At 60.0% G+C, this 50,354-nt stretch carries 41 protein-coding genes and 1 pseudogene; 25 read left to right on the top strand and 17 right to left on the bottom strand.

Features of this window, described 5'->3' with window-relative positions; all coding sequences use genetic code 11:
- Positions 1-891: 891 nt before the first annotated feature.
- Both lptG and lptF read right to left on the bottom strand, forming a co-directional pair.
- On the bottom strand, positions 892-1,953 hold the full coding sequence (lptG, locus tag ACQKEN_RS21775; protein WP_427688655.1) for an LPS export ABC transporter permease LptG: 1,062 nt from the start codon (positions 1,951-1,953) through the stop codon (positions 892-894).
- On the bottom strand, positions 1,946-3,064 hold the full coding sequence (gene lptF / locus ACQKEN_RS21770; protein ID WP_122622522.1) for an LPS export ABC transporter permease LptF: 1,119 nt from the start codon (positions 3,062-3,064) through the stop codon (positions 1,946-1,948). Before lptF ends, lptG begins: the two co-directional genes overlap by 8 nt.
- Positions 3,065-3,369: 305 nt before the next feature.
- On the opposite strand from lptF, the gene ACQKEN_RS21765 reads away from it, so the two are divergent.
- The 6 genes from ACQKEN_RS21765 (at position 3,370) to ACQKEN_RS21740 (ending at position 11,478) form a co-directional block, all read left to right on the top strand.
- The gene (locus ACQKEN_RS21765; RefSeq protein ID WP_427688653.1) at positions 3,370-4,860 is read left to right on the top strand and encodes a leucyl aminopeptidase; all 1,491 of its coding nucleotides are present in this window, start codon (positions 3,370-3,372) and stop codon (positions 4,858-4,860) included.
- A 57-nt stretch (positions 4,861-4,917) separates the two neighbouring features.
- Positions 4,918-5,346 (top strand): DNA polymerase III subunit chi, encoded by a 429-nt coding sequence (locus ACQKEN_RS21760; RefSeq protein ID WP_427688651.1) that lies wholly within the window; start codon positions 4,918-4,920, stop codon positions 5,344-5,346.
- A 7-nt stretch (positions 5,347-5,353) separates the two neighbouring features.
- Positions 5,354-5,794 (top strand): DNA polymerase III subunit chi, encoded by a 441-nt coding sequence (locus ACQKEN_RS21755; protein ID WP_427688649.1) that lies wholly within the window; start codon positions 5,354-5,356, stop codon positions 5,792-5,794.
- 174 nt (positions 5,795-5,968) lie between these two features.
- A complete protein-coding gene (locus tag ACQKEN_RS21750; protein WP_427688647.1) occupies positions 5,969-8,815 on the top strand; it encodes a valine--tRNA ligase in 2,847 nt (948 codons plus the stop codon).
- A 204-nt stretch (positions 8,816-9,019) separates the two neighbouring features.
- A complete protein-coding gene (rlmF, locus tag ACQKEN_RS21745) occupies positions 9,020-10,048 on the top strand; it encodes a 23S rRNA (adenine(1618)-N(6))-methyltransferase RlmF (protein ID WP_427688645.1) in 1,029 nt (342 codons plus the stop codon).
- A gap of 95 nt (positions 10,049-10,143) precedes the next feature.
- Positions 10,144-11,478, top strand: a complete 1,335-nt coding sequence (locus ACQKEN_RS21740) for a DUF2599 domain-containing protein (protein WP_427688643.1) — start codon at positions 10,144-10,146, stop codon at positions 11,476-11,478.
- A 67-nt stretch (positions 11,479-11,545) separates the two neighbouring features.
- Here ACQKEN_RS21740 and ACQKEN_RS21735 read toward each other — a convergent pair whose 3' ends face one another.
- Positions 11,546-11,827 (bottom strand): HU family DNA-binding protein, encoded by a 282-nt coding sequence (locus ACQKEN_RS21735; protein WP_037014905.1) that lies wholly within the window; start codon positions 11,825-11,827, stop codon positions 11,546-11,548.
- 354 nt (positions 11,828-12,181) lie between these two features.
- On the opposite strand from ACQKEN_RS21735, the gene yejK reads away from it, so the two are divergent.
- The gene (gene yejK, locus ACQKEN_RS21730) at positions 12,182-13,183 is read left to right on the top strand and encodes a nucleoid-associated protein YejK (protein WP_427688641.1); all 1,002 of its coding nucleotides are present in this window, start codon (positions 12,182-12,184) and stop codon (positions 13,181-13,183) included.
- Positions 13,184-13,208: 25 nt separating this feature from the next.
- Positions 13,209-13,559 (top strand): glutaredoxin family protein, encoded by a 351-nt coding sequence (locus tag ACQKEN_RS21725; RefSeq protein WP_427688639.1) that lies wholly within the window; start codon positions 13,209-13,211, stop codon positions 13,557-13,559.
- Positions 13,560-13,583: 24 nt separating this feature from the next.
- Here ACQKEN_RS21725 and ACQKEN_RS21720 read toward each other — a convergent pair whose 3' ends face one another.
- The 9 genes from ACQKEN_RS21720 to ACQKEN_RS21680 form a co-directional block, all read right to left on the bottom strand.
- On the bottom strand, positions 13,584-14,798 hold the full coding sequence (locus ACQKEN_RS21720; RefSeq protein ID WP_427688637.1) for a DUF2599 domain-containing protein: 1,215 nt from the start codon (positions 14,796-14,798) through the stop codon (positions 13,584-13,586).
- A gap of 276 nt (positions 14,799-15,074) precedes the next feature.
- Entirely contained in the window at positions 15,075-16,007 is a 933-nt protein-coding gene (locus ACQKEN_RS21715; RefSeq protein WP_427688636.1) for a glutathione S-transferase family protein, read from the bottom strand.
- 64 nt (positions 16,008-16,071) lie between these two features.
- Entirely contained in the window at positions 16,072-16,398 is a 327-nt protein-coding gene (locus tag ACQKEN_RS21710; RefSeq protein WP_427688635.1) for a GIY-YIG nuclease family protein, read from the bottom strand.
- 46 nt (positions 16,399-16,444) lie between these two features.
- The gene (locus ACQKEN_RS21705) at positions 16,445-16,930 is read right to left on the bottom strand and encodes a nuclear transport factor 2 family protein (protein ID WP_427688633.1); all 486 of its coding nucleotides are present in this window, start codon (positions 16,928-16,930) and stop codon (positions 16,445-16,447) included.
- 88 nt (positions 16,931-17,018) lie between these two features.
- A complete protein-coding gene (locus ACQKEN_RS21700) occupies positions 17,019-18,326 on the bottom strand; it encodes a CynX/NimT family MFS transporter (protein ID WP_427688632.1) in 1,308 nt (435 codons plus the stop codon).
- Between the two features lie 180 nt (positions 18,327-18,506).
- Positions 18,507-19,271, bottom strand: coding sequence for an amino acid ABC transporter ATP-binding protein (locus ACQKEN_RS21695; protein ID WP_037014923.1), 765 nt, complete (start codon positions 19,269-19,271; stop codon positions 18,507-18,509).
- A gap of 10 nt (positions 19,272-19,281) precedes the next feature.
- Positions 19,282-20,379 (bottom strand): amino acid ABC transporter permease, encoded by a 1,098-nt coding sequence (locus ACQKEN_RS21690; protein WP_427688630.1) that lies wholly within the window; start codon positions 20,377-20,379, stop codon positions 19,282-19,284.
- A gap of 10 nt (positions 20,380-20,389) precedes the next feature.
- Positions 20,390-21,571, bottom strand: coding sequence for an amino acid ABC transporter permease (locus ACQKEN_RS21685; RefSeq protein WP_427688629.1), 1,182 nt, complete (start codon positions 21,569-21,571; stop codon positions 20,390-20,392).
- 65 nt (positions 21,572-21,636) lie between these two features.
- Positions 21,637-22,668, bottom strand: a complete 1,032-nt coding sequence (locus tag ACQKEN_RS21680; protein ID WP_108120679.1) for an amino acid ABC transporter substrate-binding protein — start codon at positions 22,666-22,668, stop codon at positions 21,637-21,639.
- Between the two features lie 488 nt (positions 22,669-23,156).
- Between ACQKEN_RS21680 and ACQKEN_RS21675 the strand changes: the two genes are divergently transcribed.
- Positions 23,157-23,813, top strand: coding sequence for an alpha/beta hydrolase (locus tag ACQKEN_RS21675; protein WP_427688626.1), 657 nt, complete (start codon positions 23,157-23,159; stop codon positions 23,811-23,813).
- A 108-nt stretch (positions 23,814-23,921) separates the two neighbouring features.
- Positions 23,922-25,394: an ATP-dependent RNA helicase RhlB gene (gene rhlB / locus ACQKEN_RS21670; protein ID WP_427688659.1), complete on the top strand. Its 1,473-nt coding sequence runs from the start codon at positions 23,922-23,924 to the stop codon at positions 25,392-25,394.
- Between the two features lie 163 nt (positions 25,395-25,557).
- Here rhlB and moaE read toward each other — a convergent pair whose 3' ends face one another.
- From moaE to ACQKEN_RS21645, 5 genes and pseudogenes are all read right to left on the bottom strand, one after another.
- Positions 25,558-26,007 (bottom strand): molybdopterin synthase catalytic subunit MoaE, encoded by a 450-nt coding sequence (moaE, locus tag ACQKEN_RS21665; RefSeq protein ID WP_427688625.1) that lies wholly within the window; start codon positions 26,005-26,007, stop codon positions 25,558-25,560.
- 1 nt (position 26,008) lies between these two features.
- Positions 26,009-26,260, bottom strand: coding sequence for a MoaD/ThiS family protein (locus ACQKEN_RS21660; RefSeq protein WP_108120676.1), 252 nt, complete (start codon positions 26,258-26,260; stop codon positions 26,009-26,011).
- Positions 26,257-26,742 carry a cyclic pyranopterin monophosphate synthase MoaC gene (moaC, locus tag ACQKEN_RS21655; RefSeq protein WP_427688623.1) on the bottom strand — a complete coding sequence of 162 codons (486 nt, stop codon included), beginning with the start codon at positions 26,740-26,742 and terminating at the stop codon, positions 26,257-26,259. Before moaC ends, ACQKEN_RS21660 begins: the two co-directional genes overlap by 4 nt.
- A 224-nt stretch (positions 26,743-26,966) precedes the next feature.
- Positions 26,967-28,361 carry a PhoH family protein gene (locus ACQKEN_RS21650; protein WP_122535850.1) on the bottom strand — a complete coding sequence of 465 codons (1,395 nt, stop codon included), beginning with the start codon at positions 28,359-28,361 and terminating at the stop codon, positions 26,967-26,969.
- A gap of 389 nt (positions 28,362-28,750) precedes the next feature.
- Positions 28,751-29,926: pseudogene (locus tag ACQKEN_RS21645) on the bottom strand (polysaccharide deacetylase family protein); the annotation flags it as partial.
- A gap of 183 nt (positions 29,927-30,109) precedes the next feature.
- On the opposite strand from ACQKEN_RS21645, the gene yaaA reads away from it, so the two are divergent.
- The 15 genes from yaaA to ACQKEN_RS21570 all read left to right on the top strand — a co-directional run bounded on the left by yaaA (position 30,110) and on the right by ACQKEN_RS21570 (position 50,044).
- Entirely contained in the window at positions 30,110-30,889 is a 780-nt protein-coding gene (gene yaaA, locus ACQKEN_RS21640; protein WP_427688621.1) for a peroxide stress protein YaaA, read from the top strand.
- 997 nt (positions 30,890-31,886) lie between these two features.
- Positions 31,887-33,203, top strand: coding sequence for a nucleotide sugar dehydrogenase (locus ACQKEN_RS21635; RefSeq protein ID WP_427688619.1), 1,317 nt, complete (start codon positions 31,887-31,889; stop codon positions 33,201-33,203).
- Positions 33,204-33,332: 129 nt separating this feature from the next.
- Positions 33,333-34,814 (top strand): mannuronan synthase, encoded by a 1,482-nt coding sequence (gene alg8, locus ACQKEN_RS21630; protein WP_133772052.1) that lies wholly within the window; start codon positions 33,333-33,335, stop codon positions 34,812-34,814.
- A gap of 53 nt (positions 34,815-34,867) precedes the next feature.
- Positions 34,868-36,040 carry a PilZ domain-containing protein gene (locus ACQKEN_RS21625; RefSeq protein ID WP_427688617.1) on the top strand — a complete coding sequence of 391 codons (1,173 nt, stop codon included), beginning with the start codon at positions 34,868-34,870 and terminating at the stop codon, positions 36,038-36,040.
- 2 nt (positions 36,041-36,042) lie between these two features.
- Positions 36,043-37,455 carry an alginate biosynthesis TPR repeat lipoprotein AlgK gene (gene algK, locus ACQKEN_RS21620; RefSeq protein WP_427688615.1) on the top strand — a complete coding sequence of 471 codons (1,413 nt, stop codon included), beginning with the start codon at positions 36,043-36,045 and terminating at the stop codon, positions 37,453-37,455.
- On the top strand, positions 37,452-38,957 hold the full coding sequence (locus tag ACQKEN_RS21615; RefSeq protein WP_427688613.1) for an alginate export family protein: 1,506 nt from the start codon (positions 37,452-37,454) through the stop codon (positions 38,955-38,957). Before algK ends, ACQKEN_RS21615 begins: the two co-directional genes overlap by 4 nt.
- Before the next feature lie 27 nt (positions 38,958-38,984).
- Positions 38,985-40,619 carry a mannuronan 5-epimerase AlgG gene (gene algG / locus ACQKEN_RS21610; RefSeq protein WP_427688611.1) on the top strand — a complete coding sequence of 545 codons (1,635 nt, stop codon included), beginning with the start codon at positions 38,985-38,987 and terminating at the stop codon, positions 40,617-40,619.
- A 13-nt stretch (positions 40,620-40,632) separates the two neighbouring features.
- A complete protein-coding gene (locus ACQKEN_RS21605; RefSeq protein WP_427688609.1) occupies positions 40,633-42,072 on the top strand; it encodes an alginate O-acetyltransferase in 1,440 nt (479 codons plus the stop codon).
- A gap of 7 nt (positions 42,073-42,079) precedes the next feature.
- Positions 42,080-43,216 carry a mannuronate-specific alginate lyase gene (locus tag ACQKEN_RS21600; RefSeq protein WP_427688607.1) on the top strand — a complete coding sequence of 379 codons (1,137 nt, stop codon included), beginning with the start codon at positions 42,080-42,082 and terminating at the stop codon, positions 43,214-43,216.
- Positions 43,217-43,446: 230 nt separating this feature from the next.
- Positions 43,447-45,009, top strand: a complete 1,563-nt coding sequence (locus ACQKEN_RS21595; protein WP_427688605.1) for an MBOAT family O-acyltransferase — start codon at positions 43,447-43,449, stop codon at positions 45,007-45,009.
- A 10-nt stretch (positions 45,010-45,019) separates the two neighbouring features.
- Complete coding sequence (locus ACQKEN_RS21590; protein WP_427688603.1) at positions 45,020-46,195, top strand: alginate O-acetyltransferase; 1,176 nt, start codon at positions 45,020-45,022, stop codon at positions 46,193-46,195.
- A gap of 33 nt (positions 46,196-46,228) precedes the next feature.
- The gene (locus ACQKEN_RS21585; RefSeq protein ID WP_427688657.1) at positions 46,229-46,885 is read left to right on the top strand and encodes an alginate O-acetyltransferase AlgF; all 657 of its coding nucleotides are present in this window, start codon (positions 46,229-46,231) and stop codon (positions 46,883-46,885) included.
- Positions 46,886-47,081: 196 nt separating this feature from the next.
- Positions 47,082-48,536 carry a mannose-1-phosphate guanylyltransferase/mannose-6-phosphate isomerase gene (locus ACQKEN_RS21580; protein WP_427688602.1) on the top strand — a complete coding sequence of 485 codons (1,455 nt, stop codon included), beginning with the start codon at positions 47,082-47,084 and terminating at the stop codon, positions 48,534-48,536.
- Positions 48,537-48,721: 185 nt separating this feature from the next.
- Positions 48,722-49,186 (top strand): multidrug transporter, encoded by a 465-nt coding sequence (locus ACQKEN_RS21575; RefSeq protein ID WP_427688600.1) that lies wholly within the window; start codon positions 48,722-48,724, stop codon positions 49,184-49,186.
- Positions 49,187-49,219: 33 nt separating this feature from the next.
- A complete protein-coding gene (locus ACQKEN_RS21570) occupies positions 49,220-50,044 on the top strand; it encodes an SDR family oxidoreductase (RefSeq protein ID WP_427688598.1) in 825 nt (274 codons plus the stop codon).
- Positions 50,045-50,354: the final 310 nt, after the last annotated feature.

Below are 50,354 nucleotides of genomic sequence, written 5' to 3'. Positions count from 1 at the left end.
TAAGAGCAACAGGCCATTCGACCCTGGAATTGCTTTGGCCGCTTGAAGGCTGATCGACCAGGACTTGGATGGTCAGGTTGTTGCTGCCGCGTGGGCTGCGGAGGCACCCGCCTGCCTGCTTGAAAACAGCAGCGCTAACGCGCTGCCGGGCTTGCATTCGGGACATCAAGACGATATCTACAAAGTTGGGAGAGTCAGCCAGCGACAGGTAAAGCGCTCAACATCACGGGCAAGCGCACCTACCGCGAGTGTGCGACCGCTGAACAGTATCGGTACTGCGAAAATCCGTAGGAGCCGGCTTGCTGGCGAAACCGATCAACCGGCGCCATTCCAGCGACTGACACGACGCGTTCGCCAGCAAGCCGGCTCCTACAAAGTTGGGAGAGTCAGCCAGCAACAGGTAAAGTGCTCAACGTCACGGGCAAGCGGACCTACCGCGAGTGTGCGACCGCTGAACAGTATCGGTACTGCGAAAATCCGGAGCCGGCTTGCTGGCGAAACCGATCAACCGGCGCCATTCCAGCGACTGACACGACGCGTTCGCCAGCAAGCCGGCTCCTACAAAGTTGGGAGAGTCAGCCAGCGACAGGTAAAGCGCTCAACATCACGGGCAAGCGCACCTACCGCGACTATGCGACCGCTGAACAGTATCGGTACTGCGAAAATCCGTAGGAGCCGGCTTGCTGGCGAAACCGATCAACCGGTTCCATCTCCAGCGACTGACACGACGCGTTCGCCAGCAAGCCGGCTCCTACAGAGTTTCGTGTACATCCGCTGTTTATCAGCCTCCACAAAGACGGTGTAAAAACGCATTCGCGGACGCCCCCTTCCTCTGCAATGCGCCCACAAAAAAGCCGACCCTGCGGTCGGCTTTTCATAACGCGGTGAGTATCAGCCCGCGCGGCGCAGCAACCAGATACCCGCGAGCGCACACACACCCGCCGGCACCAGTACGGCAAAGAGTGGCGAGAAGCCGAACACCAGGCTCGACGGGCCCAGCAGATCCTGAGCGATGCGGAAGGTGAAGCCAACGAGCACGCCCGTGAACACACGCTGCCCCAGCGTCACCGAGCGCAACGGCCCGAAGATGAAGGAAATCGCCATCAGGACCAGCGCGACGGTCACCAGCGGCTGGAGGATCTTGGTGTAGAACGCCAGCCAGTAACGACCATTGTTCAACCCTTGATCAGCCAGATAACGCGCGTAGCCATAAAGGCCAGTCATCGACAGCGACTCAGGCGGCAGCACCACCGTGCTCAGCAACTGCGGGCTCAACGCGACGTTCCAGCGCTCTTCGGGCGCCGTGACCACTTCGGTACGACCGTCATGGAACACGGTCGTGGTGACGTCTTTCAGCAACCAGTAATCGGTCTTGAAGTTGGCCTGTTTGGCGAAGCTCGACGTCAGCATGTGGCGCTGGTCATCGAAACGGTAACGGGTGACGCCATACAGCAGGCCGTTCGGTTGCACCGTGTTGATGTGGATGAACTCCTCACCCTGACGGTGCCACAGGCCGTGCCTGGCGCTCTGCGCGTCGCCGGTGCCTTGAGCCAGCGAGCGCGCGGCCTGAGCCGAGGCTTCGGTCACCGGCGCGACGTACTCGCCGACCAACAGTCCGGCCACCATCAACACCAGCATGGGTTTCATGACCGCCCAGACGATACGGCCGATCGACACGCCGGCAGCACGCATGATGGTCAGTTCGCTGCTGCTGGCCAGGGCGCCGAGCCCGATCAGGCAACCGATCAGCGCGGCCATCGGCAGCATGTCGTAGAGACGACGCGGCGCGGTCATCAACACGAAACTGCCAGCGTCCCAAAAGGTGTAGGTATCGCTGATGTCCGCCATTTCGTCGATGAAGGCGAACAGCGAGGCCAGCCCGAGGATGATCCCCAGTACCGCAAGGATCGCCATGAACACGCTTTTGCCGATGTAGCGATCGAGCTTAACCATGAGCCACCCCCGACACGCTGCGGCGACTCGCGATCTTCAGGCGCAGCGGCTCCCAGTAGAGCAACGCCAGTCCGATGGTCAGAAACAGCGCGTGCACCCACCACAGGCCAAGGCCCATCGGGATCTTGCCCTTCTCCAGCGCACCGCGCGCAGCAATCAGGATGGTGAGATAAGCCATATAAAGAAGAATCGCCGGAAGGAGCTTGAGGAAGCGACCCTGACGCGGGTTGACCCGGGCCAGCGGCACGGCCATCAGCGTCACGATGAACACCAGAATCGGCAGCGAAACCCGCCATTGCAGCTCGGCCCGGTTGCGCAGGCTGTCTTCGCCGGTCAGCAGTTCGCTGGTGGAGATGGCGTCGCGGTCAGTGACCTCGTCGCTGATGTCCGGCTTGGGCAGCAAGGCGCCGTAGGTGTCGTATTTGATCGCGCGGTAATCGGCCTGACCGGGGTTGCCGTCGTAGCGATAGCCGTTGTCCAGAATCAGGTAGCGCGTGCCATCGGGTTTGATTTCCTGCCGGCCCTTTTCCGCGACCAGCACGGTGATGCCGTGGTCTTTCTTCTCGTCGAGCTTCTTCTCGGAGATGAATACGCCGCCCAGGTTGATGCGGTCGTCGCTCATGGTCTCGGTGTAGGTCACGCGGCTGCCGTCGCGCAGCAGCTGGAAGCGGCCCGGCACCAGGGTGTCGAATTCGGTCATCGCATCCTGCTTGTTGATCAGCAGCTGAAACTGGGTGGCGCCTTGCGGAGCGAGGCTGAAGCTGAGCCAGGCCACCAGCAGTGACACCAGCGCAGCCGGCGCGAGGGTGATCAGCAGAAGACGTTGCTGGCTCATGCCAGTGGCGGCCAGTACGGTCATTTCGCTTTCGAGGTACAACCGGCCATACGCCAGGAGAATCCCGAGGAACAACCCCAGGGGGAGGATCAGTTGCAGGAAGCCCGGCAGGCGGAAACCCATGATCAGAAACAGCACGCCCGGATCGAGTGCGCCGGATGCGGCCTGGGCGAGGTATTTGATGAAGCGGCCACTCATGATGATTACCAGCAGCACAGCACTGACAGCGCTCAGGGTAACCAGCACTTCTCGGGACAGGTAACGGAAGACAATCAAACCAGACACTCCAGGGTTGTCACGCTAAGGCGGCATGACAATGAAATGGATCAGCCATGATGCGCGCGACGGCGAACCACCAAAAAAATATGCGGCATTATCCTGTGATTGGGTGTGTCTGTCACTGCGCGCGCGGGATACTTCTGCAACCGGCACACGCGCGCACCCGGACGGGGTTGTCATCCATTGGCTCGCAGGGTCAAACTGCGGGCCTTGCCGCAGGCATGCCGGTGTAAATACTTCTGCGCCGCTGCCGAGCCGTGTGCTCAAGTGCGATAACTCACAGTTTATTCGGGGACCCCGACATGGAATTGGTTGTTAAAAGCGTCAGTGCAGAAACCTTGAAGACCGCCACGCTGGTGGTCGCCGTCGGTGAAGGCCGCACGCTGAGCGACACCGCAAGCACCCTCGACACCCTGAGCGGCGGCGCCATCAGCGCTATCCTCAAGCGCGGCGACCTGTCAGGCAAGATCGGCCAGAGCCTCTTGCTGCACAGCCTGCCCAACCTGAAAGCCGAACGCGTATTGCTGGTCGGTTCGGGTAAAGAGCCGGAATTGAACGATCGCCAGTTCCGCAAAATCATCAGCGGCGCGCTCAGCACCCTGAAAAGCCTGGGTGGCGTTGATGCCGGCTTCGACCTTGATCAACTGAACGTCAAGAATCGCGACGTCTATGGCAAGAACCGCCTGCTGGTCGAAACCCTGGCCGACGGCGAGTACGTCTTTGATCGGTTCAAGAGCCAGAAAGTCGATCCTCGCGCCCTGAAAAAAGTCACTCTGCTGACCGCCAAAGCCAACGTCGCCGACGTTGAACGCGCAGCCAAACATGCACAAGCCATCGCCGCCGGCATGGCCGTGACCCGCGACTTGGGCAACATGCCGCCGAACATCTGCCACCCGACCTATCTGGGCGAGCAGGCCAAGGCGATGGGCAAAGCCAACAAGGGTCTCAAGGTCGAAGTCTTCGATGAGAAAGACATCGAAAAGCTGGGCATGGGTTCGTTCCTGGCGGTCGGTCAGGGCAGCGCTCAGCCGCCACGCCTGATCGTCATGCAGTATTCCAACGGCAAGAAAAGCGAAAAGCCTTTCGTGCTGGTCGGCAAGGGCATCACCTTTGACACCGGCGGCATCAGCCTCAAGCCGGGCCTGGGCATGGACGAAATGAAATTCGACATGTGCGGCGCCGCGAGTGTGTTCGGCACGTTGAACGCTGTGCTTGAACTGCAACTGCCGATCAACCTGGTGTGCATCGTCGCGGCGGCCGAGAACATGCCGAGCGGCAACGCAACCCGCCCGGGCGACATCGTCAAGACCATGAGCGGCCAGACCGTCGAGATCCTCAACACCGACGCCGAAGGCCGTCTGGTGCTGTGCGATGCACTGACCTACGCCGAACGCTTCAAGCCACAAGCCGTGATCGACATCGCTACCCTGACCGGTGCTTGCGTCGTCGCGCTGGGCGGTCACACGTCCGGCCTGTTGGGCAACAGTGACGCGCTGATCAGCCAAGTGCTGGAAGCCGGCAAACGCGCCGACGACCGCGCCTGGCAGCTGCCGTTGTTCGATGAGTACCAGGAGCAACTGGACAGCCCGTTTGCCGACATCGCCAACATCGGCGGCCCGAAGGCCGGCACCATCACTGCCGCCTGCTTCCTCTCGCGCTTCGCCAAAGCCTACGAGTGGGCGCACTTGGACATCGCCGGTACGGCATGGCTCAGCGGCGGCAAGGACAAAGGCGCCACGGGCCGTCCGGTTCCGCTGCTGACCCAATACCTGATCGACCGCGCTGGCGTTTAAGCCGCTGCAAACGCGCCGGCCTCCCCGGTCGGCGCGTTCAGCGTTCTGGAATCACCCATGACCCAAGTCGATTTCTACATTCTGCCGAGTGCCGACCCCGTCGCGCGCCTGGACTTCGCCTGCAAACTCACCGACAAGGCCTGGCGCCTCGGCCATCGGGTGTACCTGCATTGCAGCGATGCCGGGCAACGCGAGGAACTGGACGCCCGACTGTGGCGCTTCCGGGGGGAAGCTTTCGTTCCCCATGGCGCGGTCGAAGACGATCAGGACGCACCCGTGGCGCTGGGTATCGGCAGCGACCCCGGCCAACATAAGGATCTGCTGGTCAATCTCGACCTGCGCATCCCGGAATTCTTCAAACGATTCGCGCGTGTCGCCGAGATCGTTGTCGAGGATCCCGCCATCCGCCTCGCGGCGCGCGAGAGTTTTCGCTTCTACCGCGAACAGGGCTATCCTCTGCAAGATCACCGGCTGCAGCGTCTTTGAGCACACGATGGATAATTCAAAACACCTGAAAGATTCAGCGCACCTGCTGGATGACCTCGAATCGATTCGCCAGCTGTTGGGCGATGACCCGGCCCAGCCTCCCCTGCTGACCGAGTCCGTGCACAGCGACGAGCAGATTCCGCTGCTGTTTGACGTAGTCAGCGGCCAGGTCGTGACGCTCGATGAGCACGAAGCCAATCTCAATGACATCCCCCTGCTCACCCCCGAGCCCGTCGTGGCTGTTACACCTCCCGCGCCCGCTGCCAACGCTTCGAGCGCCAAGGCGCCGAACGCTGAGGCCCTGCTGCACCTGGACTCGGAATTGCGAGCCGCTGCGCAGTTGATCATGCAAGACGTGATCGACGATTTTGCCCCCCACATCGAGAACGAGATCAAACGCCGTCTGGATGCGCGAATGGAACGGCTACTGAGTCAATACAACAGCTGAGACCGTCCTCTTTCCCGACCCGGGATCGCGGCAAGCGCAGTCCTACAGATGCCCGCGACGATTCCGGGCATCACCGCTCATAGCCGCCGACCTCCCGCTTGTAGCTTGACGCCGCCTTGAAAAGCTATACTCGTCGGCTTTTCCGACTCAAAGCAGATCAGGTTCCCGCCTCGCATGGACAAGACCTACCAGCCGCACGCCATCGAAACTTCCTGGTACCAGACCTGGGAGTCCGAAAACTATTTCGCTCCGCAAGGCGCGGGCGACTCGTACACCATCATGATTCCGCCGCCGAACGTCACCGGCAGCCTGCACATGGGCCACGGTTTCAACAACGCGATCATGGACGCCCTGATCCGCTTCCGCCGCATGCAGGGTCGCAACACCCTGTGGCAGCCAGGCACCGACCACGCCGGTATCGCGACGCAGATGCTGGTGGAGCGTCAACTCGAAGCCTTGGGTCAGAGCCGTCACGACCTGGGTCGCGACAAATTTCTCGAAAAAGTCTGGGAATGGAAGGATCAGTCCGGCGGCAACATCAGCCGTCAGATCCGTCGCCTGGGCTCGTCGGTCGACTGGAGCCGCGAGCGCTTCACGATGGACGACGGTTTGTCCGAAGCGGTCAAGGAAGCCTTCGTGCGTCTGCACGAAGACGGCCTGATCTACCGTGGCAAACGTCTGGTCAACTGGGACACCAAGCTGCACACCGCCATCTCCGACCTCGAAGTGGAAAACCACGACGAGAAGGGGCATCTGTGGAACCTGCGCTACCCGTTGGCCGATGGTGCGAAGACCGCCGAAGGTCTGGACTATCTGATCGTCGCCACGACCCGTCCGGAAACCATGCTCGGTGACGCGGCCGTGGCCGTGAACCCGAATGATGAGCGCTACCAGGCGCTGATCGGCAAGTTCGTCGAGCTGCCGCTGGTAGGCCGTCGCATCCCGATCATCGCGGACGACTACTGCGACCCTGAATTCGGCACCGGCTGCGTGAAGATCACCCCGGCCCACGACTTCAACGACTATGAAGTCGGCAAGCGCCACAACCTGCCGCTGCTGAACATCTTCGACAAGAACGCTGCCGTTCTGCCTGCTGCACAGGTGTTCAACCTCGACGGCACGCTGAACGACACCGTCGACGGGACTCTCCCTGCCGAGTACGCCGGCCTCGACCGCTTCGAAGCGCGCAAGCAGATCGTTGCCGCGTTCGACGCCGCCGGCCTGTTGGTCAGCGTCGACGACCACGCCTTGAAAGTACCGAAGGGCGACCGCTCCGGGACCATCATCGAGCCGTGGCTGACGGATCAGTGGTACGTGTCGACCAAGCTGTTGGCCGAACCTGCCATTGCCGCCGTTGAAGACGGCCGTATCGCTTTCGTGCCCAAGCAGTACGAGAACATGTACTTCTCGTGGATGCGCGACATTCAGGACTGGTGCATCAGCCGTCAGCTCTGGTGGGGCCACCGCATCCCGGCCTGGTACGACGAATCCGGCAAGGTTTACGTCGGCCGCGACGAAGCCGAAGTCCGCGCCAAGCACAACCTCGGTCCTGACGTTGCCCTGCAACAGGATAACGACGTGCTCGACACCTGGTTCAGTTCCGGCCTGTGGACGTTCTCCACCCTGGGCTGGCCTGAGCAGACCGATTTCCTGAAAACCTTCCACCCGACCGATGTGCTGGTTACCGGTTTCGACATCATTTTCTTCTGGGTTGCCCGGATGATCATGCTCACCATGCACCTGGTGAAGAACGAAGACGGTACGGCGCAGGTGCCGTTCAAGACCGTGTATGTCCACGGTCTTGTGCGCGATGGTCAGGGTCAGAAGATGTCCAAGTCCAAGGGCAACGTCCTTGATCCCCTGGACATCATCGACGGCATCGAGCTTGAAGCCCTGGTGCAGAAACGCACCTCCGGCATGATGCAGCCCAAGCTGGCCAAGAAGATCGAGAAGCAGACCCGCGACGAATTCGCCGACGGCATCGCCAGCTACGGCACCGATGCCCTGCGCTTCACCTTCTGCTCGCTGGCTTCCACGGGCCGTGACATCAAGTTCGACATGGGCCGCGTCGAAGGCTATCGCAACTTCTGCAACAAGATCTGGAACGCCGCGCGCTACGTGCTCGACAAGGGCGAAGACTGCGGCCAGAACGGCGAAGCGTTCGAGCTCTCGCTGCCGGATCGCTGGATCATCTCGCAGCTGCAACGCACTGAAGCCGAAGTGACCCGTCAGCTGGATCAGTTCCGTTTCGACCTCGCGGCGCAGGCGCTGTACGAGTTCATCTGGAACCAGTATTGCGACTGGTACCTGGAGCTGTCCAAGCCGGTTCTGTGGGACGAGAACGCGCCGATCGAGCGTCAGCGTGGCACCCGTCGCACGCTGGTTCGTGTGCTGGAAGTCGCCTTGCGTCTGGCGCATCCGTTCATGCCGTTCATCACCGAAGAAATCTGGCAGCGCCTCGCGCCGCTGGCCGGCGTTGAAGGCAAGACCATCATGCTGCAACCGTGGCCGGTGGCGAATGATGCGCGCATCGACGTCGCGGCCGAAGGCGACATCGAGTGGCTCAAGAGCCTGATGCTCGGCGTGCGCAACATCCGTGGCGAAATGAACATCGGCCCGGGCAAGCCGCTGCAGCTGTTCCTCAAGAACGTCAGCGCCGAAGACCAGCGCCGCCTGAACGAGAACGAGCACCTGCTGAAGAAGCTGGCCAAGCTTGAATCGTTCACCGTGCTGGAAGCCGGCGCTGAAGCACCGCTGTCGGCGACTGCTCTGGTCGGAGAGATGGAAGTGCTGGTGCCGATGGCCGGCCTGATCGACAAGGACGCCGAACTGGCGCGTCTGGACAAGGAAATCCAGCGTCTGCAGGGCGAAGTGCAACGGGTCGGCGGCAAGCTGTCCAATGCCGCGTTCGTCGACAAGGCGCCGCCTGAGGTGATCGCCAAGGAGCGCGCGAAAATGGCCGAAGCCGAACAGGCTCTGGGTAAACTCGCCGAGCAGCACGCGCGGATCGCGAGTTTGTAAGCACCATCTTCTAAATGAAATGCGCTGCCAGCCTGCAACCGGGCTGGCAGGCGCAACGAAGTCTTTGTAGGAGCGCGCTTGCCCGCGATGAGGCCAGCCCAGACGCCATCAGTCCATCTTCGGGACTGCGGTGTTCAATCCGACGTCATCGCGGGCAAGCGCGCTCCTACAGGGTTGCGGTGTCTGTCACCTGAATTGATACCCATGACAAATCCACTGCACACCAAACCCCCACGCAAAAAAGCCAAACCGGCTCAACAGGCCAAGCCTGCCGCGCCGCGTGAGAAAGCCACCCTGCACCCGCGCAACCGCCATCAGGGTCACTACGATTTTCCGCGCCTGATCAAAAGCAGCCCCGAACTGGGCCAGTTTGTGATCCTCAATCCCTATGGCAAGGAAAGCATCGACTTCGCCAATCCGGCCGCCGTGCGGGTGTTCAACCGCGCCTTGCTCAAAGCGTTTTACGGCATCGCCCATTGGGATATTCCGGCGGACTACCTCTGCCCGCCCATCCCGGGGCGCGCGGACTACCTGCACTTTCTGGCTGACCTGCTGGCGGAACGCAACGACGGGGTGATCCCGCGCGGAGCGTCGGTCACAGCGCTGGACATTGGCACGGGCGCCAACTGCATTTACCCGCTGATCGGTCAGGGCGAATACGGCTGGTCGTTCCTGGGCTCGGACATCGACAAGATTGCCCTCGCGTCGGCAACGACCATCGTCAAAGCCAACGGCTTGAGCAAGAGCATCAGCTTTCGGGAGCAGCCCCATCAAAAGCACATCCTGACCCACTTGCTGCAGCCCGATGAGCGCTTCGACATCAGCGTATGCAACCCGCCCTTCCACGCCTCGGCTGAGGAAGCGTTAAGCGGCAGCCAGCGCAAATGGCGAGCCCTCGGCAAGGCAGACCCCAAACGCAAGTTGCCGGTGCTGAATTTCGGCGGCCAGGCGGCGGAGCTTTGGTGTGAAGGTGGCGAGGCGCGCTTTGTGACGCAATTGATCAGTGAAAGTGCTCAGGTGGCGGCGCAGGTGTTGTGGTTCAGCACGCTGGTGTCCAAAGCCTCGAATCTGCCGCTGATTCAAAGCGCCTTGAAAAAAGCCGGTGCCGTTGAAAGTCAGACGGTGGAGATGGGCCAGGGTCAGAAACAGAGCCGCTTCGTTGCCTGGACCTTTCACGACAAACTTCGTCAGCAAGCCTGGCGGGAACAGCGCTGGACCGCGCGCAAGCCCTGAGCCTCAACGGCAGTGTCATTTCTATCAGTAGACGGCAAACGCCACCGTTCATAAGCTGAATCCTCGTTGCGTGCCCCGGCACAAGGAGGTCAGCCATGCGCGTTTTAGCCTGCGTTATCTGCATGTTGATGGTCTGGAGCTGCCCGTCGTGGGCAGTTGAGTTGAAGGCAAACCTTGATCCGGTCGAAACGGTCAGGCGCATCAACGCCAGTTACAACCGCATCGACAACCAGTGCAAAGAGCCGGACACCGGCGCCGCCCGGGGCCATTACTACTGCAGCGGCATCACGTTGCGCATGGTCAATGACGGCAACTTCAATCCCTGGGATTACAGCCCCTACGCCCTGCAAACCGGGGCAACGTCCTACACCTGGATACGCCGGGACTTGAGCACCTCAGTGCTTGTTCACCCCGCTGGTTTCATCCTCAGGACACCAACGGACGGGCTCGCGCTGCAGCTCCCGGTCAAGCAGGAGGGCTGGACCTGTATCTACACGTTCGATGGCTACACCGGCCCGGATCGCAAGTGGTTCGGCTGCGGGCCCTTCAACGACGCCACGTTCCTTCCCCCTGCTCAACCCACTACGGTGAACAAGAACGCTCAATGGGCCTACGGCACCTGCGCCGATCAGAACGTCAACACGGCCGAGCAGTGGAAACAGAAATATCAGGGCGGTACCCGACAACCGATTCAGACGACTCAGTGCTCGTGGAACGCCGAAGTGCCTGCTCAGTGGGACGCGATGATTCAGGCCCATGAAGCCAGAGTGGCCACCACCAACGCTGATCCTTATTCGCGCAAGGACTTCTTCAACGAATTCATGCTCAAGAATGCCGCCGGCGGCAGCGACATCATGGATGACATCGATGCGTTTATTTACCAGGGCAAGAACACGTTCAATTACCCCGTCCGAGGCGACAACGGTAAAGCGGCGGTACAGCAGGACGGCCTGGCCAACGCGCGCACCTTCCAGCGCAAACTCTATGATCAGGGCTACGCGGTGCCCATTCTGAATGTCGATTTCACCCGGCCGCCGGAGCAGCGCTTCACTTACAGCGCGGCGGATCAAGGGATTTCGTTAAACCTCAACCGCAACGTGACCGCGAAATACATCGCACGGAGCAACTGGGAGCAGCGCCTGGACCCAGGCACGGGAAAAACGGAATGGACGCTGAATGTCGTCCTGACTGAACTGGGCAAAAAAGTACAGGCCAGTCAGCAGCAAGAGGTTTATCAGGAGCTGTACGACTTGCGCGGATCAGACCCGCAGTGGCGCAATGAAGAAAGAGACGTCGGCAGCATGAAGCAACAGATCGCCTGCATCGTGCGCAACTATCCACAACGCGCTGACTGGAACCTGGAACCCTTCCGCCCGGTGGTATCAGAGGCAGCAGCGAAAGCAGCCGGGTGTAACCCCTTCAAGAAATAGCGGGCACAAAAAAACCGTGTCCGGATCGCTCCGTCACACGGTTTCCTCATCCAAGCAGCGTTTTCGCTTACTTGTTGACCGAGTCAGTCAGCACTTTGGCTGGTACAAACTTGACCACTTTCTTGGCGGCGATTTCGATGGCTGCGCCAGTCGAAGGGTTGCGGCCGGTGCGTGCTGGACGCTCGGTGACTTTCAGTTTGCCGATGCCTGGCAGAGTGATTTCACTACCGTTTTCCAGTTGGTCAGCGACGATTTGACCCAATTGGTCGAGAGCGTTGCGCGCGGTGGTTTTTGGCGCGTCGATAGCTTCTGCGATATCGGCGATCAATTGGTCTTTAGTCAGAGCCATGGTGGTGTTCCTTCCCTATCAAATTCGAATGGTTTGCAGAGTGTGGTACAGACGCGAAATGTAGATGCTGTAAACGGCCTTTGGTTCGGCCGAACGCCCACAAACTGCACGCCTGGCGCGCTTGGGCGCTCAGGACCGGGCAAAACTAGCACAGCGCAACGCAAATATCCGCCCCTACCTACCCATTTGGTCAGCTTTATCGCCCGAGAGGCGTAAAAAAGTCATATTAATGGGCGCAGGTCAGCGTTTTCGGCCCTTCCAGAGCGTTCCGCCCCCCGTCTGCGGTACACTTGTCGACTTTCGCACGGGCCTGGTCTGGTCCCGTTCAGTTCCCCTTCAGCAGCCGAGAAATCCATGCCGATCCGCCACGCCATCGTCCATCTGATCGACAAAAAACCTGACGGCACGCCCGCCGTGCTCCACGCCCGGGACTCCGAACTTGCCGAGTCGCAGGCCATCGAGAACATGCTGGCGGACCTCAACGAAAGCTATAACGCCAAACAGGGCAAGGCCTGGGGTCTGTTTCATGCCGAGTCCGGCGCGCACCCGTTCAGTGGCTGGCTGAAGGAATACCTGGATCAGGGCAAGGATTTCACCCAGTTCAGCCGCATCGCGGTCGAGCATCTGCAGAAGCTGATGGAAGAGTCGAACCTGTCGGTCGGTGGACACGTGCTGTTTGCGCACTACCAGCAGGGCATGACCGAATACCTGGCGATCGCGCTGCTACACCACAGCGAAGGCGTGGCGGTGAATGACGCGCTGGACGTGACGCCCTCCCGGCACCTGGACCTGGGGCAGCTGCACCTTGCAGCCCGGATCAATATTTCCGAGTGGCAGAACAACAAGGCCTCCAAGCAGTACATCTCGTTTATCAAGGGCAAGAACGGCAAGAAGGTGTCCGAGTACTTCCGCGACTTCATCGGCTGCCAGGAAGGCGTCGACGGCCCGGGCGAAACCCGCACCTTGCTCAAGGCCTTCAGTGATTTCGTCGAGAGCGAAGACCTGCCCGAGGACTCCGCTCGCGAAAAGACCAAAACGCTGGTCGATTACGCCAGCAGCCAGAGCAAGATGGGTGAGCCCATGGGGCTGGAAGAGCTGTCGGGTCTGATCGACGAGGACCGCCCGCGCGCCTTCTACGACCACATCCGTAACAAGGATTACGGCCTGTCGCCCGAGATCCCGGCCGATAAGCGCACACTCAATCAGTTCCGTCGCTTCACCGGCCGCGCCGAAGGTCTGTCGATCAGCTTCGAGGCGCACTTGCTGGGCGACAAGATCGAGTACGACGAAGAGAAAGGCACGCTGATCATCAAAGGTCTGCCCACTCAGTTGACCGATCAGCTTAAACGCCGCTGAGCCCTGCCGAGGAGCCGAGACCCGAATGTTTGTTCGTACCCTGAAGAAGTTCTTGCTCATCATGCTGGTGGTGGTCGTTTACCAGAACTGGGGCAAGATCGAAAACCTGGTTCATCCCTCCTCCACCGTATCGGAGCACGCGCAGGCCAATGCGAAAGTGACGTTGTACGCCACCGACTGGTGTGGCTACTGCAAACAGACGCGGCGCTTTCTCGACAGCCAGGGCATTCGCTACACCGAGTTCGATATCGAGAAAGACGCCGCAGGGCGCAAAGCCTATGAAGCACTGGGTGGCCGCGGCATTCCCCTGATCGACGTGAACGGCACGCTGATCAGAGGCTTCAGCGAAGAGCAGATCCTCGCTGCGCTGAAGTAACACCGAACGTCTGGCTGCCCAGAGTCAAACCGGATTGCAACCCGCTGCCTCGGCCTTCTCTTCAGAGAGATCGGGGCGGAATGGCTCCAGATTGAATTCATCTTTATTGCGCGCAATGTTGAAGTGGCACACCAACTGGCGACGCATGCCCCCGCCATCATTTTGTTTCCACTGAAAATCGTTTTTGTACTTGCGGACCAGTTCGGCATACACCGCGTCAGAGCCTGAAGAGCCCGTTTGCTTCTTACCCAATTCGGTCAGCACGACCGACAGTGACCACTCATCTTCTCCCGTGCCCGGGTCAGGGCGTAATGTCCACGTGGCGGACTGAATATAGCGATCGATTGTCTTGCCCGATTCAGAGACAGCCTGATCATCGGCGTTACAGACAAACGTTGCATCTTTAGCGGGGGAATCAGGAAGTGTCATTGCAATAATCGGCACCCAGACACCGGTTTGTGAGTAATAACGTTGTTGATCAAACCGGGCATCGTCTTTGCCGCCCCCAGGTTCCGGCAAATAGAAAAAGGCCTGAATCGGCAAGTTCTTATCAGGCGTTTCAGCACTCCAGGTATCCAGTCTGAGTTCATTCTGCTTATTGAAAGACGTCTTTCCCATCTCGCGCATGGCGCTCAAACTGGCATTGAAGTTGTCAGTTGCGTGACGGTCCAGCGGGTCGCGCACATCAAACCCGCACTCGTTACGGTTATCGCCTTTGGTCTGCGTCTTGTACTGCTCTGCCCACTGGCGACCGGTCTCGATCTTTTGAGAAAAGCACTCAGCGCCTTTGCCTGGCGCGCTCGCGGCCGGCGAGGTGCCGCAGCCTTTATCGATCCGTGAGTCAGTGCCGCCGTCCATCGGGAACGAACACAGCACGTTGTAGGCGCTTTTGCCAGCCGGCAGATCCTGGATCGGAAAGAGCACGTAGCCATTGTTTTCATAGCGGACGAGCCGAGAAAACTTGGCATCCTTGCGCAGATAAGAAAACGACGTACCGCCGCTTTTTACCGAGCCCGGGCTCGGATCCCAAGAGTTATAGTCGTCCGACGGAATGGTAGCCCTGAAAATAACGCCGTTGCACAAAAACGCAGGTGACGAGGCTTTTCCGCAGTTTTCCCTTGTATCGTAATATTGACGTGTCAGCGCCTTTGCCGTATCCGCGCAACTGGCCGCATAAATATCAGCGGACTGAATGGCGAAAAAAAGAAGCGATACCCCTAACGCATTGCCGTTTGCCATGACGTGCACTCCTGTCCGTGGAATTAATCAATGCAAGTTACACAACATCGGAAGTATGAGCGGCGCACAGGGCTCCGACGTCCGCCTCGACCGGACCGCTTTGTTCCAGGATGAAATAAGAGATTAAACCGCGTGGCTTTTTTAACAACTGTCACAACTGACAGTGACGGCGACTGTGTATTAATCCGTCAGATCGATACGCAATTAAAACAATGCATTTATTCGGCGCCGCACTAAAGCCCGGCGTTGCACCGGGCTTATTTCCGCATCACCGATTCAAACCGCCTTGATTTGAAAACCGAAGCGTGGGAAGTGCACGTGCACGGTACCCGCGCGGTCGTCTTCGCGGCGCAGGATGATCTCTTCGCGCCCGCTGAACACCAGCTCTCCCGCCACCGCGTCAACGCCGTAATCCACCGCGGACACGGTGACCTGTTGGCCGACAGCAAAACCATTGGGATCGGTGAACGCTTCGTCAGGCACCGGGGCCGGCGTGGCAGCGCGCGCAATTTCAACGGCGTCGCCCGAACTCAATTCGCTCGGTGCGCCATGACCGAACGCGATAACGCGCTCGTACCAGCTCAGCACCGCCGGATAGGCATCCACGAGCGGGGACGTGACAGGGGTTTGTTTCAGGAACCACAGGGTGTGGGCCACCGAGAAATCAGCAATCGAGGGGGCGCCGAGAAGGAAGTCGCCATTGCGCTCGAGCTGGGTTTCCAGACGCGCCATCAGTGTAGGCCATTGATGCTGAGCCACTTCCAGCGGGACACGATTGGCGCTGCCGCCATTAAACAACGTGGCGCGGTCGGCAACGAATGCCTTCACAGCCTCAGGCGGGACCTTGGCGAAACGCGCGGCCATGGAGGCAGGTTGAAACACCAGGCTGACGGAATGCAGAAACAATACTGAATCCGCCCACGCGGCCAGGCTTGCCGACGTGAACTCCTGACCTTCGGGGTAGAAGGTCGGCGAGGACTTTTCCTGCTCCAGGCGCCGGGCGATCAATGCGGTGTCGCAGTAGATGTCGGCGCCCACTTGCAGAACCGGGGTTTTGCGATAGCCGCCGGTAAGGGGCATGAGGTCTGGCTTGGGCATGATCGACGGGATGTTGACCGAGCGCCATGACAGGCCTTTGAAGCCCATCATCAGTCGGGCTTTTTCGGCGAACAGGGACATTGGATAGTGATGAAGAATCAACTCAGACATGCTTCGGGCCATCCGCAGGGAGAAACCACCAGCTTATCCCCCCGAAGCCTCACGGCATACCCGCTCAGGCTGATGGCGCGGCATCACCCGGCTGGATGTCGCCGGCAGCCAGGCATTCCTTGGCGCTTTTGCGCAGTTTTTTGATCAGCCTCTCCTGCCGCAGGGCATCCCCCTTGTCGCGACAGGCCTCGACATACACCAGCGCCACCGCGGGGCTCGAGCTGAAAAAACGCGCGCCTTTACCGCTCTGATGCTGGGCGAATCGGCGCTGCGGATCGTTACTGATGCCGCAGTACAACGAACCATTGGCCGCGCGCACCAGATACACGAACCAGGACTTGACCAGGGCGGTGTCGGGTTCGGGTGCGGTGGCGATTTCGGCTTCAGACATGCGGGACCGTGGAGCAATAGCGGAGGGAACGGATTCTATCAAAGCGTCAGCGGCTGGCCTGAAAAGCCTTCAGCCCCTTCTGACCCTGTGCACGGATGGCGTTTTGCACAAACGGTGCCCAGCCCAGTAAAGCGCCCTTCGTGCCGAGGGCCTGACGCGACCAGCGCCACAAATCGAACTGATCGTGGTGCTCGCAGATCTTGCCGTCCCGAAAGACAAACCGCGCCTGAATGTCGTTGACCACCGTGCGACCGGTCTGGCTGAACAGGTAGGTCGCGACCCAGTGCGCAGCACCCGTCGTGGCATCGGCACGGACCTTGTCGTAAATCACCGAGAAGTCACGGGCGCGGGAAGTCAGCATGCGCCACATGTCGCCGGCATCCCGCCCGCGCAGCTCGCCAAACACCGGGTCGGAAAACACCACGTCTTCGCTGTAGCACGCGGCCATTGCCTCAGCATCCAGACGACTGAAAGCCTCGTAAAAGCGCGTGATCAGCGCGCTGTTGTGTTCGCTGGTAAAGGTTTCGCTCATGGGAACGCCGTCCATGGAAATAGGATGCCTGCACAATAAGCGGCTGCGCCCCGTTTTGCCACGGGCATTCCCATGGGAAATGCCACCTTTAGACTTTCTCGCTGGTCACGCCAACGTAAAGCGCGCGCCCGGCGCCGAGGCCGGCGATGATCGCGGCAACGCCGATGATGCCAAAGATCCAGCCCACCGAATCCCAGTTGCCGGTCCAGTCATGCACGACGCCTACCGCAAATGGGCCGAGCGACGCCAGGGTGTAGCCAAAGCCCTGGGCCATGCTCGACAGATTGGCGGCGACGTGGGAGTCGCGCGAGCGCAACACGATCAGCGTCAATGCCAGGCTGAACGTCCCGCCCTGCCCCAGCCCGAGCACAATGGCCCAGGCCCACAATTGCTCGATCGGTGCATACAGGCAGCCGAACAGACCGGCCAGGGTCAGCAGCATCACCAGCACAATGGCGATCCGCTGATCCTTGCCGCGCGTGGCCAGCCAGGGCGCGGTCAGCGAGCTGACCAGTTGCACCATGATCGAACCGGACAACAGCAGCCCGGCTTCGGTGGCAGTCAGTCCGCGCCCGATGAGGATCGACGGCAGCCAGCCGAACACGATGTAGGCCAGCGACGATTGCAGGCCCATATAAAGGGTGACTTGCCAGGCCAGGGGATCGCGGCGCAACCCACGCACTCTATAGGCCACCTGATGCTGACCATGGCGCTGACGCGTCTGCGGCCACCAGAAGATTGCGGCGAGAATCGCCGGGACGATCCAGAAACCCAGACCCAGTGTCCAGTCGCTCCCGTTGCCGTTACCCAGCGCCTCGCTCAACGGAACCGTGGAGCCCGCCGCAACCGCAGCGCCCAGGCACAGCGCCATGGTGTAGACGCCCGTCATCGCGCCGGCCTGTCTGGCGAAGTCGCGTTTGACGATGCCAGGCAGCAATACCCCGATGATGCCAATACTGGCTCCGGCCATGATGCTGCCGGCAAACAGACCGAACTCGCCCAGGGAACTGCGCAGGATGATGCCGCAGGCCAGCGTCAGAAGAATGCCCAGCACCACGCGCTCACTGCCGAAACGCCGCGCGAGGATCGGCGCAAGCGGCGCGAACAGGCCCAGACATAGCACCGGCAGCGTGGTCAGCAAGCCGGCCGTGGCCGCAGAAAGTCCCAGGCTTCGTGACACCTCGCTCAACAACGGCGCCATGCTCGACAACGCCGGACGCAAATTCAGCGCCACTAGCACTAAGCCCAACAACAGGAACCATGGGCGTTTCAGCACAGGATGATGCTCCTGCACTTGCTCGTCATCGGCTTCTGCGTCGATCAGCAGCTCGGTTATTTCGTGAGGGGTCGAAGGATTGGAACGGGGACTGCTCGCCGTCGGCGCCTTGGTCGTCATGGGATTCTCGTGGGGGCAGGAGGATGTAACAGCGCATTGCGCAAAGCGGTAATCCTGTTGGAGATCGGCAGAGAACACAAGTTTTACGAAGATTGGGTACAGTTTTGCGGCAGACGTCAGGCGACCGGCCATAAAAAACCCGGGCACAGGGCCCGGGCTCTTGGTATTGCTGCTACTGACTCAATGCAGAATCTGGCTGAGGAACAGGCGCGTACGATCACTTTGCGGATTATCAAAGAAGTCGTTTGGCGCGGCTTGTTCGACGATTTCGCCTTTGTCCATGAAGATCACGCGGTTGGCCACGGTCCGGGCGAAGCCCATTTCGTGGGTCACGCAGAGCATGGTCATGCCCTCTTCCGCCAGGCCGACCATGGTGTCGAGCACCTCTTTCACCATTTCCGGATCCAGGGCCGAGGTCGGCTCGTCGAACAGCATGATTTTCGGCTTCATGCACAGCGCGCGGGCAATCGCCACACGCTGTTGCTGACCGCCGGAGAGCTGACCCGGGTACTTGTGCGCCTGCTCCGGAATACGCACGCGCTCCAGATAGTGCATCGCGATTTCTTCGGCCTTGCGCTTGGGCATCTTGCGCACCCACATCGGCGCCAGCGTGCAGTTCTGCAGGATGGTCAGGTGCGGGAACAGGTTGAAGTGCTGGAACACCATGCCGACTTCGCGACGAATCGTCTCGATCTGCTTAAGGTCGGACGTCAGCTCGGTGCCATCGACCACGATGCGACCCTGCTGGTGTTCTTCCAGACGGTTGAGGCAGCGAATGGTGGTCGACTTGCCCGAGCCCGACGGGCCGCACAAGACGATGCGCTCGCCCTGACGCACGTTCAGGTTAATGTCTTTCAACACGTGGAACTGGCCGTACCACTTGTGTACGCCTTCCATCCGGATCATGCCTTCGGCGCCCAGAGGCTTACTGATAGCTTCACTCATCACAAAACTCCTAACGCTTGTGGCCTGTGTCCAACTTACGCTCCAAATGCATGGAGTAGCGGGACATGCCGAAACAGAAGATCCAGAACACCAGGGCCGCGAACACGTAACCCTCGGTCGCCATGCCGAGCCACTTGGGGTCGGCGGCCGCTTGTTTGACGCTGTTGAGCAGGTCGAACAGCCCGATGATGATCACAAGGCTGGTGTCTTTGAACAGCGCGATCACTGTGTTGACGAGGCCGGGAATCACCATCTTCAGGGCCTGCGGCAGAATCACCAGCCCCATGCGGCGCCAGTAGCCCAGACCCATCGCCGCAGCCGCTTCGTACTGGCCTTTCGGAATGGCCTGCATGCCACCCCGAACCACTTCGGCCACGTACGCCGACTGGAACAGAATCACGCCGATCAGCGCGCGCAGCAGCTTGTCGAAGTTCATGCCTTCAGGCAGGAACAACGGCAGCATCACCGACGACATGAACAGCACGGTGATTAATGGAACGCCTCGCCAGAACTCGATGAACGTCACGCATATCACGCGAATGGCCGGCATTTCGGAACGGCGTCCCAAAGCCAGCACCACGCCCAGCGGCAACGCGCCAGCGATACCCACCGTGGCGATCACCAGGGTCAGCATCAAGCCGCCCCACTGACTGGTTGCAACCAGGTCCAGGCCGAACACGCCGCCATGGAGCAGGAAGTAGGCAATGATCGGGTAGATGAACAGGAACGACAGGCCGTAAATCGCCTTGCGCGGCATCACTTTGATGAACAGCGGCGCGACGCCGATGATCGCCAGCCAGACGGTCAGATCAACCCTCCAGCGCAGGGCCTGCGGGTAGTAGCCGTACATGAACTGGCCGAAGCGCTGTTCGATGAACACCCAACAGGCGCCGGCCTTGGTGCAGTCTTCGCGCGTGGTGCCGACCCAGTTGGCATCGAAGATGGCCCAACTCAGCAGCGGTGGAACGACCAGCCAGATCAGGTAGATCGCGAACAGGGTCAACAGCGTGTTGATCCAGCTCGAGAACAGGTTCTGGCGCATCCATGCCACCGGGCCGAAGACTTTGCTCGGCGGTGGCATGTCGGGTTTGAAAGTATGGGATGTCATGCGCGTTTCCTCACCGCTCGATCAGCGCAATGCGCTTGTTGTACCAGTTCATCAGCAGGGAAATGCTGATACTGATCGCCAGGTACACGCTCATGGTGATGGCAATGACTTCGATGGCCTGGCCGGTCTGGTTGAGCACGGTACCGGCGAACAGCGAAACCATTTCCGGGTAACCGATACCGGCGGCCAGCGACGAGTTCTTCGCCAGGTTCAGGTATTGGCTGGTCAACGGCGGGATGATCACCCGCAGCGCCTGCGGGATGATGACCTTGCGCAGCGTCGGCCCTGGACGCAGGCCCAGCGAGCGAGCTGCTTCGGTCTGGCCATGGCTCACCGATTTGATGCCCGAACGCACGATTTCGGCAATGAATGCCGCCGTGTACACCGTCAGGGCGAGGGTCAGCGCCAGCAGTTCCGGGATCAACACCCAGCCGCCAACAAAGTTGAAGCCTTTCAGCTCAGGCACTTCCCAATGCACCGGTGCACCGAAGATCAGCGCGCAGAGCGCAGGGATCACGATGAACAGCGCAAGGCCCGCCCAGAACTTGTGAAACGGTACGCCCGTGGCTTCGAAGCGCTTGTTCGCCCAGCGCGTCATGAACACGATGGCGACAATGGCCAGCACCACGCTGATCACGAAAGGCCACGCGGCATCGGTGGCAATCGCGGCCGGCATGTTCAAGCCACGGCTGCTGACGAAGAACGAGCCGAGAAACCCGTGGGCAGCCCGAGGACCCGGCAGGGTCAGGAACACCGCGAAGTACCAGAACAGGATCTGCAGCAGCGGCGGAATGTTACGGAAGACTTCAACGTAAACCGTGGCCAGCTTGTTGATGATCCAGTTGTTGGACAGACGCGCGACGCCGACGATGAAGCCCAGCAGGGTCGCGAGAATCACGCCGATGAACGTCACCAGCAGCGTGTTGAGCAAACCGATCAGGAAAACCCGCGCGTAGGTGTCCGACTCCGTGAACGGAATCAGGTGCTGCGCGATACCGAAGCCGGCACTGTTTTCAAGGAAACCAAAACCTGAGGTGATACCCCGGTGTTGCAGGTTGGTCTGGGTGTTATCGAACAGATACCAACCCATCGCGACTACGGCGACAACCGTAATTATCTGAAATAGCCACGCACGCACTTTAGGGTCGCTGAGGCTGAGCCTCTGCTTGGGTGCGCTGATTTGATTTTGCATGGAGTGCCCCGGAAGAAGTGCAACAAAGCGCCCGGCTGCGATTCCCGCAGCCGGGTGCAGGTCAATCAACGCACTGGAGGTGCGTATTGAATGCCGCCAGCGTTCCACAGAGCGTTCTGACCGCGAGCAATCTCCAGAGGAGTGCCTGCGCCCAGGTTCTTCTCGAACATTTCGCCGTAGTTACCGACTTGCTTGACGATCTGTACGACCCAGTCTTTCTTCAGCTTCAGCTGCGGACCGTAGTCGCCGTCGGCACCGAGCAAGCGGGCCACGTCAGGGTTTTTGGTGGATTTGGCTTCGGCTTCAACGTTTTTCGACGTGACGCCTGCTTCTTCCGCGTTCAGCAGCGCGTAGCCGACCCAGCGAACGATGGTGGTCCAGTCTTCATCGCCACGGGCGACAACAGGGCCCAGCGGTTCTTTGGAGATGGTTTCAGGCAGGACGACGTAGTCCTTCGGCGAGGCCAGCTTGGAGCGCTGTGCGTAGAGCTGGGATTTGTCGGAGGTCAGTACGTCGCAACGACCGGATTCCAGCGACTTGGCGCTTTCGTCGGAGGTGTCGAACGTGATCGGGGTGTACTTGAGGTTGTTGGCGCGGAAGTAGTCCGACACGTTCAGCTCAGTGGTGGTACCGGCTTGAATACAGATGGTCGCGCCGTCCAGTTCCTTGGCACTTTTCACGCCCAGCTTGCTGTTGGCCAGGAAGCCAACGCCGTCGTAGTAAGTGACGAAGCCCGGGAACACAAGGCCCATGCTCGCGTCGCGGGAGCTGGTCCAGGTGGTGTTACGCGACAGGATGTCGATTTCGCCGGACTGCAGGGCGGTGAAGCGCTCTTTGGCGTTCAATTGGCTGAACTTGACCTTGGTCGCGTCGCCAAACACCGCCGCAGCAACAGCGCGGCAGAAGTCGGCGTCGATGCCCTGGATCTTGCCGCTGGCGTCCGGAACCGAGAAACCTGGCAGACCGTCACTGACGCCGCACTGAATAAAGCCCTTCTTCTGAATGGCGTCCAGCTTGGCACCCGCTTGAGCGAACCCGGTCAGACCGAGCGCTGCAGCGGCGGCCACTACAGCCAGGGTGGATTTCAACATCTTCATTCAAACCTCCAGTTTGCTCTTTGTTGTGTAGAGCCTTAGCCCCGTCGCACCCTTGTGAGGCATTCATGACCCGTGCTGGCTTGTTTTTGGGTCATGCGACGTTGAACCCGTTTATCGCCACTGACGCCAGGCATCTGGTCATCCCGTATTCGATGTGTCGCGAGTCCAGCAGACTGAAGCCCCATGATGTCCTTGAACCCCGAGGTTCAAAGCGAATCGTGCCGGGAATCCTGCTCGATGATTCCATGCTGCCTCCGACGCAACACTCGGCTGTCTGCTTGATAGCCTATTAGTGTTACCGCCCGAGGTGAGCGCCTTCACTCCGCGGGTTGTGTAGCAAAGCCCGTACCACCATGCTGGCAATGTCGAATTAGCGACAGGTCAAGATCAAAACTTGTAACCTTGCGACATCCGAAATCCCATGTTGAAGGCCCAACGCACCGCCTTAAAGCGCTGCGCCGACGGCACCGCACACTAATGGAGCACACATGACTGAACCGTTGATCATCGAGCCGGAATTGGCAGTCGATGCCTGCGTGATCTGGCTGCACGGCCTGGGGGCCGATCGCTACGATTTCCTGCCGGTGGCCGAGATGCTGCAGAAGACGCTGAAGACCACGCGGTTCATCCTGCCGCAGGCGCCGACCCGGGCGGTTACCATCAACGGCGGCTACGCGATGCCCAGCTGGTATGACATCAAGGCCATGAGCCCGGCCCGCGCCATCGACAGCGACGAGCTGGAAGGTTCGGCGCAGGACGTCATCAAGCTAATCGAACAGCAACGAGACAGCGGCATCGACCCAGCGCGAATCTTCCTGGCAGGGTTTTCCCAGGGCGGCGCGGTGGTGTTGCACACCGCCTTCCTGCGCTGGGAAGGCCCCCTCGGCGGCGTGCTCGCCCTGTCCACTTACGCACCGACGTTCAGCGACGAAATGAGCCTGTCCGCCAGCCAGCAACGCATCCCGGCCTATTGCTTGCACGGCAGCAATGACCCGGTGGTTCTGCACGCCATGGGGCGAGCGGCTTACGAGCACTTGAAGGCCCAGGGCGTCACCGTGACATGGCAGGAATACCCAATGGAACACGAAGTGTTACCGCAGGAAATTTCCGACATAGGTGTCTGGCTCGCGGATAAGCTTCGCTAGTCCACTCATTTGATCCTTCCAATTGCGTTGTGGATTTGCTAGGACACTACGCCGCGCCGGGTTCTTGCTTTACACTCCCCGGCGTACATTCCTAAATCACTCGATGAGATCACCGTGCTCAAAGCACTTAAAAAGATGTTCGGAAAAAGCGAGGCTGAGCCGCTCGCGCCTGCTGCCGCCCTCCCCATCCCCCAGCGCCAGACCGAAAGCGTCTCGCGGGAACCGTCAGCAGCAGAAGTGCACGTGCCTGCGCCCGAGCATTTAGCAGCCACCGCACCGGCCGTCACCTCGCCCGCCAAGGCTGAACGTCCGCGCCGTGAACGTGCGCCCAAGCCCGTCGTCATTCCCTGGAACCTCGAAGACTTCGCCGTCGAGCCCCTGGAAGGCAAAACCCGTTTCCACGATTTCCCCCTCGCCCCCGAATTGATGCACGCGATCCAGGACCTGGGTTTCCCGTACTGCACGCCGATCCAGGCCGGCGTGCTGGGTTACACCCTCAAAGGCCGCGATGCCATCGGCCGTGCCCAGACCGGCACCGGCAAGACCGCCGCCTTCCTGATTTCCATCATTACCCAGTTGACCCAGACGCCTCCGCCGAAAGAGCGCTACATGGGTGAACCCCGTGCGCTGATCATTGCGCCGACCCGTGAGCTGGTGGTGCAGATCGCCAAGGACGCCGAGGCGCTGACCAAATACACCGACCTCAACGTAATGACGTTTGTGGGCGGCATGGATTTCGACAAGCAGCTCAAACACCTCGAAGCGCGCCACTGCGACATCCTGGTCGCCACGCCAGGCCGTCTCCTTGACTTCGCCCAGCGCGGCGAAGTGCACCTGGACATGGTTGAGGTGATGGTGCTGGACGAAGCTGACCGCATGCTCGACATGGGCTTCATTCCCCAAGTGCGCTCGATCATTCGCCAGACCCCGCACAAGGGCGAGCGCCAGACGCTGCTGTTCTCCGCCACCTTCACCGAAGACGTGATGAACCTGGCCAAGCAGTGGACGACGGACCCGGCGATCGTCGAGATCGAATCGCTGAACGTCGCCAGCGACACCGTCGAGCAGCATATTTATGCCGTAGCCGGTGCCGACAAGTACAAGCTGTTGTTCAACCTGATCAATGATCACGGTTGGGAGCGGGTGATGGTCTTTGCCAACCGCAAGGACGAAGTGCGGCGTATCGAAGAGCGCCTCGTGCGTGACGGCATCAATGCCGCGCAGTTGTCAGGCGACGTGCCCCAGCACAAGCGCATCAAGACGCTGGAAGGCTTTCGCGAAGGCAAGATTCGGGTGCTGGTGGCCACTGACGTTGCGGGTCGAGGGATTCACATCGACGGCATCAGCCACGTGATCAACTTCACCCTGCCCGAAGTACCGGACGACTACGTGCATCGCATCGGCCGGACCGGTCGTGCAGGCGCAGACGGCGTGTCGATCAGCTTCGCCGGTGAAGACGATTCGTACCAGCTGCCCTCGATCGAAGAGAAGCTGGGCCGCAAGATCAGCTGCGAAACGCCGCCGACCCATTTGTTGCGGCCAGTGGTGCGCGTGCAGAGGGCGATTCCTGCGGCAGAATGACGCCACACATCTGCAGGAGCGTGGCTTGTCCCGCGATCGGCGACGCAGTCGTCGCAATGGCTGGGAATGGGGCTATAGCTGACACACCACATTTGCTGGCCTGACTGCCGGTTCCCGGCAGATCGCGGGACAAGCCACGCTCCTACAACGCTGAGTTTGCAGTCTATTTCCAGCGATCCGCAGCCTTGTGGTCGCTGTCTCGCCCTTCGACCCAGCGCGGTCCTTCTGACGTGTTTTCCTTCTTCCAAAACGGCGCTCGAGTCTTCAGGTAGTCCATGACGAAATCGCAGGCCTCGAATGCGGCCTGGCGATGGGCGCTGGCTACTGCAACGAACACAATCGGCTCGCCAGGCGCCAACTCGCCCACCCGATGTATCACATGCAGCTTGAGCAACGGCCAGCGCTGCTGCGCTTCGTCGACAATCTTGAGCAACGCTTTTTCGGTCATGCCGGGGTAGTGTTCAAGGAACATCCCCGCCACTTCACGGCCGTCGTTGAAATCCCGTACGTAGCCAACAAAGCTGACCACCGCACCCACGCCGACGTTGGCGTCGTGCATGGCGTTGACTTCAGCACCGGGATCGAACGCGGCGGCTTGCACTCGCACGCTCATATCAGCCTCCGGTGACGGTCGGAAAGAACGCCACTTCATCGCCCGGCTCAACGGCCGTGTCCAGGGAGCACAGCTCCTGATTGCGGGCGCACATGATGCCTTTCTCGCTCAGCACTTCCCACACGCCGCCGCGCTCGAGCAGATGCTGGCGCACGGCGTCGACGGTGGCGAACGCGCCTTCGAGTTTCTCGCTTTCGGTGCCGAGGGTTTCGCGAAAACGCGCGAAGAACTGAACTTGCACGTGAATGGTCATTGGGCGCTCACCTGCTCGTCGGCGATGAAGTGTCCGGTCTTGCCACCGAGTTTTTCGAGCAGCCGCACGTGCTCGATGGTCATGCCGCGGTCCACCGCCTTGCACATGTCGTAGATGGTCAGGGCCGCGATGCTGGCGGCGGTCAGCGCTTCCATTTCCACACCGGTCTGGCCGGAGAGTTTGCAGCGGGCAACGATGTGCACGGTGTCAGGGCTTTGAGCCGTGAGTTCAACCTTCACGCCCGTCAGCATCAACGGGTGGCAAAGGGGTATCAGATCGCTGGTTTTCTTCGCGGCCTGGATGCCGGCGATGCGGGCGACGGCAAAGACGTCCCCTTTGGGATGCCCGCCTGCGACGATCATTTGCAGGGTTTCGGGCAGCATGCGCACGCGCGCTTCGGCCACGGCTTCACGGAACGTCACGTCTTTTTCAGTGACGTCGACCATGTGGGCGCGACCTTGGGAATCGAGATGAGTGAGCACGGGATGACTCCTGAACAGGAGCGGGGATTGTAACGCCGATAAGACCCGAACTGCATCGAGCTGGGTGAGAAACCGCGTCAGGCGCGGGTCGTAGGAGCCGGCTTGCCGGCGAATGCAGTGGATCAGTCACAGTTGCAGTGAATGACTGGACGCGTTCGCCAGCAAGCCGGCTCCTACAAGTTCAGCGGTGAGTGGAGATTCATGTATAGGCGTGGACCACAGGTTTACAAATGGCTCTCCGCGTATTCAGCCAGGATCGAGCGTGGGACACCTTGCAGACTGATGTGCACGCCGTTGGGGAAATCCTTGAAGCGCTCCGTCAGGTAGGTCAGCCCCGAACTGGTGGCCGACAGATAAGGGGTGTCGATCTGCGCCAGGTTGCCCAGGCAGACCACTTTGGAACCGGCACCGGCACGGGTGATGATGGTTTTCATCTGGTGCGGCGTGAGGTTCTGGCATTCATCGATCAGGATCAGGCTCTGCTGGAAGCTTCGGCCCCGGATGTAGTTGAGGGATTTGAACTGCAGCGGCACCTTGCTCAGTATGTAATCGACGCTGCCATGGGTGTTTTCATCGTCCATGTGCAACGCTTCCAGGTTGTCGGTGATCGCGCCAAGCCATGGCTCCATCTTTTCTGCTTCGGTGCCTGGGAGAAAGCCGATTTCCTGGTCGAGCCCCTGCACGCTGCGGGTGGCGATGATGCGGCGATATCGCTTGCTGACCATGGTCTGCTCGATGGCAGCGGCCAGGGCGAGAATGGTCTTGCCCGAACCGGCCGCGCCGGACAGGTTGACCAGATGGATATCCGGATCGAGCAGCGCGAACAGCGCCAGTCCCTGATAGATGTCACGCGGCTTCAGCCCCCACGCTTCCTGGTGCAGCAGCGGCTCTTGATGCATGTCCAGCAACAGCAGTTCGTCAGGTTTGACGCCTTTGACCCAACCCACGAACCCTTGCTCATCGATGATGAATTCGTTGATGTGCACAGACGGAATCTGCTCGATCATCTGCACTTTGTGCCAGGTGCGGCCGTGATCCTGACGGGTGTCGACCTTGCTCACCCGGTCCCAGAAAGAGCCTGTCATGTTGTGGTAACCGCGGGACAGCATCGACACGTCGTCGACCAGTTGGTCGGTGCTGTAGTCCTCGGCCTCGATGCCACAGGCCCGCGCCTTGAGGCGCATGTTGATGTCTTTGGTGACCAGTACGATGCGCGTGTCCTTTTTCCGCGCGTGCAGATCGATCAACTGGTTGATGATGATGTTGTCATTGAGGTTGTCAGGCAGCACCCGGTTGGGCTCTTGCCGCTTGTTCATGAGGATGGACAGATAACCCTTGAAAACGCCTGTACCGCGATCGATCGGTACGCCTTTTTCGACCTCCTCCGGGGTCGCTTCGCCGAGCGTCTTGTCAATCAACCGGATCGCCTGCCGACATTCGGCAGCGACCGAGTGCTTGCCCGCCTTGAGCTTGTCCAGTTCTTCCAGGACCGTCATGGGGAGTGCAACGTGATGTTCTTCGAAATTCAGAAGCGCGTTTGGATCATGGATCAATACGTTGGTATCGAGCACGTAGAGGATTGGCTGGTTAGAGGAAGGGGTGCGTCCGTGGTCATCCATACTCGCTCACCTTTGTAGTAGCCAAGTGACGCAACACACAGCGATGCTGCGCCACGAAAAGGCCGCCGAGGCTTTCCCCTTGAGGCAGGAGAAAATTGCGCAAAGTGGGGTCTGGAATGACGCCACCTGTGTTGCAGGGTTCGGCGGTCTGTTGTCGTAATACCGCAAAACCGATGACATAAAAACGCGTTTCGGCGCTTTTTGAAGTTTATTTTTCAGGCGGCGAATTAGCCCTTGGCGGATGGGTCAGCCGCGTTTACAGTCGGAAGTCCGGTCTGGGACAAATCCTCAGAAATTTCCGACATCCCCCCTCGTTATTCCCCGTCTTTCACTGGCGGCACCGTCTGCTCAACCGCTGCACCCGGCTGCTCGGCTGGCTCCACTACGGCGTCATCGTCCGGCGCGTCAGCCTCGTCATCCTCATCTTCTTCGTCCGCCAACTGCTGCGGATAGATATGGCAGTCCTCCCACATCACGCCGCTTTGCGCGGTATTGGCCATCAGCCATGGCACCGCCTGCTGCGGCTTGTCCGTGCTGTCATGAAACACCACATTGCCGCGCCGCCAGAGCAGCATCAGCGTCAGCACGCGGTTGGCGGCCTGCTCGGCGCTGATGCGTCCGGTGCTGTCCTGGGAATCGATGTTCCACAGCGAGACCCGCAGCTGCTGATCACGGAAGAACGGCGCACTGTCGGCCCGACGATGCCCGTAAGGCGGGCGGAACAGCGGCACGAAATTGTCCGGCAGCACCTGCTGAACCAGCGCGGCCGTACGCTCGATGGAGTCCTGCCAGTCACGCCAGTGGGCATGGGACCTGAACTCCCAGCCCTGGAGGCCGACGCATTGCTGCCGGTAGACGTTTTGCAGCGCTTGCGCCGAGGTGCTGTCGAGACGACTCTGCAGGCTCTTGCCCAGGACGAAGAACGTCGCGGTGATCTTCTGCTGGCGCATGAAGTCAGCCAGCCAGTCCGTGGCGCCATCAGCGACGGTCGGACCGCTCTCGAAATTCAGCAGGAAGGTCCGGTCCGGCATTTCCTCGCCGCTGAGTTCGTCGGAGTTGTAGCGCTCGATCTCGCTGCTGGTCTGCGGGAACAAGGCGGCCATGCGCAAGAGTTCGTTGAGATAACGCTGGTTGAACGCATCGGCCGGCGCTGCCCACTGCGCATAGAAGGAATCATCGGCCACTTTGTATTCGGCGGCGCGCTGGCGCAGCATCGGCACGTCGTCGACCAGCACGCAGAACGAGGCGTCGGCTCCGCAGGTTTTTTCAGCGAATGTCCAGTTCTCGAACAGGCGCGTCCATAACCGTGTGCGGATCAGGTTGACCGTCGGCAGGTTGATCTGGCGCAGACCCAGGCGCGCGCCAAGCTGGGCGTCGCTGAGGTTTTCGCTTTCCAGCAACTGATGGGCGAAGCTGAGAATTTGCGCGCGGGACGCGACGTCGAACAGCTGCGGCGTTTCCAGAGCCTCCGGCCAGACCGAGCGATCCAGCATCGCGATATCGCCCGTGGCCGCCTGTGCGTTGAGCCCCAGCAAACAGGCTCCGATCAATAACAGCATGCGCAACACAACGTGCTCCCAATCCTTGATAAAGAGGCCGAAAACCGGCGAAGCACTATAGCGGATTTGCCTTGGGCCAGAACGCCGGATTCGGACACGGCCGCTGCAGGAGCGCGCCTATCGACACCATAGCTGGAGTGATCCGCACGCAACCCCTAGAATCGCCCGACGATTAAAGGAGACCTGCCCATGCTGATGGTGATTTCCCCAGCCAAAACACTCGATTTCGACACCCCGCCCACCACCAAGCGTTACACCCAGCCGCAATTTCTGGATCACTCCCAGGAGCTGATCAAACAGCTGCGCGACCTGACCCCGGCGCAGATCGGCGAGCTGATGCACCTGTCCGACAAGCTCTCGGGTCTCAATGCCGCCCGCTTCGGCAGCTGGAATCCGGCCTTCACTCCCGAAAACGCCAAACAGGCGCTGCTGGCCTTCAAGGGTGACGTGTACACCGGTCTCGACGCCGACACCCTGAGCGGACCCGATCTGACGTACGCCCAGAAGCACCTGCGCATGTTGTCCGGGCTCTATGGATTGCTGCGTCCTCTGGACCTGATGCAACCCTATCGCCTGGAAATGGGCACAAAGCTGGCGAACGCGAGGGGCAAGGATCTTTATGCATTCTGGGGCGACCGCATCAGCGAGTGGCTGAACGAGGCGCTGAAAGAACAAGGCGACGACGTGCTGCTGAACCTGGCGTCGAACGAGTACTTTTCGGCGGTCAAGCGTCCGGCCCTTAATGCCCGCGTGATCGAAACCGAGTTCCGCGACCAGAAAAACGGTCAGTACAAGATCATCAGTTTCTACGCCAAGAAAGCCCGGGGCATGATGACTCGCTTCGTGATCTCCGAGCGCATCAGCAAGCCCAAAGACCTGACGCAGTTCGATGCCCATGGCTATCGATACAGCAAAGAGCTGTCCTCTCCAGACAAGCTTGTTTTCCTGCGCGACGAGCAAGACGCCTGAGCTGCAGCTCTCCTCTACTGCGCCAAAACGCATGCCTGTCTCGACCAGTCGACGGGCATCGCGACGCTACCCGATCCCCACTTCAGTGCATTTCACAGGGCGCTTCTCTCGCCGTTTTGATGCGCCTAGGTAAACCCCGTCATTCGAATGCATCTATCCATCCAACCGACCGCAAAGAAAAACAGTAACTCTGTTCGCAGATTCCCACACTTACTTAGTTCATAACCTACAGTTTGCGCGGACGAACGGTAGTGCTGCCGACTAATTGGCGCCAACTAACAGTCAAAAAATAACAGCTCTTTTTTTTCTCAAAAATTTAACAACTTTTTTTGAAGATTCCGGCCCACCGATTTGAACTAGTGGCACTCTAGCCTGCGAGCTGGCGAAAGCCTTATAAACTAAGGCTCAAACCTTGACTGCCTGCGTGTTGGATCCCGCCGAAATCCACCGAGTGTTACGAAAAATCTCAAAAAGAGGACGAGCGGCCCGGAACTTATGGGGAATGCCCACGCTCCTACATCCCGTAACAATTCTCGTCCCCCATGTAGGACATCTCTTACATGGCACATGGACAGATCTGGAAGTTGCTTCTCAACGAAGTAAGACCCGCCGGTCAAGTGGTACGTACAAGGAGTCACGCACCAAACTAGTTGAAGAGAAATTGAGCTAGCACCATTCGGGTGCCCGCAGTCGTGATCAGGGCTGATTCACCAGGAGAGGGCCATAAGCCTTGTCCTTGACCGCCTGAGCGCGACGCGCAAACCATCCGTTGGAGTGCCTGCCACATCCCAGATCGGGAACCTATATAAATATGTATGGGCCACTCGACACTTTTGATCTGTAGCATTCGGGTTTGCCTTTCATATAGGTAACTCACCCCTTAATTCTGCCTGTGCTTGTCACGCGACATTCATTTGCCGTGCGTACGAGTGCGCGAAAGTTGTAAGACAGTTTTTATATTCAGCCAACTAATGGCGTAAACATCGAGGAGATTACTATGCGTATCAGCATCTTTGGTTTGGGCTATGTCGGTGCAGTCTGCGCAGGCTGCCTCTCGGCGCGTGGTCATGATGTTGTTGGCGTGGACATCTCCGCCGCCAAGATCGATCTGATCAACAAGGGCAAGTCGCCAATCGTTGAGCCAGGTCTGGGCGAGTTGCTGGAAACCGGCATCAAGACCGGCAAACTGCGCGGCACCACCGACTTCTCCGAAGCGATCCGCGACACTGACCTGTCGATGATCTGCGTCGGTACTCCAAGCAAGAAGAACGGTGATCTGGAGCTGGACTTCATTGAATCGGTCTGCCGCGAAATCGGCTTCGTACTGCGTGACAAGAGCACCCGTCACACCATCGTCGTGCGCAGCACCGTTCTGCCGGGCACCGTCGCAAACGTTGTCATCCCGATCCTCGAAGACTGCTCGGGCAAGAAAGCCGGCGTCGACTTCGGCGTCGCGGTCAACCCTGAATTCCTGCGTGAAAGCACCGCGATCGCTGACTACGACCATCCTCCGATGACCGTTATCGGCGAATTCGACAAAGCGTCCGGTGACGTTCTGCAGTCCCTGTACGAAGAACTCGACGCACCGATCATCCGCAAGGACATCGCCGTTGCCGAGATGATCAAGTACACCTGCAACGTATGGCACGCGACCAAGGTCACCTTCGCCAACGAAATCGGCAACATCGCCAAGGCAGTCGGCGTCGACGGCCGTGAAGTGATGGACGTGGTCTGCCAGGACAAGGCTCTGAACCTGTCCCAGTACTACATGCGCCCAGGCTTCGCTTTCGGCGGTTCCTGCCTGCCGAAGGACGTCCGCGCCCTGACCTACCGCGCCAGCACCCTGGACGTTGAAGCCCCCCTGCTCAACTCCCTGATGCGCAGCAACGTTTCCCAGGTTCAGAACGCTTTCGACATCGTCGCCGCCAGCGACACTCGCAAAGTCGCCCTGCTGGGTCTGAGCTTCAAGGCCGGTACCGATGACCTGCGCGAAAGCCCACTGGTCGAGCTGGCAGAAATGCTGATCGGCAAGGGCTACGACCTGAGCATCTTCGACAGCAACGTCGAATACGCTCGCGTTCACGGCGCCAACAAAGACTACATCGAGTCCAAGATCCCGCACGTTTCGTCCCTGCTGAACTCGGACTTCGACGCGGTCATCAACAACTCCGACGTGATCATCCTGGGTAACCGCGACGAGCGCTTCCGTGCACTCGCCAACAGCGCGCCAGCCGGCAAGCGTGTGATTGACCTGGTGGGCTTCATGAAAGGCACCACCACCGAAAACGGTCAAATCGAAGGTATCTGCTGGTAACACACAGCGAGCTGCAAGCCACGAGCTGCAAGTTTCAGGCTTCATCCCTCCAGTCCCGGGCGTCAGCGCCTGCGACTGGAGGTTTGAAGCTTGCGGCTTGAGGTTGCAACTGACTTAGGGATACACACTATGCAAAGGCTGAAGCACGGCTTCCTCCAGGCCGCAGGTTGGCTGTTTTATCTGACGTTGCTGGCAGCCATCGCCATGGCACTGCCTGCATCGCTGTTTGACTCGCACTCCAAAGATTTTATTTTCCTGATCGGTATCGTCGGCATCTGGCGTTACTCGATGGGCGCAACGCACTTCGTGCGCGGCATGATTTTCCTGTACATCGTCTACCCGCACCTGCGCCGCAAAGTGCGCAAGCTGGGCAAGGCAGCCGATCCGTCCCACGTGTTCCTGATGGTCACCAGCTTTCGTATCGATGCGCTGACCACGGCTCAGGTGTACAGCTCGGTGATTCGCGAAGCCATCAACTGCGGCTTCCCGACCACCATCGTGTGCTCCCTGGTGGAAATGTCCGACGAGCTGCTGGTCAAGGCACTGTGGGCCAAGTACAACCCGCCGGAGCACGTGAAGCTCGACTTCGTGCGCATCGCCGGTACCGGCAAGCGTGACGGTCTGGCGTTCGGTTTCCGCGCCATCTCCCGCCACATGCCGGACGACCGCGCCGTGGTGGCGGTGATCGACGGTGACACCGTTCTGGCCGAAGGCGTCGTGCAGAAAACCGTTCCGTGGTTTCAGCTGTTCGGCAACGTCGGCGGCCTGACCACCAACGAGTTCTGTGAAGTACGCGGCGGCTACATCATGAGCGAGTGGCACAAGCTGCGTTTCGCTCAGCGTCACATCAACATGTGCTCGATGGCGCTGTCCAAGCGCGTGCTGACCATGACCGGCCGTATGTCGGTGTTCCGCGCCACCGTGGTGACGGACCCGATGTTCATCGCCGACGTGGAAAGCGATTCGCTGCAGCACTGGCGTCTGGGCCGCTTCAAGTTCCTGACCGGCGACGACAAGTCCAGCTGGTTCAGCCTGATGCGCCTGGGCTACGACACGTTCTACGTGCCGGATGCCGCCATCAACACCGTTGAACACCCGCCGGAAAAAAGCTTCCTGAAGGCCAGCCGCAAGCTGATGTACCGCTGGTACGGCAACAACCTTCGGCAGAACTCCCGGGCCCTGGGTCTGGGCTTCGGTCGTCTCGGAATCTTCACCAGCATCGTGCTGTTCGACCAGCGCGTGTCGATGTGGACGTCGATCCTCGGCCTGACCGTTGCCATGCTGGCGAGCCTCAAGTTCGGTATCGAATACCTGCTGGCTTACCTGCTGTGGATCGGTATTACCCGTCTGATCCTGACGCTGCTGCTGTCGTGCAGCGGGCACAAGATCGGGCCGGCTTATCCGATGATTCTCTATTACAACCAGATCGTCGGCGCACTGATGAAGATCTACGTCTTCTTCCGTCTCGACCGACAGTCCTGGACCCGCCAGGACACAAAACTGAGCCGCGACATGGCCAGCTTCCAGGGTTGGTTCAACACCTGGTCGTCGCGGACCATGACTTTCTCGGCTGGCAGCATCTTCGTTGCCGTGCTGCTGACAATGGTCTGACCGGGCCTCTGACCGAAACAATGGATCAACTCGATTAATCAGGAATTACCACCATGAATACAGCCGTGAATGCCAATGTCGTACATGAATCCGAAGCCCAGCGTCAGCACGCACGGGTCAAGATCCCGGCCAAACTGCGACTGCTCAATGGTCAGCCGAACGCTCCGCTGGTGCGTGTCGAAGACCTTTCGGCAGGCGGTCTGAGCTTTGTCGCTCCTGCCAACCTGCGTCCGGGCGTCGGGGAAGTCATCAAGGGCCGTCTGCAGTTCCTGATCGACAACCTCGGTCTGGCCATGGACGTCGACCTGCAAGTGCGCACCATCGACTCGAGCACCGGGCGTGTCGGCTGCCAGTTCCAGAATCTGGAATCCCAGGACATCTCGACCCTGCGTCACCTGATCACTTCGCACCTGTCGGGCGATCTCATCAGCATGGGTGAAGTGCTGGCGACCCTGCAGCGCGACAACTTCACCAAGGCACGCAAATCCAAGGACAGCGGCAGCGGCATGAGCGCGTTCGGTCGCCTGCGCGCCGTGACCTTCAGCGTCGGTATCTTCGCTGTCGGCGTGATTGCGTTCGGCTTCGTTGCCAAGTCGGTCTACGGCATGTACTTCGTCAGCCACTCCACGTCGGGCCTGGTCAGCGTGCCTAGCCTGGATGTCACCATGCCCCGTGAAGGCACCGTGACCAGCCTGGTTACGCCCAACGGCAACGTCGCCAAAGGCGCACCGCTGGCGACCTTCAACACCAGCATGCTGGACATGTTGAAAGGCAACCTGGACCCGGACGAAATGCAGCCGGCCAAAATCGAAGAGCTGTTCGGTCGTCAACTGGCCGGCACCATGACCAGCCCTTGCGATTGCGTCGTGGCCAAGCAACTGGTCGCCGACGGTCAGTACGCCAGCAAAGGTCAAGTGATCTTCCAGATGGTCCCGCGCAACGTGGCCGCCAATGTCGATGCTCGCTTCACCTACCGTCAGTTCGCAGACGTCCAGCCGGGCGCTCGCGTGACCTTCCAGGTCGCTGGCGAAGACGGCGACCACAGCGGCAAGATCGTCAGCGCCACGGCGCTGAGCCCTGCAGACCTGTCTTCCGATATCCGCGTTCAGATCCAGCCTGACGAAGCCATCAACAGCAGCCTGGCAGGTCGCCCGGTTGAAGTGGTGAGCACTCGTGGCCCGTCGCTGAACTGGTTGATCGATAAAGCCACGGCGGCAGGTTTCTAAACATGGCTAGCCCACTACGAAGCTTGTCAGCCCCTACATTGTTGAGCCTGGCGATCGCTATCGGTTTGGGCGGCTGTGCCGGCCTGCCCGATCAGCGCCTGGCCAACGAAGCCCTGAAACGCGGCGACACCGCGCTGGCGGAGCAAAACTATCGGCAACTGGCGGACCTGGGCTATAGCGATGCACAGGTCGGCCTCGCGGATATCCAGGTGGGTACCCGCGACCCGGAGCTGATCAAGCAGGCCGAGGCGACTTACCGTGCCGCAGCCGCCACTTCGCCTCGGGCACAATCGCGCCTGGGCAAGTTGCTGGCGGTCAAGCCGAACTCCACCGAAGCCGAGCAGCGTGAAGCCGAAGGCCTGCTGAAGAAGGCGTTCGCCAATGGCGAAGCCGGCACACTGATCCCGCTGGCGATGCTCTATCTGCAATACCCGCACACGTTCCCGAACGTGAATGCGCAGCAGAAGATCAACGAATGGCGCGCTGGCGGTTATCCGGAAGCGGGTCTGGCCCAGGTGCTGCTGTATCGCACCCAGGGGACCTACGACCAGCATCTGGCAGAAGTAGAAAGCATCTGCAAGCAAGCGCTGCGCACCACTGACGTTTGCTACACCGAGCTGGCAACGGTCTACCAGAAACGCGGCGAAGCCGACAAACAGGCTGCGCTGATCGAGCAGATGCAAAGCGGTTACGCCATGGGCAGCGTGCCTGCCATGCGTGTCGACAGCGTCGCTCGCGTGCTGGGCGATTCGACCCTCGGCAAGCCGGACGAAAAAACCGCGCAATCGCTGCTGGAGAAAGTGGCCCCTGGTTACCCCGCTTCATGGGTCAGCCTGGCGCAGTTGCTGTACGACTTCCCCGAATTGGGTGACGTCAACAAGATGATGGAATACCTGGACAACGGCCGTGCTGCGGATCAACCGCGCGCCGAACTGTTGCTGGGCAAGCTGTATTACGAAGGCAAGCTGGTCTTGCCGGATGCGAAGAAAGCCGAAGAGCACCTGACCAAGGCCGCTGCGACGCAAATCTCCGCGCATTACTACCTGGGTCAGCTGTATCGCCGGGGTTATCTGGGCCATCCAGACCCGCAGAAAGCGGTCGACCAGTTGCTGACCTCCGCACGCGGCGGCCAAAACAGTGCCGACTTCGCCCTCGCGCAGTTGTTCTCGCAAGGCAAGGGTATCAAGCCTGATCCGGTCAACGCATGGGTCTTCGGCCAGCTCGCACTGGCTCAGGGCACACCGCAAGCGACGGATCTTGCGCAACAACTGAACGAACAATTGCCGCCTGAGAAGCGCGCCCAGGCGCAGAGCCTTCTCCAGCGAGAACAGCAGGTCCGTGGCACAACCGCGCAAAACGCGTTGGCCTTGCAGACACTGCAAGAAGAAAAAGACGGCGGGGACGCACCTCTATGAAGCTTAAGTTGAACCCTCTGATGGCGGCCGGATTCGGTCTGGGCTTCTCCCTGATCTGGGCCACGCCGACACTGGCAGCCCTGACCGACACTCAGAATTTCGGCATCGAAGTCAAAGCGACCGGCCAGATGGAAGACGACCGTGACCTCGGCACCCGCAGCGGTGGCGACGTCAACGGTGTCGGTCTGGATCTGCGTCCATGGGCCTATGGCGAGTGGGGCAACTGGAGCGGTTACGCGATGGGCCAGGTCGTCACCGCTACCGACACCATTCAGACCGACCCGCTGGATCAGCAGGTCACTGACGCTAACGGTCAGAGCGCCCAACGTTCACGCAGCACGTCCAACAGTCGCAAAGTGGATGACAGCTACGCGGCCCTGCGCGAATTCTGGATCGGCTACAGCGGTTTCACGCCTTACCCGGGCGAGATCCTGAAAGTCGGTCGTCAGCGCCTGCGCAATGACGATGGTCAATGGCACGACACCAACATCGAAGCGGTGAACTGGACCTTCGACACCACCCTGCTCAAGGCAGAAGTGGGCGCCGCCCAGCGCTTCAGCGAATACCGCACCGACCTGACCGAGCTGTCGGCACAGGACAAGGATCGCTCGCACCTGTATGGCGACGTGGAATACCAGTGGACACCGGGCCAGTGGGCAGGCATTCGCGCGCACCACAGCCATGACGGCGGCAGCCTGAAACAACAGGGCTCAGCCATCGACGACCTGGACAAGACTTCGCGTGGCGACCTGACCTGGCTGGGTCTGCAGGCCAACAGCGACGCGTACAACTACCGCAACCTGAACACCGTCAACTATTGGGGCAGCCTGACCTGGCTGACCGGCGATCGTGACCGCATCGGCACCACTTACGACGCCATTGGCGATCAGTACGTGGCCGGCGAGAAGAACAACGAAAACGTCAACGGCTGGGCAACCGACCTGGGCCTGCGTTTCCGTCTGGACCCGATGTGGCAAGTGGGCGGCGCCTACTCCCGCGCCAGCAAGAACTACGAGCAGAACGGTCTGGAAAGCAACCGCTCGAACTGGACCGGTACCCGCTCGCGCGTGCATCGCTTCGGTGAAGCGTTCCAGGGCGAAATGGCCAACGTAGAGTCGGGCTCGCTGTTCGCGTCCTGGCAGATGCAGGACGAGTACGACGCCTCGCTGATCTACCACAAGTTCCGTCGTGTCGACGGCCACTCGGGCATCGGCGGCGCGGGTATCAACCCTGCCCAGGAAAATGTCGACTCCGATGGCGTCAGCACGTTTGCCTCGTTGCCGCTCGAAGACGGCCGCAAGGACCTGGGTCAGGAAATGGACCTTGTCGTCACCAAGTACTTCAAGCAAGGCCTGCTGCCTGCTGCGGTAAGCCAGTCGTTCGACGAACCGTCGGCGCTGATTCGTCTGCGTGCAGGCGTGTTCAAACCGGGCGATGCGTATCACAGCGGTGTAGACGATTACATGCACCGCGCCATCGTCGACGTCATCTGGCGCTTCTGATGCAAGCCGCGATAGGAGTGCAATGAGATGAACAGTCAAGCAAGCAGATTGCGTCACCGGGCATGGCCCTATGCCCTGCTGGAAAGCGCTGTGCTGAGCAGCGCCTTGCTGCTCGCCAGCACTGCGGCCATGGCCAACAGCCCGTTGCCGGTTCCCGCCCCTGCGGCGCATCCGGCGGATGGCAAGGACTTGGTGGTCAAAGGCCTGCACCAGGCCAAGACCTACACCATCAGCAGCCCGCCCATCGAGCCGCTGTTGATGGACAAACCAAAACTGCCTGACCTTTCGGGTTACACCCAGCAGGCCATGCAGAAGAAGATCGTGCGCAGCAAGCCGGGCAAGGTTGCGATCAAACGCATGATGCAGGAAGACTCGCTGAAGGAATTCATCGGCGGTGACAACAAGATGGCCGAATGGGTGGCCCGTCAGCACGGCATCCCACAGGCGATCTTCATCGAAGACGGCTACATGACGTTGCAGGACCTTGCGAAAAAGGTGCCTAAACAGTACCTGAGCGAAACCTCGCCGGGCGTATTCCTGGCGCGTCTGCCGATCGTTGTCGGCAAGAACGGCATCTTTGAAATCGACAAGAAAACCACCGAGCTGCGCCTGTCTCAGGATGCCGGTGCATTTCTGGTCAACGACAACCTGCTGTTCATGTCCGATACCAAGCTAACCGGCTGGAACGAGAAGGCCAATGGCCCGTCGACGTACAAGGCGCCGAAGGAATTCCGTCCGTTCCTGCTGTCCTGGGGCGGCACCCAGACCTACATGTTCAACACCAAAGTGGCGAGCCTGGGTTACAACAACAGCAAGTCGTACGGCATCAGTATTTCCCAGTACACGCCGAACATGAAGGCGCAGATGAACCGCGCCGAGCCGACCGGCTGGATCGTCAATTCTGACTTCTCGGACATGTGGTACGGGTTCTACTGCTATGAAACCCGCGACTTCGTGGTCAAGGGCAGCACCTACCACGACAACATCATTTACGGCATCGACCCCCATGACCGTTCCCACGGTCTGATCATTGCCGAAAACACGGTGTACGGGACCAAGAAAAAACACGGGATCATCGTCTCCCGTGAGGTGAACGACAGCTTCATCATCAACAACAAAAGCTACGACAACCACCTGTCCGGCATCGTCCTTGACCGTAACAGCGTGAACAACCTGGTGGCGTACAACGAGATCTACCGCAACCACACCGACGGCATCACCTTGTATGAGAGTGCCGACAACCTGCTGTGGGGCAATCGTGTGTTCGCCAACAAGCGTCACGGCATCCGGGTTCGCAACAGCACCAACATCAAGCTGTACGAAAACCTGGCCATCGGTAACGGTTTGATGGGCGTCTACGGCCACATCAAGGACCTCTCGGACACTGACCGCGACATCAAGCTCGACCCGTTCGATGCCGAAGTCTCGCTGATCATGGTCGGCGGCGAACTGACCTCCAACGGTTCAGGCCCGCTGTCCATCGACTCGCCTCTGAGCGTCGAGCTGTACAAGGTTTCGATGCTCGCACCGACCAAAGCCAGCGGGATCAGCTTCAACGGTGTACTGGGCGACCGTCAGGACGAAATCCTCGATCTGCTGGTGCGCCAACAGAAAGCCGTGTTGATCGACCCGGTCGAAAGCCAGAAACAACTCCGGGACTGAGGAAGATATTTCTATGCACGCACATTTGATCAAATTGCTCAGCCTCTCGGGCCTGACCGCTGCACTGTTCGCCGCCAGCAATGGCGCGTATGCAGCGGACACCACTGCCCCGAGCTTCACGGCCGAGCCTTGCTGCAGTCTGTGCCCTGAAGCGCACGACGAAAAAAACTACGTCAGCCGCTACCAGCAGAACTTCACCACGCTGGTTCAGGCCCAGGACGACTGGTTGTTCCGGACCCGTGAAGACCTGCGCACCGAATTCGACACCACGCCTGAAGGCTATCGCCGCATGCAAATGCTGCACGACGCCTTCAAGAGCAAGGGCGTAGAGCTGGTGGTCGTGTATCAACCCACCCGCGGGCTGGTTGATCGCAACAAGCTGTTCCCGGCCGAACGCGACAAGTTCGACTACAACACCGCGCTGCGTAACTACCAGGCCATGCTCGGTCGTTTCGCAAAAATGGGTTACACCGTGCCGGACCTGTCGCCGTTGACCAACGAGCAACAGGCCCACGATTTCTACTTCCGCGGTGACCAGCACTGGACGCCGTATGGCGCTCAGCGCACGGCGAAAATCGTCGCTGATTCCGTGAAGAAGATGCAGGCTTTTGCAGGTGTTCCGCGCCGTGAATTCGAGACCCACTTGTCAGGTCGCATGGGCAAGAAGGGCACTCTTCACAATATGGCCGGTCAATTATGCGGCACGAGCTATGCCATCCAGTACATGGACCAGTTTGAGACAGAACCCAAAGGCGAAGCTGCCGACGGCGACCTGTTCGGTGACTCCGGCAACCCGGAAATCACACTGGTCGGTACCAGTCACAGCGGGAAGAACTACAACTTCTCCGGCTTTTTGCAGGAATACATTGGTGCTGATGTGCTGAACGTCGCCTTCCCGGGCGGCGGCCTTGAAGGTTCGATGCTGCAGTACCTGGGCAGCGAAGACTTCCAGAAACACCCACCGAAGATTCTCATCTGGGAATTCTCGCCGCTTTATCGCCTGGACCAGGAGACCATCTATCGCCAGATGATGTCGCTGCTGGACAACGGCTGTGAAGGCAAACCGGCGGTCATGAGCACCAGCACCACCCTCAAACCAGGGATCAACGAGTTGCTGGTCAACGGCAAAAACGGCATCAAGGATGTGCGCAACGGCAGTAATCAGATTGACATCAAGTTCGCCGACAACTCCGTCAAAACCCTTCAGGCGCGCCTTTGGTACATGAACGGTCGCCACGAAGACTTGAAGATCGAAAAACCTGAAACATCTGAAACCGACGGGCGCTTCTCCTTCGAACTGCGCGATGACAAGGACTGGGCTGACCAGCAATTGCTCGCACTGGAAGTGCAGGGTCCGGAAGCGGGCGCTGCGCCACAGCAAGTCGAAGCGAAAGTATGCAAACGCAACGTGTTCCCGAATGTCGCGCATCAAACCGCGCAAGCCGGGTTATGAGGCTCTTATGCACACTCCAAAACTGATGCTCCCCACCCTTCTGTCGCTGGCGATGATGTCGTCGGCACTGTTCGCCACCGGCGCCAGCGCTGCGTCGACACTCGTGCCGCCGCAGGGTTACTACGAAGGGGTCGAGAAATTCAAGACAGGCCAGGGCAAGTTCAGCTGTGACTCGATGCCCCAGCCATACACCGGTCCGCTGCAGTTCCGCAGCAAATACGAAGGCTCGGACAAGGCCCGCGCCACGTTGAACGTCGCTTCCGAGCAGGCATTCCGTGACGCAACCAAAGACATCACGAACATGGAGCGCGCCACCAGCAAAGTGGTCATGCAGTACATGCGTGACGGTCGTCCGGAGCAGCTCGATTGCGCCCTTAATATGCTGACCACCTGGGCCAAGGCCGATGCGCTGGAGTCCACCGACTTCAACCATACCGGCAAGTCGATGCGCAAATGGGCATTGGGCAGCATGTCGTCCGCCTATCTGCGCCTGAAGTTCTCCGAGTCGCATCCTCTGGCCACCCGCCAGCAGGAAGCCCAGGTCATCGAAGCCTGGTTCAGCAAACTGGCGGATCACGTCGTCAGCGACTGGAACAATCTGCCCCTCGACAAGACCAACAACCACTCGTATTGGGCCGCGTGGTCCGTGATGTCTACGGCAGTGGCGACCAATCGCCAGGACCTGTTCGACTGGGCGGTGAAGGAATTCAAGATCGGCGCCAATCAGGTTGACCCGCAAGGCTTCCTGCCGAACGAGCTCAAGCGCAAACAGCGTGCGCTGGCGTACCACAACTACGCACTTCCGCCGCTGGCCATGATCGCGAGTTTCGCCCAGGCCAACGGTGTCGATCTGCGTCAGGAAAACAACGGCGCCCTCAAGCGTCTGGGTGATCGCGTGCTGGCGGGCGTGAAGAACTCGGGCAGCGAATTCGCCGCCCGCGATGGCGAAAAGCAAGACATGACGGACCTGAAAACCGACATGAAATTCGCCTGGCTGGAACCGTACTGCTCGCTGTATGACTGCGGCCCGGATGTGCTTGAACAGAAACACAAGATGCAACCGTTCAAGAACTTCCGCCTCGGCGGCGACCTGACCCGCACCTATGACCCGACGCATGAAAAGGGTGACAAGGGCGGTTCTTAAAAGCCGCGCCGGAACCTGCCGGCGGATGCAAAACCTGTAGGAGCGCGCTTGCCCGCGAAAGCGATTTTCCAGACGACCTAATTGTGTCGGATGTACTGGCCTCATCGCGGGCAAGCGCGCTCCTACAGAGTCGGCGTCGGTCGTTCGGATTTACGTTTCACCCCTCCATTTTTCATGGGGGGTTTGGGGGGGCTTCGGCCCTTGATGTTGGACAAATGGAGAGATAAAGGATGGTTTTCTCATCCAACGTGTTCCTGTTCCTGTTCTTGCCGGTGTTTCTCGGCTTGTACTACCTGAGCGGGCAACGCTATCGCAACCTGCTGCTGCTGGTCGCCAGCTACGTGTTTTACGCGTGGTGGCGAGTGGACTTCCTGGCGCTGTTCGCAGGTGTGACGCTGTGGAACTACTGGATCGGCCTGCGCGTAGGCGCTGCCGGGGTCAGAACCAAACCGGCACAGCGCTGGCTGCTGCTCGGCGTGGTGGTCGACCTGGGCATTCTTGGCTACTTCAAGTACGCCAACTTCGGCGTGGACAGCATCAACGCAATGATGACGTCGATCGGTCTTGAGCCGTTCATCCTCACCCACGTGTTGCTGCCGATCGGTATCTCGTTCTACATCTTCGAGTCCATCAGCTACATCATCGACGTGTACCGTGGCGACACGCCGGCAACGCGCAATCTCATCGATTTTGCAGCGTTCGTGGCGATCTTCCCGCACCTGATTGCAGGACCGGTACTGCGTTTCCGCGACCTGGTCGATCAGTTCAACAACCGCACGCACACCCTCGACAAGTTCTCCGAAGGCTGCACGCGGTTCATGCAGGGTTTCATCAAGAAGGTCTTTATTGCCGACACGCTGGCGGTGGTCGCCGACCATTGCTTCGCCCTGCAAAACCCGACGACGGGTGACGCCTGGCTGGGCGCGCTGGCGTACACCGCGCAGCTGTACTTCGACTTCTCCGGCTACAGCGACATGGCCATCGGCCTGGGCCTGATGATGGGTTTCCGCTTCATGGAAAACTTCAAACAGCCCTACATCAGCCAGTCGATCACCGAGTTCTGGCGTCGCTGGCACATCAGCCTGTCGACCTGGCTGCGTGACTATCTGTACATCACGCTGGGCGGCAACCGTGGCGGCAAGGTCGCGACCTACCGCAATCTGTTCCTGACCATGCTGCTCGGTGGTCTGTGGCACGGCGCCAACATCACGTACATCGTCTGGGGCGCCTGGCACGGTGTATGGCTGGCGATCGAAAAAGCCATCGGCCTGAACACCGCGCCGCGCACGTTCAACGTTGTTCGCTGGGCCTTCACCTTCCTGCTGGTGGTCATGGGCTGGGTCATCTTCCGCTCGGAAAACCTGCACGTTGCTGCCCGCATGTACGGCGCCATGTTCAGCTTCAGCGATCTGGGTCTGTCGGAGCTCAACCGCGCCAGCCTCACCGGCCTGCAAGTGGCGACCCTGGTCGTGGCGTACATCACCCTCGCCTTCTTCGGCCTGCGTGATTTCTACCGCAACCGCGCCCCGGCCAAGCCGACCGACAAAGCCATGCAGGCCGATGGCCCTGCCGCTTCCGAGCCAGGCCTGATCAAGGCCGTACCGGGCGACAAGCCGGGCAGCATCCATCAACCGGGTTACATCGTCGGTACCGAAGCGCAGGTCCAGCCTGCCTACTGGACCGCCGACTGGTCGCGCTATGCCATGCGCGCCCTGATCTTGCTGGCGTTCGTTGCATCGATCCTGAAACTCTCGGCGGCCAGTTTCTCGCCGTTCCTTTACTTCCAGTTCTGAGGAGCCTGACATGACCCGTTCATTACGTTTCCTCTACATCTTCCTGTTCCTGGCGATTCTGCTGGTGCTGGGCCTGTGGTCGCTGCGCAGCTTCATCGGTTTCTCGACGTCCAAAGAGACCACCGTGCTCAACGGTCACTGGACCAAAGCGGTGGAAACCCACTACGACGAAGCATTCCCGATCAAGCGTCTGGGCACCAACCTCTGGGCGGCGCTGGACTACAAGGTGTTCAACGAAGGTCGTCCGGGTGTGATCCTGGGTAAAGACCAGTGGCTGTACACCGACGAAGAATTCGACGCCGTTGCCAACAGCGAGCAGAACGAAGCCGACAACCTGGCGATCATCCAGGGCGTGCGCGACACATTGAAAAAGCAAGGCACGCAACTGGTTCTGGCGATTATCCCGGCCAAGACCCGTCTGTACCCGGAGCACGTCGGTGACAACAAACCGGCCACGCTGCACACCGATCTGTATCAGCAGTTCCACGCTCAAGTGAATCAGGCCGGCATCCTTGCCCCAGATCTGCTGACGCCGCTGCAAAGCGCCAAGGAGAAGGGCCAGGTGTTCCTGCGCACCGACACTCACTGGACGCCCATGGGCGCGGACATCGTGGCCCAGCAGTTGGGTGACGTGATCAGCAAGCAGGTACCGCTGAACGTTGAACCGCAGAACTTCGTCACCGAAGCCAAGTCGACCGAACCCTACAAGGGCGATCTGACCAACTTCCTGCCGCTGGATCCGCTGTTCAGCAACCTGCTGCCCAAGCCGGACGACCTGCAGCAGCGCAGCACCAACCCGGCTCAGGCTAGCGCCGAAAGCGGTGACGCCCTGTTCGCGGACGACTCGGTCGCAGTCGGTCTGGTCGGCACCAGCTATAGCGCCAACCCCAACTGGAACTTCGCCGGTGCGCTCAAACAGGCCCTGCACGCAGACGTCGTGAATTACGCCGAAGACGGCCATGGCCCGATCCTGCCGATGCTTAAGTATCTGCAGACCGATGCCTTCAAAAGCAGCCCGCCGCAGGTGCTGATCTGGGAATTCCCGGAACGCTACCTGCCGGCTCACAACGACCTGACCGAGTTCGACCCACAGTGGATCGCTGAACTCAAAAAGGCCCGTGACCCCCAACAGAATCTGGCGGACAACGCCAACAACTCCAAGTCGCCCACCCGGGCGCAAAACTGAGAGGACTCTTTGACTATGACTTCGCAGAACCCAATGCCAGTTCGTTCGAGCAAAACCAATCTGCTGAAAACCTGCGTGCTGGCCGCGAGCCTGGGCTTCGTATCCCTTTCCGCATTCGCCGGTGGCGACGCCGCCCTGTATGGCCCGACCGCACCAAAAGGCTCGACCTTCGTGCGTGTTTACAACGCCAGCAGCAGCGAAATCTCCGCCAGCGTCGGCAACACCAGCCTCAACGAAATCGGCCCATTGGCCAGCAGTGATTTCGGCTTCATGCCGCAGGGCGACTACACCGCCAAAGTCGGCAGCCAGTCGCTGCCGGTGAAACTGGCCAGCGATCACTACTACACCATCGTCAACAACACCTCCGGCGCGCCGCAACTGGTTGAAGAGCCGCCGTTCAAGAACAAGCAGAAGTCCCTGGTTCGCGTACAGAACCTGAGCGACAAGGCGCTGACCCTGAAAACCGCCGACGGCAAGACCGACGTGGTCAAGGCTGTGTCTGCCAAGGGCACTGGCGAGCGTGAAATCAACCCGGTCAAAGTCAGCTTCGCGCTGTTTGACGGCGAAAAGAAAGTCGCTGACCTGAAGCCGGTTGCACTGGAGCGTGGTGAAGCCGCCGTTCTCTACGTCACCGGCAGCGGCAGCAGCCTGTCGCCAGTCTGGGTCAAGCGCCCGGCGGGCACTCAGTAACACAGTTGAATCTGGCCGAGAGGCCGCCGGCAGCGCGCGTGGTCACCCCCGCGCTGCCACGGATCAAGCGTTCGGCGTCAGGCACTGCGGAGCAAGCAGACAGCCAGGAGGGCGCCGGGCGATGCAAGACAAAAACCAGAAAGACCGAAAAGACCTACAGCCCATTCGAACGATTTTTGCTTAACGGAGAAACAAAATGATTCCAGTGATCTTGTCAGGTGGCAGCGGTTCCCGACTCTGGCCTCTTTCGCGTAAACAGTTTCCTAAACAGTTCCTGGCACTGACCGGCGAACACACCCTGTTCCAGCAAACCGTGGAGCGCCTGCAATTCGACGGCATGCAGCACCCGGTTGTGGTGTGCAACAAGGATCACCGCTTCATCGTTACCGAGCAGCTCAACGCACTGGGTCTGGAAACTCAGGCCGTGATCATGGAACCGTTTGGCCGCAACACGGCGCCTGCCGTTGCCATCACCGCGATGATGCTGGCCAACGAAGGTCGCGACGAGTTGATGCTGGTGCTGCCAGCCGACCACGTGATCGACGATCAGAAAGCCCTGCAACGCGCATTGGCCCTGGCCACCGTTGCGGCAGAGCGCGGCGAAATGGTGCTGTTCGGCATCCCGGCAACCAAGCCTGAAACCGGCTATGGCTACATCAAGTCCACCGCCGATGCGCTGCTGCCCGAAGGCGTCAGCCGCGTGCAGCAGTTCGTTGAAAAGCCTGATGAGCAGCGGGCCCAGGAGTTCGTCCAGGCCGGCGGTTACTACTGGAACAGCGGTATGTTCCTGTTCCGCGCCAGCCGTTACCTGGAAGAGCTGAAAAAGCACGATCCGGACATCTACGACAACTGCCTGCTGACCCTCGAGCGCAGCAAGCACGAAGGCGACAGCATCTCCCTGGACGAGGCGAGCTTCGCCTGCTGCCCGGACAACTCCATCGACTACGCCGTCATGGAAAAAACCCAGCGCGCCTGCGTCGTTCCGCTTGATGCCGGCTGGAGCGACGTCGGCTGCTGGTCGTCCCTGTGGGACGTGCACGCCAAAGACGAGAACGGCAACGTTGCCAAGGGCGATGTCGTTATTCAGGACAGCCGCAACTGCATGATTCAGGGCAACGGCAAACTGGTGACCGTGATCGGCCTGGACAACATCGTTGTCGTCGAAACCAAAGACGCCATGATGATCGTCCACAAAGACAAGGTTCAGGGCGTCAAGCAACTGGTCAACACGCTGAACGAGCAAGGCCGCAGCGAAACCCAGAACCACCTCGAAGTCTATCGCCCGTGGGGTTCGTACGACTCCGTGGACATGGGCGGCCGTTTCCAGGTCAAGCGCATTTCCGTCAAGCCGGGCGCCAGCCTCTCGCTGCAGATGCACCACCACCGCGCTGAACACTGGATCGTTGTATCGGGTACCGCTCAGGTCACCTGCGACGACAACGTGTTCCTGCTGACCGAGAACCAGTCGACCTATATCCCGATCGCCTCGGTTCACCGCCTGCGCAACCCGGGCAAGATCCCGTTGGAAATCATCGAAGTCCAATCGGGCAGCTATCTGGGCGAAGACGACATCGAACGTTTCGAAGACGTCTACGGCCGCTCCACCCCGGGCATCGAAGCCGGCGTGAAGACCCAGACCATCGCGCGTTAATACCGCTTCACCCAGTAGTACTAGCCCCCGTTAACTTTCTGCGTATTCCCCATCCGCAGAGGGTTTTCGGGGGCTTTTTTATGTGCCGTCATGCCTGAGCGAGCCCGAATCAGATAAACCATCATTAGCTCAATCCCCTCCCCTTTCGGTACGATGCCCGCATCTGCAATCGCGAGATCGACACGATGATTTTCGGCGCCGTACTCCTCTTCACCTGGCTGGTCCTGCTACTGCGTTATCCCTCCAGAGCCCTGCCCGTTTCCCTGGCAGCAGCGGTTGGGTTGGGCATCGTGGCGGCGTTTGTGGTCTGGGAAGACAGCCGCGATGAGCAGCGCCTTGAGCGTCTGCAACTGCGCGTGAACTATGCGCCGCAACAGTGCCCGACGGGTCGCCCTTTGCTGGTGCTGATCGATAACGGCAACAGCGTTTCACTCACCGAACTGCGCTGGAAGATTGCGGCCTACGCGCCGGGCGATACCGTGAATCTGGCGGAAGACACCTACACCGCGCCGCGCTATCGCGGGCCGGGGGACTTGTTGCCCGGTAGTCAGTGGCAAGACTGCTTGCCGATGCCACCGCTGCGCCCGGGTTATCGGCCGCAGACCCTGGAGTTTCGTGCCGAACGTCTGCAAGGCACGTTCTCCGGCTGAGCGCCGCCCTTCTCTTTTTTCAAGGACTGAACCATGTCTGTGGTGTTGATCACCGGTTGTTCCAGCGGCATAGGCCGCGCCATGGCAGATGCGTTCAAAGCGGCAGGCCATGAAGTCTGGACAACCGCCCGCAAGCCGGCCGATGTGCAGGCGCTGACCTCGGCGGGTTTTCGTGCTGTCACCCTGGACGTCAATGACAGCGCAGCGATTGATCGACTGGTCGCCGAGCTTGATCAACACGGCAAAGGGCTCGACGTGCTGATCAACAACGCAGGCTATGGTGGCATTGGCCCGCTGCTGGATGGCGGTGTCGAGGCCATGCGCAGGCAGTTCGAAACCAATGTGTTTTCCGTGGTCGGGGTGACGCGCGCGCTGTTTCCATCGCTGCGCCGCAATAAAGGGTTAGTGGTGAATATCGGCAGCGTTTCGGGCGTGCTGGTGACGCCGTTCGCGGGGGCGTATTGCGCGTCCAAAGCCGCCGTCCATGCCATGACCGACGCACTGCGCATGGAACTGGCGCCCTTCGGGATTCGGGTGATGGAGGTCCAGCCGGGCGCCATCGACACCCAATTCGCAAGAAACGCCAGCCACGAGGCCGAGCAAGTGATTCACCAGGATTCGCCGTGGTGGCCGTGGCGGGAAGGCATCCGCGCGAGGGCCAACGCGTCCCAGGGCAATCCGACACCCGCTGCCGATTTCGCCCGCGACGTGCTCACCGCCGTACAGCGCCGCCATCCACCGCGATTACTGCGATCCGGAAACGGCAGCCGCGCGCTGCCACTCATGGAACGGCTGCTGCCCAAGGCACTGCTGGAATGGATACTGAGCAAGCGCTTCAAGCTGGATAAAAAATACTGACTGCTACCGCCGGCTTCTGTAGGAGCGTGGCTTGTCCCGCGAACTGGCGCGAAGTGGCAGCAACCGCAAGCGCCTCAGTGTTTACTGACGCACCGCATTTGCCGGTCTTACTGTCGCTGCGCAACAGATCGCGGGACAAGCCACGCTCCTACCTCCCCCGGCGCGGCACAAATCTGGCGCATGGCCCAGCTCCAACTGTAGGAGCGCGCTTGCCCGCGAAGGCGTCAGCATGGACGACAGAGATGCGTCGGACGCACCGGCCTCTTCGCGGGCAAGCCGGGCCCTGCTCGACGACCTCACCTTTTTCCAG

The sequence above is a fragment of the Pseudomonas sp. NPDC078416 genome, from assembly GCF_050268485.1.
Taxonomy (GTDB): Bacteria; Pseudomonadota; Gammaproteobacteria; order Pseudomonadales; family Pseudomonadaceae; genus Aquipseudomonas.
This window is presented reverse-complemented; position numbering and strand designations above follow the sequence as displayed.

Bases quoted from the DNA above. Each gene is read 5' to 3' on its own strand.
- algK (WP_427688615.1), top strand. From the start codon at position 36,043: ATGGCTAGCCCACTACGAAGCTTGTCAGCCCCTACATTGTTGAGCCTG.
- rlmF (WP_427688645.1), top strand. From the start codon at position 9,020: ATGACAAATCCACTGCACACCAAACCCCCACGCAAAAAAGCCAAACCG.
- ACQKEN_RS21570 (WP_427688598.1), top strand. From the start codon at position 49,220: ATGTCTGTGGTGTTGATCACCGGTTGTTCCAGCGGCATAGGCCGCGCC.
- ACQKEN_RS21605 (WP_427688609.1), top strand. From the start codon at position 40,633: ATGCACGCACATTTGATCAAATTGCTCAGCCTCTCGGGCCTGACCGCT.
- ACQKEN_RS21615 (WP_427688613.1), top strand. From the start codon at position 37,452: ATGAAGCTTAAGTTGAACCCTCTGATGGCGGCCGGATTCGGTCTGGGC.
- ACQKEN_RS21595 (WP_427688605.1), top strand. From the start codon at position 43,447: ATGGTTTTCTCATCCAACGTGTTCCTGTTCCTGTTCTTGCCGGTGTTT.
- yejK (WP_427688641.1), top strand. From the start codon at position 12,182: ATGCCGATCCGCCACGCCATCGTCCATCTGATCGACAAAAAACCTGAC.
- ACQKEN_RS21725 (WP_427688639.1), top strand. From the start codon at position 13,209: ATGTTTGTTCGTACCCTGAAGAAGTTCTTGCTCATCATGCTGGTGGTG.
- ACQKEN_RS21600 (WP_427688607.1), top strand. From the start codon at position 42,080: ATGCACACTCCAAAACTGATGCTCCCCACCCTTCTGTCGCTGGCGATG.
- ACQKEN_RS21585 (WP_427688657.1), top strand. From the start codon at position 46,229: ATGCCAGTTCGTTCGAGCAAAACCAATCTGCTGAAAACCTGCGTGCTG.
- ACQKEN_RS21690 (WP_427688630.1), bottom strand. From the start codon at position 20,379: ATGACATCCCATACTTTCAAACCCGACATGCCACCGCCGAGCAAAGTC.
- algG (WP_427688611.1), top strand. From the start codon at position 38,985: ATGAACAGTCAAGCAAGCAGATTGCGTCACCGGGCATGGCCCTATGCC.
- ACQKEN_RS21660 (WP_108120676.1), bottom strand. From the start codon at position 26,260: ATGACCATTCACGTGCAAGTTCAGTTCTTCGCGCGTTTTCGCGAAACC.
- ACQKEN_RS21590 (WP_427688603.1), top strand. From the start codon at position 45,020: ATGACCCGTTCATTACGTTTCCTCTACATCTTCCTGTTCCTGGCGATT.
- alg8 (WP_133772052.1), top strand. From the start codon at position 33,333: ATGCAAAGGCTGAAGCACGGCTTCCTCCAGGCCGCAGGTTGGCTGTTT.
- ACQKEN_RS21685 (WP_427688629.1), bottom strand. From the start codon at position 21,571: ATGCAAAATCAAATCAGCGCACCCAAGCAGAGGCTCAGCCTCAGCGAC.
- yaaA (WP_427688621.1), top strand. From the start codon at position 30,110: ATGCTGATGGTGATTTCCCCAGCCAAAACACTCGATTTCGACACCCCG.
- ACQKEN_RS21760 (WP_427688651.1), top strand. From the start codon at position 4,918: ATGACCCAAGTCGATTTCTACATTCTGCCGAGTGCCGACCCCGTCGCG.
- ACQKEN_RS21680 (WP_108120679.1), bottom strand. From the start codon at position 22,668: ATGAAGATGTTGAAATCCACCCTGGCTGTAGTGGCCGCCGCTGCAGCG.
- ACQKEN_RS21695 (WP_037014923.1), bottom strand. From the start codon at position 19,271: ATGAGTGAAGCTATCAGTAAGCCTCTGGGCGCCGAAGGCATGATCCGG.
- ACQKEN_RS21765 (WP_427688653.1), top strand. From the start codon at position 3,370: ATGGAATTGGTTGTTAAAAGCGTCAGTGCAGAAACCTTGAAGACCGCC.
- ACQKEN_RS21650 (WP_122535850.1), bottom strand. From the start codon at position 28,361: ATGGATGACCACGGACGCACCCCTTCCTCTAACCAGCCAATCCTCTAC.
- ACQKEN_RS21755 (WP_427688649.1), top strand. From the start codon at position 5,354: ATGGATAATTCAAAACACCTGAAAGATTCAGCGCACCTGCTGGATGAC.
- ACQKEN_RS21700 (WP_427688632.1), bottom strand. From the start codon at position 18,326: ATGACGACCAAGGCGCCGACGGCGAGCAGTCCCCGTTCCAATCCTTCG.
- ACQKEN_RS21580 (WP_427688602.1), top strand. From the start codon at position 47,082: ATGATTCCAGTGATCTTGTCAGGTGGCAGCGGTTCCCGACTCTGGCCT.
- ACQKEN_RS21705 (WP_427688633.1), bottom strand. From the start codon at position 16,930: ATGAGCGAAACCTTTACCAGCGAACACAACAGCGCGCTGATCACGCGC.
- ACQKEN_RS21715 (WP_427688636.1), bottom strand. From the start codon at position 16,007: ATGTCTGAGTTGATTCTTCATCACTATCCAATGTCCCTGTTCGCCGAA.
- ACQKEN_RS21740 (WP_427688643.1), top strand. From the start codon at position 10,144: ATGCGCGTTTTAGCCTGCGTTATCTGCATGTTGATGGTCTGGAGCTGC.
- ACQKEN_RS21625 (WP_427688617.1), top strand. From the start codon at position 34,868: ATGAATACAGCCGTGAATGCCAATGTCGTACATGAATCCGAAGCCCAG.
- ACQKEN_RS21735 (WP_037014905.1), bottom strand. From the start codon at position 11,827: ATGGCTCTGACTAAAGACCAATTGATCGCCGATATCGCAGAAGCTATC.
- ACQKEN_RS21750 (WP_427688647.1), top strand. From the start codon at position 5,969: ATGGACAAGACCTACCAGCCGCACGCCATCGAAACTTCCTGGTACCAG.
- ACQKEN_RS21575 (WP_427688600.1), top strand. From the start codon at position 48,722: ATGATTTTCGGCGCCGTACTCCTCTTCACCTGGCTGGTCCTGCTACTG.
- ACQKEN_RS21675 (WP_427688626.1), top strand. From the start codon at position 23,157: ATGACTGAACCGTTGATCATCGAGCCGGAATTGGCAGTCGATGCCTGC.
- ACQKEN_RS21710 (WP_427688635.1), bottom strand. From the start codon at position 16,398: ATGTCTGAAGCCGAAATCGCCACCGCACCCGAACCCGACACCGCCCTG.
- lptG (WP_427688655.1), bottom strand. From the start codon at position 1,953: ATGGTTAAGCTCGATCGCTACATCGGCAAAAGCGTGTTCATGGCGATC.
- moaE (WP_427688625.1), bottom strand. From the start codon at position 26,007: ATGAGCGTGCGAGTGCAAGCCGCCGCGTTCGATCCCGGTGCTGAAGTC.
- ACQKEN_RS21635 (WP_427688619.1), top strand. From the start codon at position 31,887: ATGCGTATCAGCATCTTTGGTTTGGGCTATGTCGGTGCAGTCTGCGCA.
- ACQKEN_RS21720 (WP_427688637.1), bottom strand. From the start codon at position 14,798: ATGGCAAACGGCAATGCGTTAGGGGTATCGCTTCTTTTTTTCGCCATT.